The organism is Halodesulfovibrio spirochaetisodalis (assembly GCF_001672295.1).
In the GTDB taxonomy this organism is placed as follows: Bacteria; Desulfobacterota; Desulfovibrionia; order Desulfovibrionales; family Desulfovibrionaceae; genus Halodesulfovibrio; species Halodesulfovibrio spirochaetisodalis.
This window is the reverse complement of the sequence record NZ_JXMS01000017.1, coordinates 1-57476: the sequence shown is the minus strand read 5'-3', so window position 1 is coordinate 57476 and position 57476 is coordinate 1. Positions and strand designations below refer to the sequence as shown.

General features: G+C 47.7%; 51 protein-coding genes (1 of these 51 running past the window's edge). 13 read left to right on the top strand and 38 right to left on the bottom strand.

The annotated features are described in order from the left end of the window. Positions 1–215, bottom strand: the start of a protein-coding gene (locus tag SP90_RS10505) for an FAD-dependent oxidoreductase (RefSeq protein WP_066855626.1). 1495 nt of this gene lie to the left of the window's left edge; only the first 215 of its 1710 coding nucleotides appear in the window; it begins with the start codon at positions 213–215; the stop codon falls past the left edge of the window. A 195-nt stretch (positions 216–410) separates the two neighbouring features. Between SP90_RS10505 and SP90_RS10500 the strand changes: the two genes are divergently transcribed. Together SP90_RS10500 and SP90_RS10495 are read left to right on the top strand one after the other, a co-directional pair. Beyond that, positions 411–1994, top strand: a complete 1584-nt coding sequence (locus tag SP90_RS10500) for an SDR family oxidoreductase (protein ID WP_066855622.1) — start codon at positions 411–413, stop codon at positions 1992–1994. An 86-nt stretch (positions 1995–2080) separates the two neighbouring features. After that, positions 2081–2272, top strand: a complete 192-nt coding sequence (locus tag SP90_RS10495) for a hypothetical protein (RefSeq protein WP_066855619.1) — start codon at positions 2081–2083, stop codon at positions 2270–2272. A 119-nt stretch (positions 2273–2391) separates the two neighbouring features. Here the strand turns inward: SP90_RS10495 and SP90_RS10490 are convergent, their stop codons facing one another. From SP90_RS10490 to SP90_RS10445, 10 genes are all read right to left on the bottom strand, one after another. Beyond that, positions 2392–3828 carry a carbon starvation CstA family protein gene (locus SP90_RS10490; protein ID WP_066855616.1) on the bottom strand — a complete coding sequence of 479 codons (1437 nt, stop codon included), beginning with the start codon at positions 3826–3828 and terminating at the stop codon, positions 2392–2394. A gap of 618 nt (positions 3829–4446) precedes the next feature. Next, entirely contained in the window at positions 4447–6483 is a 2037-nt protein-coding gene (locus SP90_RS10485; protein ID WP_066855613.1) for a methyl-accepting chemotaxis protein, read from the bottom strand. A 231-nt stretch (positions 6484–6714) separates the two neighbouring features. Then, positions 6715–8148: an NADPH-dependent glutamate synthase gene (gene gltA, locus SP90_RS10480; RefSeq protein ID WP_066855610.1), complete on the bottom strand. Its 1434-nt coding sequence runs from the start codon at positions 8146–8148 to the stop codon at positions 6715–6717. Further along, positions 8135–8983 (bottom strand): sulfide/dihydroorotate dehydrogenase-like FAD/NAD-binding protein, encoded by an 849-nt coding sequence (locus tag SP90_RS10475; RefSeq protein ID WP_066855674.1) that lies wholly within the window; start codon positions 8981–8983, stop codon positions 8135–8137. The genes gltA and SP90_RS10475 overlap by 14 nt, the downstream gene beginning before the upstream one ends. A 503-nt stretch (positions 8984–9486) precedes the next feature. After that, a complete protein-coding gene (locus SP90_RS10470) occupies positions 9487–10809 on the bottom strand; it encodes a malic enzyme-like NAD(P)-binding protein (protein WP_066855607.1) in 1323 nt (440 codons plus the stop codon). Positions 10810–11059: 250 nt separating this feature from the next. Beyond that, positions 11060–11605 carry a Fe-S-containing hydro-lyase gene (locus SP90_RS10465; protein ID WP_066855604.1) on the bottom strand — a complete coding sequence of 182 codons (546 nt, stop codon included), beginning with the start codon at positions 11603–11605 and terminating at the stop codon, positions 11060–11062. Next, a complete protein-coding gene (locus SP90_RS10460; RefSeq protein WP_066855601.1) occupies positions 11605–12441 on the bottom strand; it encodes a fumarate hydratase in 837 nt (278 codons plus the stop codon). Before SP90_RS10460 ends, SP90_RS10465 begins: the two co-directional genes overlap by 1 nt. Beyond that, positions 12422–13216: a fumarate reductase iron-sulfur subunit gene (locus tag SP90_RS10455; protein WP_066855598.1), complete on the bottom strand. Its 795-nt coding sequence runs from the start codon at positions 13214–13216 to the stop codon at positions 12422–12424. The genes SP90_RS10460 and SP90_RS10455 overlap by 20 nt, the downstream gene beginning before the upstream one ends. 11 nt (positions 13217–13227) lie before the next feature. Continuing rightward, entirely contained in the window at positions 13228–15117 is a 1890-nt protein-coding gene (locus tag SP90_RS10450; RefSeq protein WP_066855595.1) for a fumarate reductase flavoprotein subunit, read from the bottom strand. 19 nt (positions 15118–15136) lie between these two features. Continuing rightward, positions 15137–15802: a fumarate reductase gene (locus SP90_RS10445; protein ID WP_066855592.1), complete on the bottom strand. Its 666-nt coding sequence runs from the start codon at positions 15800–15802 to the stop codon at positions 15137–15139. Between the two features lie 978 nt (positions 15803–16780). Between SP90_RS10445 and SP90_RS10435 the strand changes: the two genes are divergently transcribed. Beyond that, positions 16781–17692 carry a LysR family transcriptional regulator gene (locus SP90_RS10435; protein ID WP_082936390.1) on the top strand — a complete coding sequence of 304 codons (912 nt, stop codon included), beginning with the start codon at positions 16781–16783 and terminating at the stop codon, positions 17690–17692. Positions 17693–17914: 222 nt separating this feature from the next. Further along, positions 17915–19375 (top strand): carbon starvation CstA family protein, encoded by a 1461-nt coding sequence (locus tag SP90_RS10430; protein WP_066855586.1) that lies wholly within the window; start codon positions 17915–17917, stop codon positions 19373–19375. Between the two features lie 397 nt (positions 19376–19772). Here the strand turns inward: SP90_RS10430 and SP90_RS10425 are convergent, their stop codons facing one another. Genes SP90_RS10425 through SP90_RS10415 form a run of 3 tightly spaced genes read right to left on the bottom strand, consistent with a single transcriptional unit; the run spans position 19773 to position 22888 of the window. Continuing rightward, complete coding sequence (locus tag SP90_RS10425) at positions 19773–20336, bottom strand: epoxyqueuosine reductase QueH (RefSeq protein ID WP_066855583.1); 564 nt, start codon at positions 20334–20336, stop codon at positions 19773–19775. A gap of 2 nt (positions 20337–20338) precedes the next feature. Then, entirely contained in the window at positions 20339–21808 is a 1470-nt protein-coding gene (locus SP90_RS10420) for an Rne/Rng family ribonuclease (protein ID WP_066855579.1), read from the bottom strand. 48 nt (positions 21809–21856) lie between these two features. After that, positions 21857–22888 carry a radical SAM protein gene (locus SP90_RS10415; protein WP_066855576.1) on the bottom strand — a complete coding sequence of 344 codons (1032 nt, stop codon included), beginning with the start codon at positions 22886–22888 and terminating at the stop codon, positions 21857–21859. Between the two features lie 199 nt (positions 22889–23087). Between SP90_RS10415 and SP90_RS10410 the strand changes: the two genes are divergently transcribed. From SP90_RS10410 to mutM, 4 genes are all read left to right on the top strand, one after another. After that, the gene (locus SP90_RS10410) at positions 23088–23954 is read left to right on the top strand and encodes a tRNA (adenine-N1)-methyltransferase (protein WP_066855573.1); all 867 of its coding nucleotides are present in this window, start codon (positions 23088–23090) and stop codon (positions 23952–23954) included. Positions 23955–24170: 216 nt separating this feature from the next. Further along, a complete protein-coding gene (locus SP90_RS10405; RefSeq protein WP_019999629.1) occupies positions 24171–25436 on the top strand; it encodes a phenylacetate--CoA ligase family protein in 1266 nt (421 codons plus the stop codon). Next, positions 25427–26677, top strand: coding sequence for a ChaN family lipoprotein (locus tag SP90_RS10400; RefSeq protein WP_066855570.1), 1251 nt, complete (start codon positions 25427–25429; stop codon positions 26675–26677). The genes SP90_RS10405 and SP90_RS10400 overlap by 10 nt, the downstream gene beginning before the upstream one ends. Then, positions 26677–27537 (top strand): bifunctional DNA-formamidopyrimidine glycosylase/DNA-(apurinic or apyrimidinic site) lyase, encoded by an 861-nt coding sequence (gene mutM, locus SP90_RS10395; RefSeq protein ID WP_066855567.1) that lies wholly within the window; start codon positions 26677–26679, stop codon positions 27535–27537. Before SP90_RS10400 ends, mutM begins: the two co-directional genes overlap by 1 nt. A gap of 317 nt (positions 27538–27854) precedes the next feature. On the opposite strand, the gene SP90_RS10390 is transcribed toward mutM, so the two are convergent. The 6 genes from SP90_RS10390 to SP90_RS10365 all read right to left on the bottom strand — a co-directional run bounded on the left by SP90_RS10390 (position 27855) and on the right by SP90_RS10365 (position 35143). Then, a complete protein-coding gene (locus SP90_RS10390) occupies positions 27855–28652 on the bottom strand; it encodes a split-Soret cytochrome c (protein ID WP_066855564.1) in 798 nt (265 codons plus the stop codon). Between the two features lie 373 nt (positions 28653–29025). Continuing rightward, a complete protein-coding gene (locus tag SP90_RS10385; protein ID WP_066855561.1) occupies positions 29026–29496 on the bottom strand; it encodes an HAD family hydrolase in 471 nt (156 codons plus the stop codon). A 185-nt stretch (positions 29497–29681) separates the two neighbouring features. Continuing rightward, positions 29682–31061 (bottom strand): sigma-54-dependent transcriptional regulator, encoded by a 1380-nt coding sequence (locus SP90_RS10380; protein WP_066855558.1) that lies wholly within the window; start codon positions 31059–31061, stop codon positions 29682–29684. 6 nt (positions 31062–31067) lie between these two features. Further along, the gene (locus SP90_RS10375; protein ID WP_331710491.1) at positions 31068–32501 is read right to left on the bottom strand and encodes a sensor histidine kinase; all 1434 of its coding nucleotides are present in this window, start codon (positions 32499–32501) and stop codon (positions 31068–31070) included. Between the two features lies 1 nt (position 32502). Next, a complete protein-coding gene (locus tag SP90_RS10370; protein ID WP_066855555.1) occupies positions 32503–33855 on the bottom strand; it encodes a glucose-6-phosphate isomerase in 1353 nt (450 codons plus the stop codon). A 115-nt stretch (positions 33856–33970) separates the two neighbouring features. Further along, positions 33971–35143, bottom strand: coding sequence for a pyridoxal phosphate-dependent aminotransferase (locus SP90_RS10365; protein WP_066855552.1), 1173 nt, complete (start codon positions 35141–35143; stop codon positions 33971–33973). A gap of 286 nt (positions 35144–35429) precedes the next feature. Between SP90_RS10365 and sfsA the strand changes: the two genes are divergently transcribed. Next, on the top strand, positions 35430–36170 hold the full coding sequence (sfsA, locus tag SP90_RS10360; protein WP_066855549.1) for a DNA/RNA nuclease SfsA: 741 nt from the start codon (positions 35430–35432) through the stop codon (positions 36168–36170). 60 nt (positions 36171–36230) lie between these two features. On the opposite strand, the gene SP90_RS10355 is transcribed toward sfsA, so the two are convergent. Both SP90_RS10355 and SP90_RS10350 read right to left on the bottom strand, forming a co-directional pair. Next, on the bottom strand, positions 36231–37175 hold the full coding sequence (locus tag SP90_RS10355) for an ABC transporter ATP-binding protein (RefSeq protein ID WP_066855544.1): 945 nt from the start codon (positions 37173–37175) through the stop codon (positions 36231–36233). Then, on the bottom strand, positions 37160–38176 hold the full coding sequence (locus tag SP90_RS10350; RefSeq protein ID WP_066855541.1) for a phosphotransferase: 1017 nt from the start codon (positions 38174–38176) through the stop codon (positions 37160–37162). Before SP90_RS10350 ends, SP90_RS10355 begins: the two co-directional genes overlap by 16 nt. A 195-nt stretch (positions 38177–38371) precedes the next feature. Here SP90_RS10350 and SP90_RS10345 point away from each other — a divergent pair, with 195 nt between their 5' ends. Both SP90_RS10345 and SP90_RS10340 read left to right on the top strand, forming a co-directional pair. Continuing rightward, positions 38372–38704, top strand: coding sequence for a TraR/DksA family transcriptional regulator (locus tag SP90_RS10345; protein ID WP_066855538.1), 333 nt, complete (start codon positions 38372–38374; stop codon positions 38702–38704). Between the two features lie 485 nt (positions 38705–39189). Continuing rightward, the gene (locus tag SP90_RS10340; protein WP_066855536.1) at positions 39190–39627 is read left to right on the top strand and encodes a GNAT family N-acetyltransferase; all 438 of its coding nucleotides are present in this window, start codon (positions 39190–39192) and stop codon (positions 39625–39627) included. A gap of 334 nt (positions 39628–39961) precedes the next feature. Here SP90_RS10340 and SP90_RS10335 read toward each other — a convergent pair whose 3' ends face one another. The 16 genes from SP90_RS10335 to fliR all read right to left on the bottom strand — a co-directional run bounded on the left by SP90_RS10335 (position 39962) and on the right by fliR (position 54237). Next, positions 39962–40405, bottom strand: a complete 444-nt coding sequence (locus SP90_RS10335; protein WP_066855533.1) for a response regulator — start codon at positions 40403–40405, stop codon at positions 39962–39964. 252 nt (positions 40406–40657) lie between these two features. Next, entirely contained in the window at positions 40658–41485 is an 828-nt protein-coding gene (locus SP90_RS10330) for a TatD family hydrolase (protein ID WP_066855529.1), read from the bottom strand. Between the two features lie 149 nt (positions 41486–41634). Then, positions 41635–42591, bottom strand: coding sequence for a chemotaxis protein (locus tag SP90_RS10325; RefSeq protein ID WP_066855526.1), 957 nt, complete (start codon positions 42589–42591; stop codon positions 41635–41637). A gap of 55 nt (positions 42592–42646) precedes the next feature. Then, positions 42647–43492: a 4-hydroxy-3-methylbut-2-enyl diphosphate reductase gene (ispH, locus tag SP90_RS10320; RefSeq protein ID WP_066855523.1), complete on the bottom strand. Its 846-nt coding sequence runs from the start codon at positions 43490–43492 to the stop codon at positions 42647–42649. A 2-nt stretch (positions 43493–43494) separates the two neighbouring features. Further along, positions 43495–44526: a tRNA dihydrouridine synthase gene (locus SP90_RS10315; RefSeq protein WP_066855520.1), complete on the bottom strand. Its 1032-nt coding sequence runs from the start codon at positions 44524–44526 to the stop codon at positions 43495–43497. 66 nt (positions 44527–44592) lie between these two features. Further along, positions 44593–45465 (bottom strand): hypothetical protein, encoded by an 873-nt coding sequence (locus tag SP90_RS10310; RefSeq protein ID WP_066855517.1) that lies wholly within the window; start codon positions 45463–45465, stop codon positions 44593–44595. Between the two features lie 64 nt (positions 45466–45529). Next, positions 45530–45946, bottom strand: a complete 417-nt coding sequence (locus SP90_RS10305) for a hypothetical protein (RefSeq protein ID WP_066855514.1) — start codon at positions 45944–45946, stop codon at positions 45530–45532. 2 nt (positions 45947–45948) lie between these two features. Then, positions 45949–46278, bottom strand: coding sequence for a hypothetical protein (locus SP90_RS10300; protein ID WP_066855511.1), 330 nt, complete (start codon positions 46276–46278; stop codon positions 45949–45951). A 2-nt stretch (positions 46279–46280) separates the two neighbouring features. Beyond that, a complete protein-coding gene (locus SP90_RS10295) occupies positions 46281–47006 on the bottom strand; it encodes a flagellar basal body-associated FliL family protein (protein WP_066855508.1) in 726 nt (241 codons plus the stop codon). A gap of 133 nt (positions 47007–47139) precedes the next feature. Continuing rightward, entirely contained in the window at positions 47140–47520 is a 381-nt protein-coding gene (locus SP90_RS10290) for a chemotaxis response regulator CheY (RefSeq protein ID WP_066855505.1), read from the bottom strand. Positions 47521–47538: 18 nt separating this feature from the next. Next, on the bottom strand, positions 47539–48336 hold the full coding sequence (locus SP90_RS10285; RefSeq protein WP_066855502.1) for a FliA/WhiG family RNA polymerase sigma factor: 798 nt from the start codon (positions 48334–48336) through the stop codon (positions 47539–47541). Next, positions 48290–49105 carry a MinD/ParA family protein gene (locus SP90_RS10280; RefSeq protein ID WP_066855499.1) on the bottom strand — a complete coding sequence of 272 codons (816 nt, stop codon included), beginning with the start codon at positions 49103–49105 and terminating at the stop codon, positions 48290–48292. The genes SP90_RS10285 and SP90_RS10280 overlap by 47 nt, the downstream gene beginning before the upstream one ends. Positions 49106–49129: 24 nt before the next feature. Beyond that, positions 49130–50203, bottom strand: coding sequence for a flagellar biosynthesis protein FlhF (locus SP90_RS10275; RefSeq protein ID WP_066855496.1), 1074 nt, complete (start codon positions 50201–50203; stop codon positions 49130–49132). 2 nt (positions 50204–50205) lie between these two features. Further along, on the bottom strand, positions 50206–52320 hold the full coding sequence (flhA, locus tag SP90_RS10270) for a flagellar biosynthesis protein FlhA (protein WP_066855493.1): 2115 nt from the start codon (positions 52318–52320) through the stop codon (positions 50206–50208). Positions 52321–52383: 63 nt separating this feature from the next. Beyond that, positions 52384–53448, bottom strand: coding sequence for a flagellar biosynthesis protein FlhB (gene flhB / locus SP90_RS10265; protein ID WP_066855490.1), 1065 nt, complete (start codon positions 53446–53448; stop codon positions 52384–52386). A gap of 18 nt (positions 53449–53466) precedes the next feature. Further along, entirely contained in the window at positions 53467–54237 is a 771-nt protein-coding gene (fliR, locus tag SP90_RS10260; RefSeq protein ID WP_331710490.1) for a flagellar biosynthetic protein FliR, read from the bottom strand. A 525-nt stretch (positions 54238–54762) separates the two neighbouring features. Between fliR and SP90_RS10255 the strand changes: the two genes are divergently transcribed. Continuing rightward, a complete protein-coding gene (locus SP90_RS10255; protein ID WP_066855484.1) occupies positions 54763–55362 on the top strand; it encodes an IMP cyclohydrolase in 600 nt (199 codons plus the stop codon). Between the two features lie 621 nt (positions 55363–55983). Further along, a complete protein-coding gene (hflX, locus tag SP90_RS10250) occupies positions 55984–57441 on the top strand; it encodes a GTPase HflX (RefSeq protein ID WP_066855481.1) in 1458 nt (485 codons plus the stop codon). The last annotated feature ends 35 nt before the right edge of the window (positions 57442–57476 follow it).

Here is a 57476-nt window from a genome sequence, read left to right as displayed (position 1 = left end):
AATGCAAACTGTTTGGTTACTGTATTGAACATATTCTCTTCATCAGAGTCAGTTACCACATGCAGTTCTATATTTTTCTTTAATTGTTTGAAGAGCTCAGTAAGGTTTGCACGGGCTTCTTCAGGCAGTAGCCAGCGTTCCTCAGCGGTATCTGATGCTTTATTTGAGCTTGTGGATGAAGCAGAAGATTTTTTGGACTTACTCAGCGGTGCCATGTGCCCTCCACGGACAATCATTCCATACGCAGTACTTGGGAAAGGCTAAGAATACCACGCTTACAAAGTTCTGCAATACGGGGATAACTGAAAAAATAGACGAAGATTGGGGCAAAGTGCGGTATGTTTCGGATTGATGAAAACTTTGCGGCCAAATAGTGACAGGTTGCATAACGCTTTATGCAGGAGAACTGCATGCAGGATAAACCGATTTTAGTTACCGGTGCGACAGGATATATAGGCGGAAGGCTTGTGCCTCTTCTTTTGTCGCAAGGTAAAAAAGTTCGTGTACTTGTGCGTTCAAGACGCAAGCTGGATAGCAGACCGTGGGCTACACATGAAAATCTGGAAGTCATTGAGGGAGATATGGTTTCCGGAAAAGGCACAATGGATGCCGCCCGTGGCTGTGGTGTTGCGTATTATCTTATCCATTCCATGAATCCTTCGCATAAGGATTTTCGTGATGCAGACCGTAAGGCTGCGTATAATATGGTGCAGGCTTGCCGGATTAATCGTGTAAAACGAATTATCTATCTTTCCGGCCTTGTCCCTGACGATCCTAATTTGAGCAAGCATCTGGCCTCACGGGCAGAAGTTGCCAAGATTCTGTCCCTTTCAGATGTGCCTGTTACCGTGCTGCGCGCAGCGCAGATAATCGGCGCAGGAAGTGCCTCGTTTGAATTGTTGCGGTATCTTGTTGACCGTTTGCCGATGATGGTGACACCTCGCTGGGTGAATAGTAAATGTCAGCCCATCGCCGTTTCCAATGTACTTACATATCTTACCGGTGTGCTGGATCACCCTGAAACAGCTAACAAGACGTATGACATCGGCGGGCCGGATATCGTTTCCTACAAAGAGCTGTTTGAGATTTACAGAAAAGAAGCAAGGTTGCGTAAACGAATAATATTCCCTGTACCCGTTCTTACACCACGCCTTAGCTCCTTGTGGATAAATCTGGTTACGCCGGTACCGACGAGCCTTGCAAGGCCGCTTGTTGAAGGGTTGCGCAATAATGTTGTCTGCTCAGAAAATAGTATTCAGGAAATTATCCCGCAGGAATTACTGACAGTAAGAGAGTCAGTCCACTTAGCGCTGGAACGGGTTCGGCAGCATACCGTGGACACTAGCTGGACAGATGCAGGTGAGCCGGAAGTGCCTGAATGGGTTACTTGCGGTGACAGCACCTTTGCAGGCGGTACAACCTTGTATTCTGCTCATGCCGTGCACATACGCGATAGTGTTGAGCAGGTGTGGGGTGTTGTAAAACGTGTGGGTGGCGATAACGGCTGGGACAAGGATGACTATCTGTGGCGCATCCGCGGTTTCATCGACAAGATTGTAGGTGGGCCGGGACTCAGGAGAGGAAGGCGTGACCCGCAGGAGCTGTTTATCGGCGATGCGCTGGATTTTTGGCGTGTATTAGATATTCAGGAAAACCGAAGACTATTGTTGCTTGCGGAAATGAAGCTCCCCGGTGAGGCATTGCTTGAATTTACAGTGCTTCCTGTAACAACTGGAGCTGAGCATGTTTCTGAACTACGCATGATTGCATACTTTCATCCAAAAGGATTGTGGGGGATGGCGTACTGGTATTCACTATATCCGGTGCATATGTTTATTTTTAGCGGGATGTTGAAGGCCATTGCGAGAGCAGCAAAAGGTAAGGTGGTGAAGGGGCCGTGGAGAATTCGGCATATTGCATTGCAGCGTTGCTCCCTTGATACTGTACAGAAATTGACAATGGAAGAAGCGATGAAACGTAACGGGAACAGGTGAGTAACCAAGGGATGAATAAGCTTGAATGTCAATTGACACGCACTGGCACCGCACCGTACCATGCAGCGCTAATGTAAGGAGTAAGCATGTCAAAAGAAGCACCTAACTTTGTTGTTCGCGGTATTTTTATCGGGGCTTCCATCGGTGTCCTGGGCTACCTGATCGGCTTTTTACCAAACCTTCCCAGAGCTATTGCGTTAGGGATGGTGCCCGGCTTTGTTGCAGGGATTACGCTTGCCAGAGCGCATAAGTCAAAACAGAAAAACGACACAGAGTAACGGAGTAGCGCAGTACAGGTTTGTTGTAGCCTGATGAGCTTGAGAGTTATTCAACACGAAATTTATAAAAAACGCCGCAGGCAGTATGCCTGCGGCGTTTTTATGTTTTAGGAAAGGCGCTATTTTACAGGAACAGGGACAAGGCTGCCTTTTTTAACAAGGAACCAGCCCATGCAGGCAAAACCGATGGCTACACCGGCAATGCAGGAGATGTGGTAATCCAGTCCGAGTCCTACTTTATTGTAGAGAATGTAGGTGGAACAAATCACAGTCATGAATGTTGCCGGAATACTTGCAATCCAATGCAGTTTGTTTTCACGGGCAAGGTATACGGCTGTTGTCCACAGAACCATCACTGCGAGAGACTGGTTCACAAGGCCGAAGTAGCGCCACAGGATACCGAAGTCCGTCTTGGTGATAATGAAGCCAAGAACAAATAACGGCACAGCAATGAACAGGCGCTGCGATGCTTTGACCTGAGAGAACTTTAGGTAGTCGGCAATGATCAGGCGGGCAGAGCGGAATGCAGTATCACCGGAAGTAATCGGCAGAGCAATAACACCAAGAACAGCAAGGAGTCCGCCGAAGTCACCCATGAGAGTAAGAGAAATCTGGTCGACAACAGCAGCAGGGCCACCGTTTGCCAGAGCACCTTGAAGCGCTTCTGGAGACTGGTAGAAGCTCATACCCAGAGTAACCCAGATAAGGCCGATAAGCCCTTCACCGATCATTGCACCGAAGAAAACAGGGCGTCCCATTGTCTCTTTAGGAAGACAGCGAGCCATCATAGGGGATTGGGTTGCGTGGAAACCGGAGATAGCACCACAGGCAATGGTGATGAAGATAAGTGGCCACAGCGGCAGGTCTTTTGGATGAGTGTTTACTGTAAAGTCCACGCCGTTGGGGAACAGAGTGTACCCTTTTACCATGAGCATGGTAACAAGGCCGAATGCCATGAACAGCAATGCAGCACCAAAGAACGGGTATATGCGTCCGATGATTTTATCCACAGGAAGGATAGTGGCTGCAAAGTAGTACACAAAGATAACACCGGACCAGACAAGGCTTGCGGTTGCAGCATCAAAACCAAAGTTGATTTTTTGTGCAAGAAGCTTTGCAGGGCCGAGAACGAAAACAACACCCACCAGAATGAGCAGAGTGAGTGCTACAACGTTCAGCACCTGCTTAGCAGTACCACCAAGGTTGATGCCTACCAGTTCCGGCAAGGATTTACCCTCGTTGCGGATAGACATCATACCGGAGAAGTAGTCATGCACTGCACCGCCGAAGATACAGCCGAGCACAACCCAGATGAGCGCAGTTGGGCCGTAGAGCGCCCCGAGGATAGGCCCGAAAATAGGGCCGAGACCGGCAATGTTCAGAATCTGGATAAGAAAAATTTTCTTGGGATTCATCTTCACAAAGTCAACGCCGTCTTCGAGGCGCATAACAGGTGTAGGGCGGGAGTCGTCAGCGCCGAAAACGCGTTCAACAAATTTACCATACACAAAGTAACCGGCGATCAGCATACCGGCAGCAATAAAGAAGTATACCATCGTGTTGTCCTTTTTAAGCAATTGTGTCGTAGCGGGGGCATAGTCCGCATGAAATTGCTTAGGCGATTAAAGTGAAAAAACTGAAACCTGAAAATAGAGCAACTAGTTGATGAAACAATCAATAGATGCGCTCTAAGGCTTTGTTAATATAGGTAAAACTCTTATAAAATAGAAGGACGAAAATACTCCGCTGCTGATGAGGGTTTACGGGCGTATGCCCCTCTTGGAGCAAGAAGGATGGTGGGGAGATGTCTTACTATGTTGAGTGGTTGAAGAAATTAGTTGTGTATACCAAACAGGTTTTAAGAAATATTTGTTTGCATGTACCTGTATGGCGAAAAGCGTCATGCAGCATGCATTTTAATGGCATGATTTGCGCTGAACGTGACTTCAGAGAGAGGGGAGGGGGAAACCGGTTCTTCTATGCAGGAGCGATAGGCTTTGTTTTTTCAGTGCATCAGACAACGTCTCGTAGATGCATACAGAAAAAATTATAACTGTAGCTCATGGATAGTAGCTTATGCGGGCAGGCATTTTTTAGCAGCCGCTCATGGAGTGGCACTGGTTGTAATAAAAAAGCTCCCTGCTGAATGTTCAGCAGGGAGCTTTGATACTTTGTTATGATTTCAGCTCGTCAACAACTTGTTGTAAACGTTGCGTCATTTCCGCAAGTTCATTCACAGCAGTGGAAGATTCCCGCATACCTGCTGCGGTTTCCATGGCAATTCTGTTGATCTCTTCAGAACTGTTGCCGATCTGCTCAGAGGTTGCGGACTGCTCTTCGCTTGCAGAAGCAATGGAGCGAACCTGATCCGCGTTGGCAATGGCTACGTCTACAATAGCTCCCAAAGAATTGCCTGCTTCGCTGGCAAGGCTTGTGGTGCGGGTAACTACTTCTGATGTCGCCTGCATTCCCTTGATGTTATCCTGAGAAGCAACCTGAATAGCTTGAATAGCTTCATCAACTTCGCGTGTTGCCTGCATGGTTTTTTCTGCAAGCTTACGAACTTCATCAGCAACAACAGCAAAGCCTCTGCCTGCCTCACCGGCTCTGGCAGCTTCAATTGCCGCGTTCAGTGCAAGAAGGTTCGTCTGGTCAGCAATGTCTGTAATTACAGTCATAACGCTTCCGATATCTTCAGCACGTCTTCCAAGTGCTCCGAGGCTATCAGTAAGCTTGTGAGAACGTTCGTTCACTTCGTCAATAGACTGTACAACTGAAGATACAACATCCTGCCCTTCTTCAGCCTTCAGCTTGGTGTCATCAGCATGACTTGCCGCAGAGGTCGCATTACGGGCTACCTCAAGCACAGTGGCATTCATTTGCTCAATTGCGGTAGCTGTTTCTCCGGTGCGTTCAAGCTGGAGCTCAGCCCCTTTGCTTGACTCGTCCACCTGCGCTGCAAGTTCGGTTGCTGTTGTGGAGATGTGTTCTACAATGGCTTCCAGCTGTTCAGCAGCCTGCAACATACCCTGACGTTTTGCCAGTTCGGCTTCCTTACGTGCTTCGTCAGCTTCTTTCATGGCAACATGCGCACGCTCTGATTCTTGCTCTGCTTCAGATGTCTTCTGCTCAGCAGTTGAAATCATCTGGCGCAGATTAACCGTCATTTTGTTTAGTGCTGTTGCCAGAAGACCAATCTCATCATTTCTGTTCACGGTCAGTTCATTATCCAGTGAGCCTTTGGCAACATCTTCTGCAAATGCGACACTTTTGGTGAGCGCAAGAATGATTTTGTGCACAATCAGGAAGATGACCAGACCCACCACAAGAACAACAAGTATTGTTGTCAGGATATTGGAATTACGGATGGATTTTGTAGAAGAGAAAATATCGTCAACATTCGTGGTAACAGCAATAGTCCAGCCGGTAAGCGGCTCTTTTACAAAGCTAACAATCTTAGCAACACCCTCATGAGTGTAGTTCACAGTACCGTTCTCCTGCGATGCGAGGGTCTTTCCCCAATCGTAGTCAGTCAGGTTAGCTTTTAAGATTGTTGAGTTGTCAGGGTGCGCACAGATGAGCCCTGATCTGGCCATAAGGAATGCATACCCTGTTTTACCCATTTTGATAGGCTGAATGTATTTTGCAGCAAAGGTATTGATTTTGATAATACCGATAACAGTGCCCACGACGGTGTCGCGGTCAATAATCGGCGTTGCAACAACAAAGACCGGTTCGCCGTTCATTTTACTTTGTATTGCATCAGAAGTAGCTGGCGAGCCACTCATGGCTTTTTTAAAATAATCGGTATCACCTATACTGATTTTTCCAACTTGTTCGATGTCAGAGTAAACAGTTACCAGACCATCTCTGTTCGTCATACCCACTGCTTCGTAAAAGGAGTATTCTTTTACCATGTTTTGACAGAATGATATGGCGCGGATGTAAGCTGTCTTGTTCAATCCGTCACTGAGAATGCTTCGTTTAACAGAAGTGTTTTTTGAGGCAATTGTCAGCGCAAGTTTGATGTCGTTAACCCATGATGTCATCTGCGTCTGGAGACTTTGTGTTACCTGCTCAGACTGATGGAGCATCGTGTCTTTTAAAATACCTTCAGCCTGTTTGAATGACACAAAAGAAGCAGTGCCCATTCCAACGATGATGATTAAAAGCGTTGGTAATAGCAGCTGGGCCTTAAGGTTAAATTTCATTACATCCCTCCCACCGTGTGAGTACGTGCTTGCGTTGTCGGCTTTAAGGTTATGAACGCGTTGTTGTGGCGAATAGTGTATATCCCGTATTGATCTTATCGGTTGAAAGCAGAAAGAAATTACGGTTTGAAAAATAAAAATCTATATAAAAAGCGATGTTAGTGTTTTTATTTACAAAAAGCGTAAAAAAAAGGCAGCCAAAAGGCTGCCTTTAGTAGTTCGGGGAAGAGGTTATTCTTCAATTCCGAAACGGCGTGCAATTTCTTGTGCAGCCTTACGGCCTGCACCCATTGCAAGAATAACAGTTGCTGCACCGGTAACAATGTCGCCGCCAGCGTAGACATCAGGAATAGACGTCTCGTTAGTGGCTTCGTCTGTTTCGATGTAGCCCCATTTGTTTAATTTCAGATCCGGCTCGTTTTCAAGCAGAACCGGATTAGGACGGGTTCCTACAGCGATGATAGCAAGGTCTGTTTCCAGCTCGTAGGTTTCCCCTTCGATAGGAAGCGGACGGCAACGACCGGACTCGTCCGGCTCGCCCATCTTCATCTTCTGCAGTGTGACAGAGGCAAGGTTGCCTTTGCCGTCACCTTTGAACTCAAGCGGGTTTGCAAGCACTTCAAGAATAACGCCTTCTTCAACTGCGTGCTCGATTTCTTCGTGACGTGCAGGCATGGCATCTGCGGTACGTCTGTACACAATGTGTACGGTTTCAGCGCCAAGACGCTGCGCAGTACGTGCAGCATCCATAGCTACGTTGCCACCACCGTATACAGTAACCTTTCGGCCTTTGATAATCGGGGTGTCGTAGTTAGGGAAGTCGTATGCGCGCCCTAAGTTTACACGGGTGAGGTATTCGTTTGCGGAGAATACGCCGCACAGGTTCTCACCAGAAATATTCAGGAAACGCGGAAGACCTGCACCGACACCGACGAAGACTGCTTTGTAGCCTTGCTCTTTCAAGTCTTCGATGGAGAAGGTTTTGCCGCCTACGTAGTTGGTGACAAAATCAACCTGAAGATCTTTCAGCGCGCCGACTTCTTTAGCAACAATATCCTCTTTAGGGAGACGGAACTCAGGGATGCCGTAAACAAGTACGCCGCCAACTTCGTGCAGTGCTTCAAATACAGTCACTTTGCAGCCACGGCTGGCAAGGTATCCTGCCACTGTGAGGCTGGAAGGGCCGGAGCCGATACAGGCGACTTTTTTCTCTTCATCAATAAATGGACACTCAGGCTTTGCGCTGATGAGATCACAAGCATCCATGTACATGTATTCGTCTGCTACGAAACGCTCAAGACGACCGATAGCAATCGGTTGTTCTTTGGCATTAAGGATACATGCACCTTCACACTGGATTTCCTGAGGACAGACGCGTCCGCAAATCGCAGGGAGGCTGTTGGTGCTTTTGATGATGGAGTAGGCTTCTTCAACGTTGCCTTTGGCTACTTCGGCAATAAAATCTGCAATAGGTACCTGTACTGGACAGCCCTGAACACATTTAGGCTTTTTACAGTTCAGGCAGCGTGCAGCTTCCTGCATTGCCATTTCTTTGGTGTAGCCGAGTGCCACTTCTTTAAAGTTGCGTGCACGTTCTGCTGCCGGCTGGTTAGGCATAGGAACGCGTGGAGCAATTTGTTTTTTTGTCTTTTTAGCTGTTGTCATTGCACTTGCACCTGCAGTGATGGTCGAAAGATTCTTTTTCATGGCAGGAGAATGCTGCCAGTCTCTGTCTCAGTTCACCGAAATCTACCTTGTGACCGTCAAATTCAGGACCGTCCACACAGGCAAACTTGGTTTCTCCGCCTACGGTAACACGGCAAGCGCCGCACATGCCAACACCGTCAACCATAATGGAGTTAAGGCTTACAGTGGTAGGAGTACCGAAAGGTTCGGTTGTTTTGGAAACAGCAGCCATCATCGGCACAGGGCCTACAGCTACAACTTCAATAACAGAGTCATCTTTTTCCAGACGATCTTTCAGCAGTTCAGTAACAAGACCGTGATGTCCGTAGGAACCGTCATCTGTGGAGATGAGTACTTCCGGACAGAATTCTTTAAGTTCGTTTTCAAACAGCAGGAGGTCTTTTGTACGGGCGCCGATAATGGCAACAACGTGGTTGCCTGCTTCGTGGTGCCCTTTCGCAATATGATGCATAGCAGCAATACCGGTGCCGCCGCCAACACAGATAACTGTGCCGCCGGTGTGCAGGTCGGTTGCTTTTCCGAGCGGTCCGCAAAGGTCAAGAATTTCATCACCTTCGTTAAGCTCTTCGAGCAGCGCTGTAGATTTACCAAGTACCAGATATACAATGGTAATGGTGCCGTTTTCAGGATCGGTATCAGCGATTGTGAGTGGAATTCGCTCGCCCTTTTCCGTTACACGAAGGATAACGAAGTTGCCGGGCTTAGCTTTTGCCGCAATATGCGGTGCATCAATAACCAGCTTGCTGGTTTGTCCTGGGATTAACTGTTCTTTTTTGACAATTTTATTAGCCATAATCATACCTGTTCCGCCGTATAGAAAAAACAGCGACAGCGGAAATGTTAGTGCGGTTGAATGCTTTGTCAGCCTGACAAGGCCGAGCAGATTGCAGCCGATAACAGTACGTATCGGGGACCTAGAACAATGGTCGACTGTTAGGTTGCATCAGAAAGATGGCTGTTACATGATACAGATAAACCCCTGACAAGTTATATGTATCGCAGAATACACAGCTGAGTGCGGCCTGAAACGCACTGACCTAACTATTCGACATGCAGCAAGATAAGTATTCTCCTAACACGGCATTCCTTGACTAGTGAAGCATTAACATGCTGCCAATAATTATGAACAGTGTTATCGCAACAATAGCAGATAGTTACCGAGGTTTCGGGAATGACGTTTCGCCTGCATAGAATGCACTGTCTGGCTGCAAGTGCGGACACGAACCGACATATTTCCCTGTAGTGGTTTGAAAGGTGCTGCCCGGAGAGGCTCCGGACAGCACTGTTGTGGTTTACCTATGAAGCGGTAAAGTACGAGTCTACAAACGCTGCTATACGTTTGTTGGACGCCGTTACTCTGTCGCGTAAGGATTTTTTATACGCATCCATGTTCTTGATAGGATTTTGGGCAACGCCTGTGTCCATTGCTGCCTGTGCAACAGCGGCTACTTCCCATTCAAGCACACGGGGGTCTAGCGGTTTAGGGATGACATAATCAACGCCGAAGGTAAGTTCTTTTACGCCGTATGCATCACAAATTTCCTGTGGCACGGGCTCTTTCGCAAGAGCGGCAAGTGCCTTTGCCGCGGCAAGTTTCATTTCTTCATTAATAATGGTTGCGCCCACATCAAGCGCACCGCGGAAGATGTACGGGAAGCCGGAAACGTTATTTACCTGATTCGGGAAATCGGAACGGCCGGTACCCATAATGCAGTTAGGGGATGCCTCTTTAGCGTCGGGGTAGGATATTTCTGGATCAGGATTCGCCATAGCAAAGATTATAGGATCTTTTGCCATGGAACGAACCATGTCTTGTGAGAGGAGATTTTTGACTGAGAGGCCAAGGAAGCAGTCTGCACCTTTGATTACTTCTTCGAGTGAACCGTAGTCGTTATCCTGAGCAAACTCTTTTTTGTACTGGTTCAATCCTTCACGGCCTTTGTGGATGAGCCCTCTGGAATCGAACATAAAGATATTTTCACGCTTAACACCCATGGAAACATAGAATTTGGAACAGGCAATGCCTGCCGCCCCTGCACCCACAACCACAACTTTGAGATCTTCTATGTTGCGGCCTGTGATTTCACATGCGTTGATAAGCCCTGCACCGGAGATGACTGCGGTACCGTGCTGATCATCATGGAACACAGGGATGTTCATTTCTTTTTTCAGGGTTTCTTCAATGTAGAAGCACTCAGGAGCCTTTATGTCTTCAAGGTTGATGCCTCCGAAGGTCGGCTCCATCGCTTTTACGATATTGATGAGTTCGTCTGCGCTGCTGACATCAAGGTTGATGTCGAACACATCAATGTCGGCGAAGGTTTTGAACAGCACCCCTTTGCCTTCCATAACAGGCTTACCGGCAAGAGGGCCGATATTGCCGAGACCAAGTACTGCCGTCCCGTCCGAAACTACTGCCACGAGATTCGAACGTCCGGTATACAATGCTGCGGCATCCGGATTTGCGTGGATTTCTTTACACGCTTCTGCAACACCCGGTGAATAGGCCATTGAGAGGTCTTTCTGGGAGTTACAAGGTTTAACCGGAACAACTTCTACTTTGCCCCTGCGCGGAGCAGCATGGTAGTTAAGAGCTTCTTCCTTTGTAAACAACGCCATAGTGGTATCCTCACTTCCTGCTGTTTCAAGATAGGGCACAACACATAATAATCATGTACTCAATAAAACATCTCTTGTGCGTATTTCAGCACAAAAATATATCAAAATTGAATTTTGCTTCATTTTGATTGCGCTTTAGAAGCAACATTCCGCAGCCCTTAACAGTTTTAGCAATGTAGGAGAAAGCTGTAAGGACTGCGGAATAGTATGTGTACCTTTGCGTGCAATATCTTGTTGTCTAAAGAGATTGCTAGAACTCGTAATTCGGTTTTGCGTACTGCTCATTACCGTGTGAATCATTCACAACAAGCAGTGGAAAGTTTGTTACTGTCAGTTTGCGAATTGCTTCCGGTCCGAGGTCGTCAAAAGCGATGACCTCTGCCTCGTCAATACATTGTGACAACAGGGCACCTGCACCGCCTGTTGCACCGAAGTAGACTCCGGTATGCTCTTCCATTGCCTTGCAGACGTCAGCATTACGTTTCCCTTTGCCGATGGTCGCTTTAACACCAAGGCTGTGCAGACGCGGAGCATAGGTGTCCATTCTGTAGCTTGTGGTAGGGCCGGCAGAACCGATAGGGCGGCCTTCAGGAGCAGGGCTTGGGCCCACATAATAGATAACGGCGCCTTCTAGCTCGAAAGGTAATTCTTCGCCGTTGTCGAGCATGTCACACAGACGTTTATGTGCTGCATCGCGGGCAGTATAGATGGTGCCGGTAAGCTTGACCACGTCGCCTGCTTTGAGTTGCTTTACATCTTCATCTTTCAGCGGTGCTGTCAGTTCGTAGGTAGCCATTAAATTTCCACCTCCTTGATGCGTGAAGAGTGACATTGCACATTCACAGCAAGCGGCAGGCTGGCAATATGGCACGGGCGCATTTCAATTTTCACGCCGAGGCTGGTTGTGTTGCCTCCAAGCCCCATAGGGCCGATGCCGAGCTTGTTGATTTCTGCGAGCAGCTCTTCTTCCATGGCAGCAAGTTCAGGGTCAGGATTCGGCTCGCTGAGCGGGCGGAACAGAGCTTTTTTTGCCAGAGCAGGAGCAAGGTCAAAGGTACCGCCGATTCCTACGCCGATAACTGTCGGTGGACACGGGTTCGGGCCGGCTTCTGCCATACGGCGGATAACGAAATCCTTTATGCCTTCCCACCCCTGAGCAGGTGTAAGCATGGTGCAGCGGGACATGTTTTCTGAACCGCCGCCTTTTGCCATGTGTTTGATCTTGATCTTATCGCCTGGAACAATATCAACGTGGACAACTGCCGGTGAGTTGTCGCGGGTATTCACACGGGTGAGCGGGTGGCATAAGGATTTACGGAGTAGCCCTTTCTCGTATCCTTCTACCATTGCCTTGTTGATAATTTCAGGAAGGTTTCCTTCCACATGTACCTGATCGCCCATCTCCACAAAGAAGACGCCGACTCCTGTGTCCTGACACAGAGGAAGGCCGGATTCGGCAGCAAGGTCTGCATTTTCCAGAAGTTGCCCGAGCACTTCACGGGCAGACTCCGAACTTTCATTCTCTCTTGCATCAGCAATAGCCTGTTTCACATCGTCAGGCAGATAGCGTGCAGCGGTAAGAACAAGGTCTACCACTGCATCATGAATTGTTTCAGCTTTTATGATTCTCATGGCAACATCCCTTGTGCGCTAGCTTTTCAATAAGCGCTTTTGGCAGAATGCCTTTTACGGAATGCAGTGCCAGCATACGGCGCATAATGCCGAGCTGATCCTGCAACGGAATATGTTTTGGACACACATCTTCGCAGGCCAGCAGTCCCATACAGCCGAACACACCCTGATCGTTGCCGATAACTTCGTAATAGTTCTCTACGTTGCGTTCATCGCGAGGGTCGAGATAGAAGCGGGCAACACGGGCAATGGAGGCTGCACCAAGGAAGTCTGTACGCATGCGTGCCGTGCCGCATGCAGCGATGCAGCAACCGCATTCCACACAACGGTCGAGCTCAAAGATTTCGTTTGCAAGGGCATTTTCCATGCGCGCTTCTTCCTGTGTCGGATCAAAGGAGTCATGGTCGTTATGCACCCACGCTTCGATACGTGTTCCTGCATCACGGAACCACACTCCCGTATCTACAGAAAGGTCACCGATAAGTTTGAATACCGGTAACGGGTGCAGGACAATATGCTCTGGCAGATCTTTTGTCTGCGTATGGCAGGCAAGGCCGGGGCGTCCGTTGATAACCATTCCGCAGGAGCCGCAGATACCCGCGCGGCAGCAGAAATCAAACTGCAGGGTCGGGTCATGCTGGTCACGGATGATGTTTAACGCAATAAACAGGGTCATTGAGTCATATTCGTTGACGTAAAATGACTGCATATGCGGCTTGGACTCAGGATCAAGCGGATTATACCGGAATACTTCAATATGGAGACGGCGGCTCATAGTTCACTCCCTTACTTGGTGTCTTCCGCAGATGCGGCGTTGTCGGATGCGTTGCTTTCAGGAACGTGCAGCTTTTCAGCCGGAATATCAGCGTGGATGATTTTTCCGCCGCCGTATCCGCGTTCTCCCGGAGGAATCTCAAAGTATGGTGAGGCATCCTCGTACTTGAGTGTCGGCAGGGAGTCGCCGTCTTTCCAGTAAGCCAGTGTACGGTTGAGCCAGTCTTTATCGTTACGTTCTGGATGATCTTCGCGAGTATGTGCCCCACGTGATTCTGTGCGCTGAAGAGCGCCGAATGCGGTGCACTGAGCCAGCTTGATCATTCCCGGAATACGTAATGCTAATGAAATTTCAGGATTAAATCCGATTGCTTTGCCTTGCAGACCGATGTTCATGGAACGTGCGTGCAGTTCTTCCAGTTTGTCTACTGCTGTCTGCAGGTCCTTACCATTACGGAAGATTCCCACGTAGTCCATCATTATATCCTGCATTTCATCCCGCAGAACAATGGCACTTTCTTTACCGGAACTGCCGGAAAGACGCTTGATGCGCTCTTCAATTTTTGCATGGGCATCCCGCAACGCACTCTGCTTAAAGTCTACAGAATGGCCTTTAAGGAATTCGACGACTTTCTTACCCACATAACGCCCTGCAACAACGGTTTCAGCAAGGGAGTTGCCGCCAAGGCGGTTGAATCCGTGCATGTCCCAGCACGCAGCTTCACCGGCAGAGAACAGCCCGCTTAATCCATATGCCGCACCGTCTTTGTTTGTGCGTACGCCGCCCATTGAATAGTGCTGTGTTGGTCTGACAGGAATAAGGTCGCTTATCGGGTTAACGCCAAGAAAGCTGGTGCAGATGTCATACACTTCACGTAATTTGGTCGTAATGTGCTTTTCGCCGAGATGACGGATGTCGAGCCACAGATGGTCACCGTATGGAGATTTTACACCATGTCCTTTTGCCATGTGTTCCTGCATACGTCTGGAAACAACATCGCGGGAGGCCAGTTCGGCTTTTTCAGGCTCGTAATCCGGCATAAAACGGTATTCGTTTACGTCCAGCAGGGTACCGCCGTCACCGCGGCAACCTTCAGTTACCAGAATATCGGTAGGAACAGTGCCGGTCGGGTGGAACTGGATTGCCTCCATGTTACCCAGTGGAACAATACCTGTATCGAGTGCCGCAATTTGTCCGCCACCGTCGCAGATAACCGCGTTGGTAGTGGCTTTGTAGATGCGACCGTATCCGCCAGTGGCAATCAGTGTGGCTGTGGCAAAGTACGCCATAAGTTCACCTGTGCGCAGGCAGCGGACAATAGCGCCGATGCAGTTTTCACCGTCATGAATAAGGGCTTCAGCCTGAGTGCGGTCATGAATATTGACGTTGTAACGCAGACACATGGAATCAAGCGTATTTAGTACAGAACGTCCTGTGCCGTCTGCGGTGTAGCAGGTGCGCCACTTGGCAGTACCGCCGAATGCACGGGCATGGATAAGGCCGTGTTTCTCTTTGCTCTCTGCTGCTTCAAACGGTTTTCCGCCTTTGTAGTAAGTGGCGGGGCCATGTTCGACACGGTTCCACGGCACACCCCAGTGTGCAACTTCGCGCATAACAATAGGTGCGGTGTCTGCAAAAATTCTGGCAACTTCCTGATCGCAACCCCAGTCGGAACCTTTTACTGTATCTTCAAAGTGAATGTCCGGTGAATCGCCTTCGCCCATGACACAGTTGCCCAATGCTGCCTGCATGCCACCCTGAGCAGCGGAAGAGTGGGAACGGCGAGGCGGGACAATGGAAAGACAGGTTGCATCAAAGCCTGCTTTGGCTGCTTCTACGGCAACGCGCTCTCCGGCAAGTCCGGCGCCTATACACAATAAATCGGTGTAAAAAATTTGCATGAGTTCTGTTCCTTCTGGCTTACATGCCGCTGTACAGAGGCAGATACATAAAGCGTACAAGAGTAATAAGGCCGATAACGATAAAGCCGCCCATGAGTGCGTATTCTTTTCGTTTATACCAGTTACGGTTGTCTGCTGTGATAACCCCGTATTTAACCCCGATGCGATAGAATCCGATACCTACATGAGATTCTGCAATCGGCAGGAGAACCAGGTAGAATGGAAGCCACCCGCCGTGCTGGATGCGCGCTGCACTTTTCACTGCGGTAATAGGCAGGTCGGTCAGGACGACCCACATGTGAATAAAGGCCATGACAAGAATGATGAGGGCTGTGGCAACCTGCGCGAGCCACATCCATGTGTCACGGTGCTTCATCATAACGCTGTGCTTGATGAAGGCTTCGGATTCAGACGTTTTCCAGGGCATCTTGCGTGCAGCAAGAAGGAAGTGGACAAAGATAAGCAGACCGATAAGCGGACCACCTACCTGTGCCATGTAGGTTTCTTCAAAGAACCATGCAATGGCGTTCATAACGCCGGGGCCGATGATGACACTGGACACAAGTAGCATATGTGCCCAGAGAAAAAGAATAAGCAGGACGCCGGAAATCATCTGGAGAACATCCAGCCGTCCTTGAGTTTTGGTTTTTGCGGGGGCGTGCAGAGTAATGGTGCTCGAGTTCATTATTCATCCTCCATACAAGTCCAAAGAGTTATTTGCAGTGGATAATAGGCAAAAAAAAAGAACAAATCCACACGATATGCTAATTATATTAAGCTATTATTCGTGTGCACAAAATGCACATGATTGAGTGCACATGTAACGTGAAAAAAGGTCTTAAAAAATCAATGTAATATCATTTTTGAGAGTAGGTTGGGTAAGGAAACAGGGCGCCTATATCAAAGTATATTGTGGTACACAATGTATAGTGAGTGGAACATCGGTGGCCGCAGACATAAATTATGCGCTGATACAGGCTCTGGTGTTTGGGAATATTTTGGGCGTATGGCAAGAAGTGTATTGGATTCCCGGATCTTTCGAGAGATATAAGCAGACCGTACTAGAGATAACAATGGCCACTGCAAGGAATAAACAATTCCAATGCAGGCGTTATCGAACCGTAAGTTATCACTGTGCGATGTATGGTATACTCATATGAGTACCCTGACATCTTCTTGCTTACAAGCCATGGCCATCCGAAGATGTATTGTCTCCAGGCTCAAAAGCTGTTGCGCATAGGGTAAAAAGAAGCTGTCAGATTTACTCAAAAGACCCGGGAAATTCCAACAAAGCAATATGAGGGGCAGCTCATATTGCAAAAGCAGAGCAGTTTCCCAAGGAGCAACGCTTTCCCAATGTCAGCACCGGAAAAGCGCACTCCTTTGAATACCTCTATCTATATATCTTGAGGAATATGCTAGTAATTCCAAAATGATATCCAGAAGAAGTATGCCTGCAAAAACAAAAAATCCCCTGCTCGTGGTACAGGAGATTTTTTTGCAAAAAGGAGGAAGAAGGTCATATATATTCAACTGTCTAGCGAAATATGGCAGTACTTGAAAGACAGTGAATGTGCGCTATGGAGGAACAATACCCAGAGTAGATTTAATTTCAAGTTTATAATATTGAAAGATACATTCATTTTTTTTGAAAGAGGATCCTATGAATATTACCATCAGGCAAATCGAATTATTCCTTTCGCTTATGCGTAATCCGCACATTGGGGCAGTGGCGCAGGAACATTTTCTGACGCATTCCGCTGTATCCATGGCGATTAAGGCATTAGAGCAGACTGTGGGTGAACGATTATTTGACCGCATCAGCAATAGGCTCGTACCCAACGAGAATGGTAAAATTCTTATGGAGTGTCTTGAGCCTGCGTTTGAACAGATTCGTGATGTTGAAACGCTTTTTAAACGTGACAGAATGGCTGGTGTACTCCGTGTAGGTGCCAGTTCTACCTTTGCGGATTACATCCTGCCGCAGGTACTGTACTCGTTTAAAACCAAATATCCTCAGAGTCAGGTAGAAGTTCTTAACTTTAACTCCGAACAAGTTGTGGAGCAGGTTGAGAGCGGCGAGATAAACCTCGGGTTTATTGAAGGCGACTATGAGTCGCACTCTGTTGAGTTTGAGGAAATTTTTAAGGAAGAACTGGTTATTGTAACCGCAGACAAGTACCTTGCAGGGTTGCAGGAGTACAGATTGTCTGAACTGCTGGATCTGGACTGGATTCTGCGTGAGCAGGGTTCCGGTACCCGCCAGACTATGTGGAATCACCTTGGACAGGCAAAGCAGGACTTGAATATTTTCATGGAACTTGAACACATGGAAGCAATCAAGTCTGTTCTGCGTAACCCGGGTACATTAAGTTGTATGTCACCATTCTGCTTCCAGCGCGAATTGGCAAAAGGTGAGCTGTTCCCTGTTCAGCTTGAAGGCATTCGTTTTAAACGCAGCCTTTACGCTGTTATGAACAGGCAAAAGTATCGCTCCAACCTATTGAACCAGTTTGTGTTTGATGTGCGTGACCATCTTATGAAAATGCTTCCGCAGGTAGTTGCAGAAGATTAGAGATGCGTCTCCCTGCGTTTCAGGGCAGATGTTTGCGTGTAACAGGAAGAGTCAGCTGTCGGCTCTTCCTGTTTTTTTATGCAAAAAGACGAGCCGTCCAAGGTTGATAGCATACAGTACCGCCCGCCATAACCGTGATAATATACTATCTATAATCTTCGTTCTTATTCACCGTACATTTATTCTCAGCGATTTATACAAAATCAAATCTAGGAGAAGAGTATGATATATTTCTTTCTGGCAGTAGCTGCGCTGATAGCAGGTTACCTTGTGTACAGTAAGGTAGTGGAAGCAAACTTTGGTGCAGATACCTGTAAAGCTACTCCGGCGTGCAGATTGGAAGACGGAGTGGATTTTGTGAAGATGAACAAGAAGCAGGCGTACCTCATCCAGCTTCTGAACATAGCAGGACTGGGACCGATCTTCGGGCCTATTCTTGGTGCCCTGTACGGCCCGACAGCACTTGTATGGATCGTCATCGGTAGCATATTCGCCGGTGGGGTTCACGACTATTTCTCTGGAATGATGTCCGTGCGCTATGACGGTAAATCCATTCCGGATGCCGTTGGGTACAACCTCGGAGCGTTTGCCAAGCAGTTCATGAATGTTTTTTCTATTGTTCTACTGCTGCTCGTAGGTGTTGTTTTTGTTCTCGGTCCGGCCGAGCTGCTTGCTAAAAAAATCGGCTTCGGTTTTACCGACGCCACCTATGCAAAATATACATGGACAGCTATTATCTTTGGCTACTACTTCGTGGCCACTATTCTTCCCGTAGATAAAATTATCGGCCGCCTATACCCGCTCTTTGCCATAACGCTCATCATTATGGCAGTCGGTCTCAGCTTTATGCTCATCTGGGATGGATATGAATTTTATCCGAACGGACTTTCCCTTGCTAACACCAACCCGCAGGGATTACCGCTTTGGCCGCTTATCTTTATTACTATCGCGTGCGGAGCCATCTCTGGTTTCCACGCCACACAGTCGCCTCTCATGTCCCGCTGCATTCCAGACGAAAAATGCGGGCGTCCTGTATTCTACGGTGCAATGATCGGCGAAGGCCTTATTGCTCTTGTCTGGGCAACCCTCGGCATGACCTTCTACAAAACACCTGAAGCACTTCAGGCTGTGATCTCAAACGGTGGTCCCGCTGCCGTAGTTGATGAAATTTCTGTAACACTCATGGGGCCAATCGGCGGCTTCCTTGCCATTATCGGGGTAATTGCACTCCCGATTACTTCAGGCGATACCGCATTCCGTTCCGCTCGTCTGATCATCGCAGACTTTTTTAAGATGCCGCAAAAAGAAGGCATCAAGCGTCTGATGATTGCTGTGCCTCTGTTTGCAATAGGCTTCCTTATCACCCGAACAGAGTTTGCGGTTATCTGGCGCTACTTTGGTTTTGCAAACTCAACCCTTGCAACCGTGGTGCTTTGGACAGCCGGTGTCTATCTTGTACGGCACGCAAAGAACTACTGGATTGCAGTTGTTCCGGCAGTCTTTATGACTGCAGTCGTCAGTACCTATCTAGCAAACGCGAAAATCGGCTTTAACCTGCCGTATGACATTTCATGTTGGTTCGGCATTCTTGTCTGCATCGGTTGCTTTGTTTGGTTTATGCTCAAAAAAGGATCAATTGCAATTAACATCGAAGCAGATGACGGACCTGGGTATATTGAATAGGCTGGTGGCTGTATGTCTCCGACGGGCAGGCGGGCTTTGCCCCCTGCACCCCCACAAGGGGACACTGTCCCCTTGACCCCGAGTATACGCGAGCCAGCTCGTACGTCTATGATGTTGGAAGCCGCGTAAGAAGCTACCTTTCATAACCAAAAGAAAAAGGCTGTCCTTCGATAGAGGGACAGCCTTTTTTATTGGAAAGGTAGTGGGGTAAAAGCCGCGAGGTAATCTTAAAAAAGAAACGGCTCGCAAGTAAAAAGTTTGAAAGGGGGTCTGGGGGAAAACTTTATAAGCGGTAGCTGTTCTCGAAGGATGAGAGATTACAGATAGCGACAGTGCAACAGTTTTCAGCCCAGCCGCCGGAGGCAAATCCCCGTAGGGTCGCCGAGGGCAGCCAAGATTACTTCTTCAGCCCACATGTTTCTTTAAACTCTTTTGCGTAGCGGTCGCCTTCTGAGTAGAGGCAGCCGCAGTACTGCTGGCGATAGACACCCCAGTCTTTGGAGGTTTCGATACCTTCTTTCCAGCCAGTGCGGAAATCGCGGTACAGGAACTTGGCGCTGCCGCCTTGTGCCATATCTTCCCCGAGCTTTTTAATGTCCTCATGCTTTTGCATTCTGGAATAGAGCAGGGTTGTGGTCACATAGTCGAAATTGCCTTTACGCCCTATGGAAAAGGCGCGTTCCATACGCATGGCATAGCAGTGAAAACAGCGGTTTTCTTCTCTGTAGCACATGGTGCGGAACCATTTTTGCGGATCGTATTCCTGATCGCGCATAATGACTTTGATATCAAAGCGGTTGGCTACTTCCAGTGCCCCTTCACGCCGCCGCAGGTACTCTTTGGTCGGGTGGATGTTGGGGTTGTAGAAGAAGCCGGTTATTTCCAGCCCTTCGCTTTGCAGTTCCTTGATCGTTGTTATGGAGCAAGGGCCGCAGCACATGTGCAGAAGTACACGAGCCATTGTTATGCCTTGGCGATTTTAATCTCGATGGAGACCTTGTAGGTTCGTTCCAGTTCGAGAAGACGTTCGCGTTTCTGGTTGAGTAGATACATGGCAAGTTCGCGCTCTGCTTCAAGCTCGTACTGTGCGGATGCATCTTTGTTATGGCGCAGGCGACGCAGCAGATCTTTAAGGGATTGCAGCGACTGCCATTCCATGTTTCTGCGTGAACCGGAGCCGTTACAGCATGGACAGACCTCGGTGCTGATGGACAGCGCAGAGGAACCGAGACGCTGGCGTACGATCTGGAGCAGGCCAAAACGGCTCATTTTGCCCACATCGTGGCGTGCGCGGTCGATTTTCATGGCATTGCGGAGTGTTTTTTCCACTTCGCGCCAGTGGTTGCGGTCGCGCATTTCAATAAAGTCGATAACAATCTGCCCGCCGATGTCACGCAGTTTAAGCTGCTGTGCAATGGTCTGGGCTGCTTCCATGTTCGTTTTTAACGCCATGGATTCGAAATTTGTTTTACCCGCAATTTTACCGGAGTTGATATCGATTGCCATGAGTGCCTCTGTCTGGTCGAAGACAAGGCGTCCGCCTGACGGCAATACAACTTCGCGTGAGTAGATTTGTTCAAGCTGCTTCTGCAGGTTGAAGCGTTCCCACATAGAGAGTTCCGGCTGGTTGTGGATTTTTACCTGAAGTCCGCGGCGCGGGAATACGAGTCCTGCAAACTCTTCCACTGCTTCTGCGGTGCCTTCATCATCAATCCATACTTCGCCTACTTCGTCTGTGAGGTAGTCACGCACGGCGCGGGTCGCAAGGTCGCGCTCACGGTAGAGGAGAGACGGAGACTCTTCTGTGGTGGCTTTTTTGCGTACGTCTTTCCACATACGCTTGAGGAAGCGTAAATCCCGCAGCAGGGATGTTTTAGGCTGTCCCATGCTGACGGTGCGGACGATTACCCCGAGATCGTCTCCCGGTTTTTGTTCGTCAAAAATTGCTTTTAAGCGTGAGCGTTCTTTTTCATCGTCCACTTTGCGGGATACGCCAATTTGTTCGCGACCCCGTGTAAGCACGAGGAAACGGCCGGGGATGGATAGGTAGGAGGTGAGAAACGCTCCTTTGGTTCCGGTAGGTTCTTTAACAACCTGCACCAGAATTTCCTGTCCGGCTTTGAGAACTTTTTGAATTGGAGGGTATTTTTTACCCTTGTTCGGGTCATGCGGTGCAAGAAAGTATTCGGGATGTACTTCATCAATCTGAAGAAACCCGTTCTTGTCTGCGCCGTATGAAATAAAAGCGGCTTGGAGGTTTGTGTCTATGTTGTTGATAACACCTTTGTAGATATTACCTTTGGTTTTCTGCTGATGCACCATTTCAACATAGTATTCTTGTACTACGCCTTCTTCAGCCAGTACTACTTCAACCTGTTCGCCCGGCAAGGTGCTGATAAACATCTTACGCTTGCCTTTGCGTGGTCTGACCATTGTGAGTCCTTTAAAAAATCCTTTCCGGATGTTGTCGGGGCATCCGGACTACTGACAGGAGTAGAAAGGCTCATCTGTGTTGAGGGTTGCAGTGCGATCCGGCTCTGACTTGTAGATAGAACCTTCATTCTCCAGTATGTCCAAAACTTGTTGAACGATGGATAGAGGAAGGGTGAGAGCAATCGCAAGCTGCGAAGGTGTCTGGGGTCTGCGCGTAAGCGATTCCAGAACACGCTGTTTGGCGGCTGACCGGTCTTGTTCCGGCAAGTCCGCAAGGTTATCAGTGGCAGTCTGCGTGGCATCTGCCTGAGGTGATGTTTCTTTTGCAGGATGTTGATGGCTGGTAGAGCCGTTGGCAGTAAAATCGGTAATGCAATCAGAGAGTGCAGTTTGCCATGCTTTGCGTACTTCAGGATCAACAGCTTGTGCTAAAGAAAAAGCACCGGGTCTGGATAACGTTGTTACATCAACACGATGAGGCTGTAACGAGGTTACGTACTCCTTGAGCAGGGTGAGATTCTCTTGTGAATCGTTAATGCCCTGCGACAGTAATATTTCTAGAAAAATTTTGCCGCTGTATTGTTTGCTGAACTCCATAAGGCATTCAGCTACGGATGCGGCGCTAACCCCCCCGCAGGGGCGATTCAATTTCGCAAATTCTTTATCGATAAGTGAGTCCAGAGACGGAAGCACGGCATCAGCTTCCAGCAGCGCTTGCTGCACGTCCGGATCACACAAGAGTGTACTGTTTGTGAGAACTGCTACAGGGACAGAAGGTAAGATCTGTTTGCAGCCTTTAATAATCGCGTCCAGTTCACTGTTAAGACACGGTTCTCCAGAACCACCCAGAGTGACATAATCGGGTAAATTTTCACCATGCTCGTCGCGCCATCTGCGCAGTTCGTCCAGCAGGTCTTTTGCTGGAACATACGGTTTCCGGCTCAGGGTCAACTCTTCTGTTCTGCCCACTTCGCAGTAAAGGCAGTCCATCGAACAGATTCTCTCTCCGAGAAGATCAAGACCAAGAGAATGACCGAGTCTTCCTGAGAAAACCGGACCAAAAATATAGGTAAACTTCATGGTAAATTTGTCCCGCACTCTGGTAGGATTAGTTTAGTATACTTACAGGCAGCATAAAAAGACAGCTATTATTTCAGTCAAAAAAGCGCTGGTAGTCAGCATGAATGGTATAACAGTCTTGAGTTTTCAAGATAACGCTGTCTCTTGACAGGTACCATATATATAAGTAGGGCGTTGCTCCAACCACGGAGGAAAAAATATGATTAAGCAAGGCGAATTGGTTCTGCTTCTCGGCCCGCGCGGTAAGCGCGTTATGCGTCGTGTAGAACCTGGTAACGATATACATGGCAATGATGGCATTCTTAAAATGGAAGACATCATGGCTGCTGGTTACGGCAGCGTGGTATTTACACACAAAGAAAAGCCATACCGCGTGCAACGCCCTTCGTTGCACGATCTTGTGAAAGGCGTCAAGCGTCAGACACAGGTAATCTATCCAAAAGATATTGGCTACATCTGCATGAAGCTCGGTGTTGGTAACGGCTCCAAAGTTATTGAAGCTGGTTCCGGCTCCGGCAGCCTTACTCTGGCGATGAGCTGGTTTGCAGGTGAAAAGGGTGAAATACACACTCACGAAGCCCGTGAAGAATTTATGAAACTTGCCCGTCGCAATCTTGATTGGGCAGGTGTTGGACAGAACGTAACTCTGTACAACCACAACATTGAGAACGGCTTCCTTGTTGATGACGCTGATGCTCTTTTCCTCGATGTGCGTGATCCTTGGGAATACGTTAAGTTTATCCCGGGTGCGATTAAAGCCGGTGCAATGGTAGGTTTCCTTGTTCCTACTGTAGATCAGGTTTCCAGCCTTCTTACAGAACTGGAAAAAGGCCCGTTTGACGAAGTTGAAGTTTCTGAACTTCTCGTTCGTAACTGGAAGCCGGTACCGGATCGTCTTCGCCCGAACGACCGCATGGTTGCGCACACTGGTTTCCTTATTTTTGCTCGTCATCAGGAAGGCCTCGACGCGCTTGAAGGCCACAAATATGTTGGTACCCGTGAGCGTAAGCAGGAAGCAGCACGTAAAGAACGTCTTGCTGCTGCAAAAGACGAGTCAGCAGAATAAAAATTGGCTGCTTGATATAAAAGATTCAAAATCCCGATGTGTTATACGTCGGGATTTTTTTGTGTGCTTGAAAAAAGACAAACCGCTTGCATACTTTTTTAGGTGTGATATGGTGTTGAAATATATGTACAAAATATAAAAAACTTGATTTTTTATTTAATTTTCTGTAAGGTCAGGGTTTAGTTTTGCATAAAATTTTTTGTATGGAGTACCCACATGACCCGTAAAGACCGTACAGAAGGCATATATAGCCGACGTGAAGTGCTTGACGAAAGCGAACGTCGTCAATTTTACCTTATCCAGCTCAAAGACCTTCTTACCTACGCTTACCGCTACTCTGAAGATGTAAAGAAGCGTTTTGACCGCGCACAGTTTCAGGTAGAGAAATTTAAGTCTCTTTCAGACCTCAAACATATTCCTATTCTCAAGAAGAAAGAACTTATCTTCTTGCAGTCCATGGGCCCGCGTCTTGGTGGCTTGCTTACCAAAGATCTTGGCGAACTGAAGCGCGTGTTCCTTTCTCCGGGGCCTATTTTTGATCCGGAAGATCGTACTGATGATTACTGGGGCTACACAGAAGGTTTCTACTCTGCTGGCTTCCGTCCGGGTGATGTGGCTCAGATTACCTTCAACTACCACCTTGCTCCTGCAGGCCTCATGTTTGAAGAGCCTCTGCGTAATCTCGGCTGTGCAACCGTTCCTGCTGGTCCTGGTAATGCTGCGACTCAGCTGGAAATCATGCAAAAATTACGTGTAAGCGGGTATGTTGGAACTCCAAGCTACCTGATGCACCTTGCACAGAAAGCAGAAGAAAAAGGTTTGAACCTGCGTAAAGATTTGTACCTCGAAGTTGCGTTTGTAACTGGTGAGCGTATCTCTGAAAAAATGCGTTCTTCCCTTGAGAAGAAGTTCGACCTCATCATGCGTCAGGGCTACGGTACTGCAGATGTAGGCTGTATCGGGTACGAATGTTACCACAAAACCGGCCTGCACATTGCTAACAGAACATATGTTGAAATCTGTCATCCGGATACCGGTATTCCGCTTAAAGACGGTGAAGTTGGTGAGATTGTTGTTACTGCATTCAACAAAACATACCCGCTTATCCGCCTTGCAACCGGTGACCTCGGCTACATCGACAGATCTCCTTGCCCATGTGGTCGTACCTCTCCGCGTCTCGGCTCCATTGTTGGCCGCGTAGATACCACCGCACGTATTAAGGGTATGTTCGTTTACCCACATCAGGTTGAACAGGTCATGGCTCGCTTTGAAGAAATCAAACGCTGGCAGATCGAAGTTACCAACCCGGGTGGCATTGACGAAATGACTCTGTACGTTGAAGCAAGCAACTTCAAACGTGGGGATGAACTGCTGCACCAGTTCCGTGAAAAAATTAAACTTCGTCCGGAGCTCAAGGTGCTTACTCCTGGCTCACTGCCTCCGCAGATTCGTCCTATCGAGGACAAAAGGATATGGGATTAACCCTCAGGATTCTTTTTTCTGTAGCGATTATATTGGGTGGTTGCGCGTTGGCGCAGCCACCTGTTTCCCGCGCCGCCCCCGCGCCGTCCGCATCTGAAGCGGAAAAACAACCTGCCGGAGCCCGAACACCGGCATCCACTCATGCCGAAGGCGAACTCTTTACTGCCGACGGTTCCAAAGCTTCTCTCTCCGATCTTGTCGCCCTTGCCCGAACGTCTGACTACATTCTTATAGGCGAAACCCACACCGTCACCTGTGACCATATTGTGCAGGCTAAGCTCATTACTGCCCTTGCTGAATCAGGTCTGCAGTTTACTGTAGGGCTGGAAATGTTTTCTCAGGATAAGCAGCAGTATCTTGATGCTGTGAATGAGGGAAATATCCCGCTTGGAGAGTTTTCTGAAAAAGTCGGCTGGAAAGAAGCATGGGGTTTTTCCTATGCTTTGTATGAGCCAGTTATTAATGCAATTTATAAATACAAAATTCCGTTATACGCCCTTAATTTTCCATTTGATATTGCCAAAAAAATTGGTGACGAAGGTCTGGAGAGTCTGACTCCAGAAGAGCGGCAGTATCTCCCTGCGAACCCGATTCCGTCCAAGAAGGAGCAGGAGGAAGAGTTGCAGCGTGTTCATGATGAGCACGTGGAACTTATGACAAAGGGTAAGAAAGACAAGAAAGCGGCTGAGCTTGCCAAGAAAACCATGGCGCAGTACCGCAAGCGCTTCTTTCTTATTCAGTCCCTCTGGGATACCGGCATGGCAGAACAGGCCGTTGCTATACGCGAAAGTACAAAAAAGCCTATGGTCATTTTATCCGGCACCGGGCATGTTGAACATGGCTGGGGGATTGAATATCGGCTTGCTAAGTTGGATCCGTCTGCAAAAGTACTTTCTGTTGTTCCTTGGCGCGATACCTCGGATATCGAAGAAGATAAGGGTGATGTCCAGTTCTTCTGCCCGCTCGTAAAGCAAAGCAGACTTGGGTTTACCTTGCGAATGGAAGGTGGTGGAGCTGTGGTTACAGCAGTGAAAGAAGATTCTCCTGCGCATGAGGCAGGCTTTCTTGTTGAGGATAAAATTACGCACGTTGGTGGAATGGAAGTTGACTGTATGATGACCCTTCATAAGGCAGGTGTTGAAGCTGCTAAGGAGGGGAAAGATATGGTCTTTACAATAATCAGGGATGGCGTTGAACAGACTCTTTCAATGCCGGTTCCGGAACATCCGCACGCAGAATAATGCCAGAATTACCAGAAGTTGAAACCATTGCCTCCGGCCTGTGGCCGATGTTGGCAGAGCAGGCCATAGAGAACGTCACCATATTAAATGACACCAGTGTGGAAGGTGATCGTACTGCACTGGAGGAGTTTGTGGCAGGGCGTGAAATTACGCATGTGCATAGGCGCGGCAAGCTATTGCTGATGGATTTGTCCATTCCGCAAAAGTATAAGGACAAGCTGCCTGTGCCGCGTTCTGAGTATCCGTTGCAGCTTGCATTTCATTTAAAAATGTCTGGCAGGCTGTTTGTGTATCCTGAGGGAACCCCGCCTGCGAAACATACCCGTATTATTTTTGATCTGAGCAATGGAAACAGGCTGTTTTTTGATGACATGCGAAAGTTCGGTTTTTGCCGTGCTTTGGCTCCATGTGACTATCTGAACTGGCAGTTCTGGCAGCAGTTAGGGCCTGAGCCGCTTGTTATTAAAACCGATGCATTTGTATCGTTGTTTCATTCCCGCAGAACCCGTATTAAAGCAGCATTGCTCGATCAGAAAGTTATTGCAGGTATCGGGAATATTTACGCTGATGAATCTCTTTTTCGCGCTGGAATACGACCGGATACACCATCCAATGAAATTTCAAAGAAAAATCTGGGGCTGTTGCACGTAAAGCTTAAGGAAGTTTTGAAACAGGCCATACGTGAGTGCGGCTCTTCTATCAGAGATTATCGTGATGCACACGGCGACGCCGGAGCCTTTCAAAATAACTTTCTGGTCTATGGCCGCTCAGGTCAGGACTGCCGGGTATGCGGCGAGCCTTTGAAGACAGAAAAGGTTGCCGGACGTACCACTGTGTATTGTGAGCAATGCCAAAAGTAATTTTGCAGGGCGTATCTTGAGCTGTTTTTAGCTGGATGCATCAGGTCACAACGCAAGAAAACGTAAAAAGCTCTCCTGTGGGAAATAGGAGAGCTTTTTTTGTGGCGTAAGTGTTGAGCCTATGCAGACTCAAGGCGTTTTGGAGTAATGTTGATAGAACAATTGTTGCGTTGTCAACTGTATGTGTAGGGAAAGCGGGGCAACGCAACATTGCTCCAAGTGGAAAAGCCAGGGCAGCTCTGTTATCTCGTTCTACAGAGCTGCCCTGACAAATGAGGCGCGTAATAGGGGTTTCCAGCTGCCACTGGAAGAGTTGTCTATGGGTGATCTTTAAACTTGTTTTCGGTAGCTTCAGAACCGGAGTGACACGGAGTACAATCCTGCTTGCCTTTAGCAATCGGGGATTCTTTGCCTTTGCCGTGACAGGATTCACAGTACTTAACTGACTCTTGTTTACCGTAAAGGCCTTCGAACTTGCCGTCGATTTTAGCATTGAGAATTTCAATTGCTTTACGGGAAACGTCAGCAGTGAGGCGACCGCAACGTTCGGAACGAACTTTTGATTTTGCTGGAATACCGGTGGTGTAAGACCAGCGGGAAACAGAAACGTGACAGAGAACTGAGTTACTTACACTTGTAGGAATCTCTTTGTTCACTACGATGTCTGTTTTAGGCGTGTAGATAGGGAATGCAGTCTGCTCGTACCAGCGGAATAATTCGTCAACCATGGCTTTACGTTCTTTACGACCGTAGAACAGGGAGAATGCGGAAGCTGCGCCGAGCAGCGCGCCACAGATGGTTGCCCAGTTGGAAATACCGGATTTACCAACTTCCATCATGTGGAAAGGAAAATCTTTGTAAGGTGCACCGTGTTTTTCAGCCATCTGGCCTACGATAGCGTAGAATGCACCGTAACAGCAGCCGTAGCCTTTGTGGTAGTAACCGTCGTAGCCGAAACGCTCACCGATTGCTGGATCCACTTTGTGTGGAACCCACTCAGCTGTTTTAGCAAAGTTTGATGGTGCTGCCATTGCAGGAAGAGCAGAGGCGACAGCGCCCCCCACGATTACTCCCCCGACACCTGCGATCATCTGACGACGTGAAATAGTAGACATATCTTTGTATCCTCCTCAAGATAACTCAGAACTGTATTTTTTAAGCGCATACAAAATAATACAAAATGCATGCCGATTGAGATTAAATTCACAAATGGCTGAATTATAACGATTCTTATTTGAAAGAATGTAGTAATACTGCAAACTTGCGTTAACAGTTTGCACCGCTACGTAAACTACAGGTTGCAGGTAAATGCTCCCTTACTGTTTACAAAATGCGTTGTGTCAGAATTGTAACAACTATGCAATACAACAGTTGTTTTTTAAATTTTCATACTATTGTGCGTAACCGGTGTTTACAATTTGCATGAAAAAGCCCGCATGAGTGAATGCTCATGCGGGCTTTTGTGAAAATAGTATCTATGCTGAAGCGCTAGGTACGGAGTGTTGCTTTGAGCCTTGAAGAGTTAACCAATGACTCAAGGGCATTTACTATGTCCGGCATCAAAACGTCTGCAGCAGCAAGTGCTTTGGGGCTTAACCCTTCCGGCCCTAAGATGGCTATTCCAAGCTCTGCTGTCTCTAGCATACTGGTATCCACATTTCCATTTCCTATTGCGCATACTGAGTCAGGGCCAAGTGCATTAACATATTCCATTTTTTCCTGTGGCTGATAGGCACTGTTTACGATCTTGGTAATGACCGGAAGGTGCGCAACTTCCTGCGCGACATTTTGATTCGTATCAGCTGTGAGGATATGGATAGTGAGCAGCTGTGAAAGCATGCTGATAGCCGGTTCCACTCCTTGAATAATGGTACCGTCAAAGGCGATTGTGCCATTAAAATCTAGTACCAGATGTTTGAATTCCATGGGCTCAAAACCGGGGATGGCAACTTTCAGCATTCTCAACTCCAGAAGGTTAGCGCAGGCAAAAGCCTTGATACAGAAAAGGGCCTGCAACATGCTTATTCAGCAGCTGCATGCCCTTGTAGTACGTCTTTATTGATACTGTCCGTAACTGCTAAGTAAAGTTACAGATGTATGTACTCAGATTGTCGAGGACATCCGGTAGTATACGATAAAAGATATTAGTGCCCAGTGATATTGTATTTCTTCAGTTTATATTGCAGCAGACTTTTGGAAATACCAAGCGATTCCGCAGCTTTTACCTGTACAAAATTACCACGGGCAAGTGCTCTGCGTATGAGCGCAGCTTCAATTTTCTCCAGCGTATCACTGAGATCAAGTTGGACAGGAAGGAGGTCCACAGCACTTTTCAACTGGCTTTCTTCGTCACGTACTTCAGGCGGCAGGTCATCAACTGAAATGTCTGCACCAGTCCCCAGAACAAGGCAGCGTTCGATAACGTTTTCCAGCTGTCTGATGTTCCCCGGCCATTCGTAGCCTGACAGATAGTCGAGCGCTTCCGGCGTAAAGGTACGTTCAGCAATATCCTGCTCTTCAGAAATTTTTTCTACAAAATGTGCCACAAGAAGCGGGATATCTTCACGACGTTCACGCAACGGAGGAATCTGCATGTGCACAACATTGAGGCGATAGTAGAGGTCTTCGCGGAAGTTTCCTTTTTTGACCTCTTCGAGCAAGTCTTTGTTTGTTGCGGCAACAATGCGGATGTCTACTTCAATCTCTTCAGTACCACCAACACGTTCGATGCGGCGTTCCTGAAGAACACGCAGGAGTTTTACTTGCATATCGTGGGAGAGTTCCCCGATTTCATCAAGGAACAATGTGCCGGTATCAGCCAGTTCGAATCGACCGCGCTTCATGGCAACTGCACCTGTAAAGGAGCCTTTTTCATGCCCGAAGAGTTCACTTTCAAGTAGGCTCGGGTTCAGAGCCATGCAGTTTACGCTGACAAACGGTGCCCCTTTTCGAGGTGAGGAAAAGTGTATTGCACGCGCCACGAGCTCTTTACCTGTACCGGATTCACCTGTGATAAGCACAGTGGATTTACTTGGTGCTGCACGGTCGATAATGGATAATACAGAGCGGATTGCGTTGCTTTTTCCGATGATGTTGTTGCGACCGTAGCGAGTCTGAAAATTCTCCGTGAGCAACTGGTAGTTCTGGCGTGCCTGCGACAGTTCTACAGCATTTTGCACGGAAAGCAGCAGTTCATCATTGGAAAACGGCTTGGCAATGTAATCAAACGCACCGGTTCGCATAACCTCAACAGCACTCTGGATGGTGCCGAATGCTGTCATGATAAGTACCGGAAGACCGGGGTAGTTTTTGCGGACATGCTCAAGTACTTCTGCGCCTGTTATCTTAGGCATTTTCATGTCGGTGATAACGACGTCCACATCAGACTCTTCCAGAAAGGTCAGAGCTGTTTCAGGGTCATTCAACGCGGTTACTTTGTATCCTGCGTCAGTCAGAAGCGCTTCAAGAACAAGCAGATAGTTTTTTTCGTCATCCAGAACGAGTAAGTGTTTTTTCTTTTTCATACCTGATTACCTGCCCGGTGTTTTCAGTGGAAATTCCATGGTAACGAGTGCACCGCCAAGATCTGATTTTCCTAATGTGAGCGTGCCGTGATGGCTCTTAACAATGCTGTTCACAATAGGCAGTCCAAGGCCGGTTCCGTTGTCGCGGGTAGTGAAGAACGGGTCGAGCATCTGGTTTAAGTGTGCAGTGTCGAATCCGCTGCCGGAGTCGTGGAATTGCAGTACCGCTGTTTTGCCGCGGATACCGCAGATGCGAATTTCGCCTTCCCCTTCCATCGCCTGAATACTGTTGGAAAGAACATTGTATACAGCACGATAGAGCAAGTCGCTATCACCCTCTATAAAGAATTTTAAATTATAATCCCGTGAAACGGTTATGCCCTTCGATTCTAATTCGTTTTCAAGGAAACCGAGTGCCTGATTGATGATCATGGCAAGGTCTACCTTGTCATGACGGGTAGGTTTCGGTTTCGCGTAATCGAGGAAGTCTGTAACGGTCTGGGCAAGACGTTTTGATTCGTCAAAAATAACCGTGAGCATTTTTTTAGTGAAGTCGTCTGTGCTTTCACGCTTGATCATCATTTCAGCACTGGACGAGATAATACCGAGCGGGTTGCGGATTTCGTGCGCAATAGAAGATACCATGCGCCCCATACCCGCTAGTTTTTCATTTTGATGAAGCTCATGTTCAAGCTTGTCTTTTTCTTCAAGACGTTTGGTGAGTGCCCGTTCTGCACGCTTGATAATGCTTACGAGGATCATAAACATGAGCATGGAAGATACGAAGATGGAAATGAAGATAAGCCGCTGGAAGCGGATAACGCTTTTATAGTCCTCGGTAATATCCTGCGTGATTTCAAGCACACCCATAATCGGCAGTTCTTTTGGCTCGTCACCGAGCTTGCCTTCAAGGCGAAGCGGATAGGTCGTACGTAGGGTAAATGAGTCTTCCGGCAGCTTGAGCATGAATACTGCTGTAATCGGAGATATCTTGGATTCAATCTCAAAGCTGTAGGTATTCTGCTCAACAGCTTTTTGCGCAGCAATACCCGCAATACCGGATTTACCGAGATCATCTTTGTTTGTGGAGTAGGATGTGATCTGCTTGTTATCGAAGATTCGCAGACCTTTTACATGCAGCCCGTGAATGGTGTTCTGGACAACCTGTTCAAGGCGTTCGTATTGGGTGGGATTACGCAGGGCAATGCGCCCGTACCCGATAATGGTAGGAAGAGTAAACCGGCGGAAAATCTGATGGTTCAGATTTTCCGCCAGCAGTAGTGCAAAGTTCTTCTGCTTTTCGATTAAGGTCTTCCGGGCTTGGTCCGCAATAAATGTAGACATGAGCAGGCTTGAAATAATGATGACTATGAGCATTGCCCATGAGAGGACTCTAACAAAGCCAAAGGGCTTTTCGTCCCTGAAGAACCTTGGAATCAAATCAGAACTCCTGAATGTCGGGCTCCCTGCCTAAGAAGTTATCAAGCTCTTTGCTTTCTTCATCATAGCCGGAGGCACCGAGCCGTGCATTGGCCAGTCGCTTGCCAAGTTCAACATGCGGCTGGTTAAGCGGATTTATTTCTAACAGCCAGCCTGTGAGCACTGTGGCAATTTCCAGCAGCGCAATCAGGCGTCCGGCTTCAACTTCTGTTGCTTCTCCCACACGAATTTCTACGAGCGGAGTGTGTGTCTGTCCCAGCGCCATGCGGGAACCGAGAGTTTCTGCCTGTAATAAGGTGCCGAATTTTTCACCACGCAGGTAACTCCATTTTTCCGGCAGGTCATCGGCAAATGTCATGCCTTCAGGCTGGGTCGGACACGTAAGATACAGACAACCTTTGTCGCGCGGCCCGCCGAGGTAGAGCTGCTGAGTCGAGTGCTGGTCAGTTACACCCTTGGCAGGAAGCGGGGTAGAACCCTTGCCGTCTTTGCCGAGGCTTTCAGCCCAGAGCTGGGCAAACCAGTCACCAAAAGAAGCCCACGTCGGAATGTAGGTGAAGAACAACAGGATGTTGTAGTCTTCTTCCATAAGTGTTTTTGCCCACGATGCGATTTTCCATGAAGGATGTGCAAGCAGTGAGCGTTCAGAGCAACCGCGTTTACAAAGACTTTCACCAACGGACATAGCACCATCAAGCAAACCTTTCCAGTCTATCCCCATGAAGGCAGCCGGTACGAGACCGACAGCACTGAGTACGGAGTAGCGACCGCCAAGATTATCAGGCACAGGCATGGAGCGTACGCCGAGTCTGTTCACTTCATCGCGCAGGTACCCGTTATGGGCATCTGTAATGAGCATGATGTGATCAGTCCACGCATCACCAAGATGTGTTTTAAGCCATTCGCGTACAACAAAGTACTGTGCAATGGTTTCAATGGTGCCGCCGGACTTGGAGATAACCACAACAACGGTTTTCTCTGCTGGTAAGCGGGTAAGCCATTCTTCGAATGTTCCGGCGTCTACGTTGTCAGAAATCCACAGGCGTTTACCCGTGTGGTTCGGCATGTCCTGTTCCGGAAAAAAAGCACGCTGAAGCGCTCTTGTTCCAAGAGCACTGCCGCCGATACCCAGCAGCAGCATATGATCGAAGGACTGGAGCCACGGAGAATGTTCCAGCAGCCCTTTTTCCAGTTCTTCACGGTATGGTAAATTAATAAAAGGCAGTCTGTTGCCGTCAATTTCTTCAAAAAGGTGTGTGGAAAGTTTTTCGCAGCGGTCAGTATGACGCTGCGCATCTTTTTGGGTAAGACGTCCGTTCCATGCACCTGTCCAATCAAGTGTGTTCGTGGTCATAAAATATTACCCCGCTTCATCAGCATCGTGATTGCGCTGCCCGTGTAGAAAAAAGGGCAGTAGTCCGTATGATGAAGCGTAGGGAAAAAGTGTAAAGCCCAATATGATATTTATTTTATCCAAACAGGATGCGGGCAATTTTATTTAATGATTCTTCGAGCGTTTTTTCGTCTACTGCGTAGGAGATGCGGATGCAGTTATCATCACCGAACGCGGCACCCGGAACCAGCGCAACGCCTGCTTCTTCGAGCAGGTATGTGCACATTGCAGCGGAGTCAGGGTAGGTTTCGTTGTACAGACGATGAACATCAGGGAAAAGGTAGAACGCACCTTGCGGCACTGGACAGACAACATTCGGCCATTTGCCGATGATGCTCATGGCAAGGTCACGACGTTTGCGGAAAGAAGCACGCATGGTGTCTACCACGTCAAAACCACCTGAAAGTGCTGCTACAGCGCCTTTTTGTGCAAAGGAACATACGTTGGATGTGGATTGTCCCTGAATTTTGCTCATAGCTTTAATGAGATCAACATGGGCAAGTACATATCCGATACGCCAGCCTGTCATGGCAAAGCTTTTTGCAAGGCCGTTTACGATGCAGACTTGTTCCGGATATTTTTCCCACCACGGAGCAAGAGACGCATGTTCAGCAGGAGCGTATACGAGCTGGTCGTAAATTTCGTCAGAAATAATGAAGAGGTCATGACTGATAGCCCATTCTGCAATGGCATCAATCTCTTCACGGGAGTATGCTGCGCCTGTAGGGTTTGAAGGCGAGTTAAGCATGAGTACAGCAGTTTTTTCTGTACGGGCTGCTTCCAGCTGGTCTACAGTTACTTTGAAACCTGCTTCTGCTGACGCTGCAACGGCAACAGGTTCACCTTCTGCAAGCTGCACCATAGGCGGGTAGCTTACCCAGTACGGGGCAGGAATAATAACTTCATCACCCGGATTAATGAGGCTTTGCAGCAGGTTGAAAAGTGCCTGCTTGCCACCGTTTGTAATCATGGTGTGTTCTGCACTTGCAGATGTGCCGTACATGAGGTTGAAGTAGTTAGCCACGGCACTGCGAAGCTCCGGAAGACCGGGTACTGCGCCATATCTTGTAAAACCGTCGTCCAGTGCGCGTTTACATGCGTCACGTACGTAATCCGGCGTCGGGAAATCTGGCTCACCAACAGCAAGGCTGATAATTTCTTTTCCCTGAGCTTTCAGCTCGAGTGCTTTAGCGTTTACAGCCAGTGTAGCAGACGGTTTCAGTTGCGCGATACGGCTTGAAGTCTTCATGCGTTGCCTCTCTCTAAAATAAAATTTATGCGTATATGGTCGGCATAATACTATGCCAAAAGTATACCGGAAGCAGGTTCAGGCACAGCCAGAAGAGTACGGGTGTGCAGCCAGTCTGCAATAATTTCTGTTAAGTCAGTCTATTAAGATATAACTGGTTTACACAATAATTATCATGCTTTCTAGCTTTCTGCGAAGTACCAGTTAACAACTCACATGTAAACTTTTAGAACCGGTTTCTTACGTCACTTTTTTGGAAATCAAACATAAATAGATTGGAAATAGTATGTCTAGCTCTGAACCACTCATTTCATACCCTCAAGGCTGCATTGCCGGTTCATTTGTCCGCCGTGTAAAACGCTTTAGCGTGGAAATAGAAGTCGAAGGTGAATCTGTATGGATTCATTCCAACAATACCGGCTCCATGATGGGGTTGCTGCGGAAGGGATCTCCTATTCTGGCTTCGCCTGCTGCAAACCCGAATAGGAAATTGAAATGGACGCAGGAAGCTGTTGGATTACACATGCCTGCAGGAATAAAATGGGTCGGTGTTAACACGCAGACGCCCAATAAAATGCTGAAAGCTGCTTTTGAAGCAGGCCGACTGCATTGGGCTGAAGGGTATTCCGTGTTTAAAAGCGAAGCCAAAGTGGGGGATAGCCGTGCAGACGGCGTGTTGCGGACAAATGATGGCTCTTTGCCTCCACTGTGGATTGAGTGCAAAAACGTTACAATGGTGGAAGATGAGGTTGCCTGTTTTCCAGACGCAGTAACAGAGCGCGGACGAAAGCACTTGAATAATATGATGAATCTGGTCAAGCAGGGGCATAGAGCTGCCTTTTTCTACCTTATTCAGCGTCCGGATGGGCATTGTTTTGCCCCTGCGGATGTGATTGATCCAGCCTATGCAGAGCTGTTTTATGAAGCGTTGGACATGGGGGTAGAAGTGTATCCGTATCGGGCTGTCGTGACTGAGACAGGAATTGCACTTGGTGAATTATTGCCGGTTAATGGAAAGGCTTTTTAGTATCTCCTGTTGGCAGGCACACCGCCAACGCGGTTGCCTCTTCCAACGTTTTTTACACCGCTATCTTAGCGAAACGCCTACCCTGTCACCTTCTGCAAAGCGGGAAGAGAATCCGTAGACCGTAAGCTGCTGTTCTTCAATTTGAAGAGTGTAGGTCACATAGTGCCCTCCAAACAATACGCGGCTGACGTACGCGTCGTCTCCATGCGTAAGTGTAAACTGCTCGGGACGTATGGTGGCGTAGGATTTTCCTTCAGGGATAATGGAAGCCGGAATGTTGAGTTTCGCGCACAATTCCGGTGTCACAATATTCACAGGGCCGAGGAATTGAGCAACTTCTTTTGAGTCAGGTGAGTTGTACAGTGCTGACGGAGTATCAAACTGTTCCAGTCTGCCGTTGAGCATGATCCCGATTTTATCTGACATGGCAAAGGCTTCTTCAAGATCGTGTGTAACGCTGACAGTGGTAATGCCGAATTCTTTTTGCGTGTCTCGGATGAATTCTGCTGTTTCCAGTTTGAGGTTTCTGTCCAGATTCGCAAACGGCTCGTCCAGCAGAAGTACTGCAGGGTTTACAATCATTGCTCGCGCAATGGCGACTCGTTGCTTTTGTCCGGCAGAGAGTTGCACAGGGTAGTGATTGCGTTTTTCGGTGAGGTGAAAAAATTCAAGTATGGTATTTACCCGTTTTGTGATTTCCGAAGCCGGAATTTTACGGGCTTTTAGCGCGAATGCTGTGTTTTCAAACACGGTGAGACTGGGGAAGAGCAGATAGTCCTGAAAAACCATGATGACTGGATTATCTTTAGATGGTGGAGTGCTGAATACAATTTCACCGCTGTCCTGCTCTTCAAGTCCTGCCAGAATGCGAAGCAGAGTGGTTTTTCCCACGCCTGAAGGGCCGATAAGGGAGACAATATCTCCTTTTTCAATAGAAAAAGAGACATCGGAAAGTACAGATTTGCCGCTGTACGTTTTACATAAGGAATCTATTGTAAAAACCATTCAAGATTATCCAGATAGCGTTCGATTGTCGCAAAGGTATCGTTATTTTTAAGAGCACGATCATGTTGGGTGTATTCGTACCATGCCATGTAGCACCACGATAATCCACGGAGGAGTATCGTTTTTTCCAGCACATCAGTCAGGACGGACAGTTCTTCAAGTGATTGGGGCAGGTCGGCATACTTCTTATATTGCGTTAAGAAATGCAGCCGTTGCTCCCTTGATGCTGTGAAGTCAGTTTTCCATAATGTTGTCGTGGGGACAATAAAATGTCCCAGATCCTGATAGCGGCTTGATACCACGGCTTTTTCCCAGTCCACCAGATGAGCCGTGTTTTGCGTACGGTTGATGATAAAATTACCGGAATTGACTTCTGTATTCACTAGAATCTGAGGTTCAGCTGCAAAAACGCTGGCGTATTGCTCGCTGAGCTCTGAGACTTGCTTACTATAGTTTTCCAGTTTGCGGCGTTTGTCTGTTTTGGGATGGTCTGCAAAGCGGGACAGCAATCCAAGCGATTCGGTGACAATGTCTGCTACCGGATTTTTTTGAGTTATGAACATATGCTCGTTGGGAACTGGCTGTGTATGGACTGCTGCAAAAATTTGAGCAGCGTGCTCCATGTCCCGTGTGTAATCAATTGGTGTTCCTTCCAGATATTCCATGAGCAGGATGCCACGGTCAAAAGCAGCGTCCTCGTTGCCTGCCTGTGTGTCTACCAGATATGGAAGCGGTGTGACACCGGAAGACTTGAGAGCACAGAGCACGGAAAATTCGTATGCAATCTGTTCGTTCTCTAGCCCGAGCTGACTGCCGTGGTTAATGCGGAAAACATAACGCTTAGGTGGAGAGTTTGCGGTGTCAGGTGCTGCAGTAATAATCCAGTTCTCGTTATATTCACCGGAAGCAAGGAATGAAATGTCAGTAAGTTTGCTGCAGCCGAGTTGCTCCAGCCAGCCGGATGAATGTAGATAGCGGGTTATATTTTTCTGTTTGCTCATAGGTATTGTGTAGTATTGTAATGCGTTAGTAGTAAAGCGGAGTATAGCAGAAAAAGTCGCATGACGATCAAAGTACATTTATCATGGAAAAGTAGTTGGTTACATTGTGTACTTAGGTAGAAGCATCCCCCTTGTGCAACATGCTTTTACTTTCCATTCTTTCTACAATTACTTTCCAACATTAGAGTAAATGATATGCAAGAAACTCAAAAAGAAGCACTCGTGCAGAAAATGCACGCGGAAGTTGGCCGTTTGAAAACGGAAGTAGTCCGGCTTAAGGAAGTTACAAAACCAGTAGCGCCGGATGACTCTATAGGCAGACTTTCACGCATGGACAACATAGTAAACAATAGTGTGAACACTGCCGCGCTTACAAAAGCAGAGTCACGGCTTGCCGGGCTGGAGTATCTTCTCAGAAACATTGATGACCCCGATTTCGGGTACTGCGTGGAGTGCGGGGAGCCAATACCGCATGAGCGCCTGATGGCGATACCGGGGGTGCGGCTGTGTATACAATGCGCAGAATAACAGACTGGTACATAACGTTACTATAGCCGCGCATCAGACCCCTCTGATACGCGGCTATTTATCTGTTGCGGGGACAACAGAAATGTAGCCAGTGGCATATGCCAAAAGCACTTTGAACCGTGAACAGAGTTACTGCATCCTCTTATGGTAGCGGAATATTTTTTCCGTGAATGGAAGGGTATGACGTGTGAACGGTTGCTTCTGGTTATCTGTAGTTGCAGCTATTTTTCATTCCTGAAGATTTTTTGAGAACCATTTGCATGCTTTTACCAGCCTGGACATTCAGTGTGTTCAGTTTTGCGAAAGCAGGCAGTTTTGTGCTTGGTGTTTTCGGTCAGTGTACTTTGTGTTGCTGTTTTTCCAGAAGAGAAGGTGATTAGACTCCGTTAGTGATAAGTTGTAGATTCCGATGTGCTCCATACGTTCGTTTATGGTAATTTCATGGTCAGGTTGAAATATAAAAAGCACTTCGGGGGAAGCCTTTTATGCTGTATTCTGTTGAGGAAATAGACAAAGAGCATGACCTGTATGAGCCGACAGTGGCCATGCGGCAGGTGGACTTATATCCGGTGGGGCGGGTGACCCGTTCATATATTCTGGATGATTTGGAAGATACAAGCACGTTGCTGATTGCCTTGAAGAACAGAACATTACTTGGCTGCGGTCGTCTGACAATAGTGGGGGACGTGGCCAGACTGTCACACATGGTTGTGGGAGAAGAGTTTCGTTTTTCGGGTGTCGGTTCCTCTTTACTAAAAAAATTTGTGGAAGCTTCAAAAGAAAAAGGTGCTGTTAAGATAGAGCTGGAATCCACGCCAGAGGCAGTTCCTTTTTTTGAGCGGTTCGGTTTTCATAGAGTCGGAGAAGCAAAGAAGCTGGATATTCTCGATTTGCCAGCAGTCGATATGGAGTTACGGTTATAACTCTTGTTGTGCTAGGTTTTATCAGAATAGTAGTAAGTCACTGAAAGTATGAAGTCCCTTCTTCGTTGAAAATACGGAGAAGGGACTTTTTTTATGATAGGCACACAAAGAAACAAGCATGGAAAGCTGTTGAGCAAACCATGCTTGCGCGTCCCCTCACTGATTCTCAGTCATGGCTGAAAACCATGAAGTTCCATTAGGCGATTTAGTTGTGTGTTTGGTTTGTGAAACCGCATAATCTATAGCATGAACAGAGTATTGACCCAAGTACTATCCATGAAATTTGGTGGTTACGGTGCAAGTTATCATCAGAATAATTCATTCTAATGATTTTTTAGAGCGTTTTGGCATGATGTTGAAATTCAATTCTTGCTGATCGTGTCTTGAGGTGGGCTGAGAGGTTGAGCTCTGCTGCTATTGTTTCAAGCAGTTCAGAAGAGGTGTATGGTTTAGGGATAAATCGGGCAACGCCGCTGCGTAAGGTGTCCATAATGTGCTGCAATGAAATCATGGCACCGGTAACCAGCACCGGAGTGGAGGAATTGCCGGACGTTTCTTTGAGCAGTGAGGTAAATTCTACAGCGGCCATTTTTTGCGGAGGAGCATCCAAAATAACGGCATCGGTTAGAATTAGATCATACTTGGTGTCAGCAAGAGCTGTTAGCGCTGAGGGCAGGCTGTCGCAGCAGGTGGGGTGATAGTTTGCAGCGATGAGCAGAAGCAGCAGGTGTACCTGCTCTTCAATATTACTTGTGATGACGAGAATTGTAGGTGCCATATAGGTATCCTCTGGATGGAATAGATAACTATATCGCAGGATAGTGAGCAGATAACAGAGTATTGTGGAGATAATAAACGAAGACACACCGCAAGTACGTCATGGCGAGTGTAGACGGGTAGTCTCATAGAGGTCACATTCAAGCCTCGCCCTTCTTAGCGAAGAATAAAAAATCCAGATTGAGCCAACGTCAATGCGTTGCCCCAATCTGGAAAAGAAAATGCGATGACAGGGTGCGTGATGCAACCAGTACTATAAACCGAAAAAGCGGATCGCATTGTTGCCGCAGGTTGTCCAGAGTTTCTCAGTTTCCATGCCGAGTTCTTTTGCAATGCATTCTGCCGTAAATACAGTGTATGCAGGTTCGTTACGCTTGCCACGGTATGGAACCGGAGTCAGGTACGGGCAGTCTGTTTCCACCAGCATACGATCAAGCGGAATAACTTTCAGGGCTTCGCGTGCTTCTTCGTTTTTCGGATAGGTCACTGTGCCGGGAATAGAAAGGTACCAGCCGTTTTTCACGATACGCTCAGCAAGCTCGGCGTTTCCGCCAAAACAATGCCATAGGACAGGGTAATCAACAAATCCTTCAGCTTCCAGGACTGCAATAGTATCTTCAGCGGCGTCGCGGGAATGAATGATCACGCGAGTGTTGAGTTCTTTTGCAAGGTGAAGCTGTTTAACAAAGACTTCTTTCTGCTCTTCACGCGGAAAATGATCCCAGTAGTAGTCCAGTCCGATTTCACCGATACCCCGCAATCTGCTGTCCTCTGCAAACGCTGCTTTCATGGCGTCCAGTTCTGCATCAGTACATTGGTCAGAGTGGCTTGGATGTGTTCCCACAATAAAGAAGACTTCGTCATGCTCCTCAAAGAGATGACGGTTATTCTTCCATGCCTCGTGACCGAGAAAAACGTTACAGATGTAGCGGACACCGGATTCTTTTGCGCGTTCAAGCACTTCTTCAATGTCAGAAGAGAACGGCTTTAAATCAAGGTGCGCGTGTGATTCCACACCGGTAAGGGGAAGTGAAAGGCTCTGCGGAAGTGGAGCCGGTTTGGAATTTTTCTTTTTACCCATTGCTATATATCCTGCGTAAACTGACTGGAGCCAGCTTTAATGTTCATGGAGCCGTTGATTATGATAGTGATGGGTGCGGCTGTCCATAGAAATAAAAAAGGGCAGAGCTTGTATGCTCCACCCTTGTCGTTTTTATATGGTCGCTGCGGTTATGCAGACTTTTGCTGACGGCGCTCATCAATAAGCGTAATTGCGCGCTGTGCAAGCAGGGTTACCTCAGGTTTAGAAACCTGCAGGTCAGCACCTACAGCTTCGCCTTTGTGGCGGAGCTTGTCGGTAATGATGGATGAGAACAGGACAACTGGAAGCTGTTTTAGGACAGGGTCTTCCTTAATGGATTTACATAAGGAGTGACCGTCCATTGCAGGCATTTCAATGTCAGAGACAACAACCTGAACGTAGTCTGTAAGCTGTCGCTGGTTCTGTTCTGAAAGGGTTTTTAGCTGCTGCAGCCTGTCCCATGCTTCTCTGCCGTTGTTATGTGCTTCGACCTGGAAGTTTGCTTTTTCCATCAGGTCGGTGAGCATTTCACGGATAAGACCGGAGTCATCTGTGATCAGCGCACGGCGCTGTTCCCCGTCTGACCAGTCGATGGCATCATCAAGCTTGAGAGCAAGATCTGGGTTCAAGTTGGCAACAATGCGTTCAAGATCAAGCAGGAAGATAATACGGTCGTTAATTTTTACCACGCCGGTAATGGACTGGTTGCTTAAGTTGGCAACATAGCTGCTTGGCGGTTCCACTTCTTCCCAGCTGATGCGGTGGATGCGGTTAACGCCGGATACCTGAAATGCGGTACATACGTTGTTGAATTCAGTTACGATGACCTTTGGCGGTTCATTTTCTTCGCGGTGTTTTCCAAGCCACATGGAAAGATCCACAAGCGGAATAACCTGTGAGCGAAGGTTAAATGCGCCCAAAATACATGAGTGACCACTTTCAGGAAGCTCTGTGACAGTAGGCATACGAATAATTTCAAGCACTTTTGCTACGTTAACTCCATAGTATCCACGGTAGCTCGTGCCGTCTATTTCGATCTCATCCAGGAAAAATTCAACAATTTCCAGCTCATTTGTGCCGGATTCTAAAAGTATGTTTGTCTGCATGGCGTTCTCCGGTGCGTAGTTCTAATTGGCGCAGACTAATAAAAATAGTGTATTTCTACAACTTCTTAAGGAATTCTTCCGTTGCATCGATGATCGAACGCGGGGTTGAAGCACCGGCGGTAAGCCCTACTACTTTCATGCCTGAAAAATCTGCTTCTGAAAGTTCTTCCGGTTGTTCAACATGGAAGGTAAGGCACCCTTGTGCACGGGAAACATCTGCAAGCCGGCGGGTGTTCCCGCTGCTGTAGCCCCCCACAACAACCATTGCATCCACTTCTTTCGCAAGTGCAATGGCTTCCTGTTGCCGTTCCCTCGTTGCATTACAAATAGTATTAAGTACTTGAAGGTGTTCTTGTAGTTGACCCTGCAGGTACTCATCTATCCGGGCAAATTCCTCTCTGTCCTGCGTTGTCTGCGCAGCAAGACAATAATCTATATCGGCAGAAAGCGGGAATTTCTTGAGCTCTTCAAGTGAATTAAACAAGAATGCTTTATCCCCTGCGTAACTCATGAGGCCGCGGACTTCAGGATGGTCTTTTTCTCCATACAACAGCAGAAAACAACCTTTTCGAATCATGTTGAAAATGCCGAGTTGAGCCCGTTTAACTTTAGGGCATGTTGCATCCACAACTTCTTCACAGGATTCAGATAATGCTGTTTCAGTTTCGCGCGGAATGCCATGAGCACGAATGACAACACGCTCGTCAGCGTTTGCTTCCTCGGCATTTTCCAGACATCGGACATTAAGGTCTTCATATCGCTTAAGAACCTGCGGGTTATGAATGATCGGTCCCAGTGTGGCAATTTTGGTGTCGTGTTTCTCTACTTCTGCATCAAGCTTTTCCAATGCCAAAGAAACGCCGAAACAAAAGCCGGATGTTTTTGCTCTGCGAACTTCCATGTCTACTCCGTTGTATCCTGCATGCTGATGGTTTCTGAAATTTCATCCAGATCTACCGCTTCGCACCGGTCAAAAAATTCTTTAATCACTGCATCCAACTGTTCCCAGTCAGTACAGGTTGAAAGCTGCTGCCTCAGCGCTTTGGCACCCTTGAATAAGCGTACATACCGTGGAACAAACGTGCGCATTTTAAACAGGGCGCTACGCTCGTTGGTGTACACACGCGCCAGTTCTTTGTGGCGCTGAATAAGATGCATAGTTTTAAGCGGGTCGGGGCGTCTGAGAGTTTCCCCCTTGTACAGGGTGATGTACTCATCAAAGATAGCAGGGTTGCCTATGGCGCCGCGTGCAAACATAACAGAAGCAGCACCGGTTTCTTTGACGCATCTCACACCGTCTTCAGGTTCCAGCAAATCACCGCTTGCAATAACAGGAATGGATACAGCCTCAACAAGTTCTTTAATGGCTGACCATCGGGCTGTGCCTGAAAAACCTTGAGCGGCGGTGCGCGGATGCAATGTAAGCCATCCTGCACCAGCATCTTCCAGTCGCAGTGCCAGCTCTTTGTATACTTCCTGCTCAGAGTCTACACCGAGGCGGAATTTGAAGCCAACTTTTCCCTTGCCCCCGATGCTAATCATGGCCTTTGCGACGCGCACTGAATTTTCAATATCGCGCATCATGGAAGAGCCGCATCCCTGCTTGAATACTTTGCGGACAGAGCAACCCATGTTTAGATCAAACCATTTGTATCCGGCTTTCACAAGCGGTTCCATGGCATGTGACATGATGTCTGCATCATTCCCGAAAAGCTGGAAAACAGCAGGAGATTCTTTTTCTGTGGTTTCGAGAAGCTTATGGGTGTTGTTGCTTTTGTAGTAGAGGCCTTTGGCGCTGACCATTTCAGAGCAGACAACAGCTGCACCGAATTCCTTGCACAGGAGCCTGAAGCAAAGGTCAGAATAACCGGCAAGGGGCGCAAGCCATGGGCGGTCAGGGCTTATGTTTAAGCCTGTATTATCAGTATACTGCATATATGGAGTACCGTTTTGAAATTTTTAAATTACGCATGTGCACACAGGGATGCCGTGCAGACAGGATCAGGCGCGTACGTTGAGTCCTCTGCGCTGTGTAGGGATCTCTTTGAAAATGAGAGACAGAATGTCATGAGCGCCTGCAGGTAGTTCAGCTGTGCCAAGGCAGGTACAGTGAGTTGTCGCGCTGTGTGCTCGAGAGGTGTTGTGACCTGCTTTGCAGTTTTTATCAAGCAGGTGCCGGAAAGCGAAGGTAACAGGGGTTGCAGAAAGGTTCATTTGACCAGTTGTAAGTACATGCTGTGCACCCTCTAATATTACACCTGCGGTGACGGTGCAAATATTGTTTTCCGGTCTGGAAATGAGGAGCTCAACCCCTTTTGCAGCGGGCATAAGCCACGGCATATAATGAAATGTACCGTGTCCTGCTGCTGTAACCATGTGTTGCACACTGGTCTGCAACCGCATCACACGGGTAAACTGGTCAAGTGCAGCTGGAGTTTGTGTCAAAAAATTGAGTAGGGTGGTGTGGTGCGTTTCAACCGGACTTTCTTCAGGGGCAGGGACTGTGTTCCAGAGAGTGGATGCGAGCAGCGTGTCCAGCTTGTCCCGCTGGGTAAGGTAGGAGCGTATATAATCTCGAAGAAAGATACTTCCTCGCGGGTCAGAACCGTGTTGAAGCTGGCGCAGAAGAACAGAAGGCTCTAGTGAGAGCACCAGAAAATCAAGCCATTCTCCCGGCTCAGGCATATTCTCAACCTGAGCCAGTAACTCCATGTCTCCTATCAATACCCATGCAAAGCCTTCCTGCTCAATGCGCAACATGCGCCCTTTGAGAAGCTGTCCTACCTTAACCTTTCGCTTGAAGATTGCACCGCGATTGGTTGTGGTAGAAGACTGGCTGCCGCCATAGGGGTTGCTGTTGCGGGTAATGCGCATGGAACACCTTGCCGGTTGGCTGATAAGAAAACAGTAAAATGGCTGTCATGAAGTAGCAGGTGTCCTACTCAGCTTTCATGAGAATAAGCTCAACTTCGTCAATGGAAAGGTTTGTTGCCTTAGCAAGTTGCGGAATAGTTTGACCTTTTTTTCGTCCTGTTAAGATCAATTCGCGCAGGAACTGAGGAGAACGACTGATGGCTTCTGCCTGCTCAAGCAAAGTGCGCAGCTCGTCAGCACGGGCTTCCAGCTGAGTTTCAAGTTCCTGAAGTTCTCTCTGGCGCTGGGTAAAGGACTCGACAATTTCCTGTTCCAGTTCTGCATTGAAATGCATTTTCGCAACCAACGCTTCCTGACCGGACTGCATAGAGGTAAGAAGCGCTTCGCTTTTACGCAGACGAAGATAAAAAACAACAAGAAGGCCAAGCAGCAGCACTTCTGAGGCGCTGAGAAAGATCAAAATAAGCTGAGAAAATGTCATGGTTATACTTTAGTATCAATAATTTTGCCTTGCCAAGCGCTTTCAGATGTAGGTTGAGTTTCAACTTCCTGATCGGACTCTTCTTCCATTCTGGAATCGGCGGAAAGGTGTTGATGAAATTGCTGACCGCGACCGTCCTCATCTACATCAAGATGAGACTGTTCTGTAGCATGTGTTTCAGCCACATGATCACGTGCCAGCTCGCCCCCCCGTCGTGCGGCTTCACGGGTTGCTGCCTGCTGCCTCTCGGGACGTGACTTTTCCTGTTCTGCAATCTTCTGAACGCGCCCCATTTGCTGGAGCACTAACGGAATATCAGTTTCAATAGACATGGCTATTTAACCAGATAGTTTTCAATGAAGACTTCTTTGAACTGTCCGCTACCCATGTACTGGTTTACTACACCCAGCAAGTCAGTTTTAAGCAATTCTACATTGCCTTTGTCAGAAAGGAATCTGAGATCCTTGTTTCGAAGGTAGTAGAAAATAGCGTCGCGAAGCGTAACTTTTTTGTTCTTTGCTTCCCATGCAAGCTTTTCAATGTCGGTGTACACAGCAAATTTGCAGACAAGGAAGCGTATTTTTGCTTCGTTATCTTTTTGCTCAACCCAGAACGGCTCCCATGTAACGTCAAACTTGTCTTTTCTGACAATCGGCGGAGTATCATATTTTCCGCGTTCTTTTTTTACGATACGCTTTACAGCAACAGGGGCTTTGCTCGGACTGAGATAGTTCCAACCGACAGCAATAAATATGAGAGCAAGAACTCCGAGTCCGATAAACATCCGCTTGCGTTTTTTTGCTTTTGCAGCGGCTTCGTCCTCGTCCAGATCGGTGGAGCCAGAGAATGAGTCAGCGGTGATTGCTGAAGCAGCATCGTCAAAAACCTGCTCATCTTCCTCTTCCTCGTCCTCCATTAAGAAAGGCGCATCATCAAGATCAAGTTCAACCTTGTCATCTTTGGTCAGCCTTCTGGATTCTGCTGTAGCTAGGGTGTCCACGTCTAGTTGAGCCTTTTTCTTACCGGGTCTACCGGGTCTGTTTGTTGGAGCTTTTGCCATTGAATACCTAACCTGCGTTTTGTGGCCGTACCATAAAAACAAGGCAATCCGGCATAGGAGACAACAGGCGCTTCGATTGCGCGTAGTGGTTTCCTAAACCGGAGTGCGTTATTTCTATGAGCAGTTAGATAAATTATGGGAAAATCTTATCGATCTTCTGCTTCATAATTTCTGCTGTAAACGGCTTAACCACGTAGTTGGAAACTTTTGCTTGTACAGCTTCGATAATGTTCTCTTGCTGTGCTTCTGCAGTAACCATCAAGAAAGGAAGATCTGCAAATTCCTCACTGCTGCGAACTTTTCTGAGCAGTTCAATACCGGTCATTTGCGGCATATTCCAATCACAAATAATAAAATCGATACGGTCTTTGTTAAGAGTTTCCCATGCAGTAGTTCCGTCATCAGCTTCCACCATGTTGGTGAATCCTAGCTGACGAAGAATATTTTTAACAATTCGTCTCATGGTAGAGAAATCGTCTACAACAAGAACACGCATATTAGGATCAAAGCCCATGATAGACTCCTTCAGTCTTTATAGTCCGCTGTCTTTTCCATGCACCGCATAAAAATTATTACGTAGCTTCAGTAGCGCTTGAGAGTGCAATTGTGAAATGCGACCCTCAGTAACCCCCATAACCTCTGCTGCTTCACGCATATTCAAATCATCACTATAGTAAAGGGACAATACCAACTTTTCCCTAGGTGTCAATTGTTCAACTAGTTGTGAAATCTGATATAATGTTTCTTTTGAAGCAGTTTTCTTAAAAGGTTGGCTGTCAGCGTCACTTAATTCGTCTGAAGAGACAGTGTCCTGAATGAGATCCAGATTGAGACACAATTGGCTTTGCAATGCAACAAGCCCTTCACGGACTCCAGCTCTGTCTAAACCAGTTGCTTCTTGCAGTTCTTCTTCAGTTGCAGAACGTCCTTTATCGTTCTCCACCTGCTGCATGGCTTCTTCGATTTGTCTTACGCGTTGGCGTAAGCTTCTCGGGAACCAGTCAAGGCGCCGCAATTCGTCCAGCATAGCCCCGCGGATGCGGTTTTCTGCGTACGTATCGAACTTGATGCCCATCTCCGGTTTGAACTTGCCCAGCGATTCCATGAGCCCAAGAGTACCCGCGCTGATAAGTTCACCAAGCTCCACATTTTTAGGAAGCTTAACTTTCAGACGTGATGCAAGGTACCGAACCTTAGGCGCATAGTGGCGGACTACAGCTTCTTGCTCGTAGTCTGTCATGATGCCCCAGGCCTTCTCGCCGGACTCCAGTAACTCCCAGGCTTTACTGCTGGAAGAGGAGCTTTTTCCAGAAAAACTTGATATTTCCATCAAGGTTCGAAGATATTTCCCAATTTTGAATCTTATCTGCAAGATTGCCGATAGCCTGGCAAACCGGAGCAGCAGGATTCTGTTGACACACAGGACGTTGAGCCACAATAGCTTTACGCACAGCAGGATCCTGCGGCAAAAAGCCCGCATAATCCAAAGAAACTCCAGACAGGAAGTGGTCACAGGCAGAGTACAGACGGATAAACATTTCGCGTGCTGCTTTTTCAGACGCAGCCATGTTCACCACAACTTTAAAATGCTCAACACCGTGGTTCAATTTCATTACTTTAATGAGAGAGTACGCATCGGTAAGAGATGTCGGCTCTGCTGTAAGAACAACAATGCGTTCCTGTACTGCAATATTGAAATACAGCACATTGTCGTTAATACCTGCCCCCGTATCTACAATAAGAAAATCTACATTGTCTTCAAGCGTGTCCATGGACTCGAGCAAGTCAAGTTTCTGGCCGGTGGAAAGCGTAAGCATGTCACCAATGCCTGAAGAAGCAGGAAGAATATCAAATCCATACGGGGTGGAGTACAGAATATCGGAAAGGGCAACCCCTTCGCTGAATAAGTGAAAGAGATTTCGTTCAGGCGTAAGCCCGAGCAAAACATCTACGTTTGCAAGTCCTAAATCTGCATCAAGCAAAACAACTCGTTTGCCCCGCTGCGCAAGTGAATACGCAAGGTTAACAGAAAGGTTTGTTTTGCCTACGCCCCCTTTACCGGAGGTGACAGACAGGACAAGAGGAAGGTTGCCACTCATATGTATAAAATCTCCAATATGCCATTAGGCATTCTGGTGAATTGTATATTCGCCCGGAAGCTGGTTTTTAAAAATAAGTCTCCACAGCATTACATCTTTTGCCGGAGAAAGCGTCTCTTTAAGACCGGCTCCGTAAGAGAATGCAGATACAGGAAGACCGGTAGAAACTGCTGTATTGATTATCGTCCCGAATGTACAAGCTTCGTCGAGCTTAGTCCAGACAATGCTTCCACCCTTGATTGCACGGTACTTTTCAAGTGTCGCGGTAAGTTGTTTGTTACTTTGAGTCGGACAAAGAACTCTGTGGAATGTATTTTCGCGGATTGCATGTAATCCAAAATGTTCAATCTGCTCTTTGAAAGAGTCACGAAGACCCAGTCCAGGCATATCGATAATGATACGATCATAACTTTTAGCAGCATCACGAATAGTATTTGCAAAACTGATACTGTCACGGATTTCGTAATACCCCATGTCACAAAGTTGTGCATAGTGTCTGAGCAGGAGTCTTCCGTTACCTCGTTCACAATCCGCGTTAATAAAGCAGATACGCATGGATTGATTCTGTTTGCGCAGTTCCAGTGCCATACGTACTGCAGCACTGGTTTTACCTACGCCGAACGGACCGACAAATGTATGTACCTTTGATGCCCAGTTCTCACCCCACGGTGTAAAGGTGATCAAGTCACCGAGTGGAGAAAGGATAGACATACCTGCATCCTTTTTAAGCGGACGCAGCAGACGTAAAATAACAGTGTCGTCCACGTCATGACGCTGGAGATGTTCCAGTGCAAGACGCTGGCGCGGGGAAAGTTTGTGAAGCTGGAGACGAGGTTTTACGAGTTCCGCAATGTACTCTTTAATCTCGGACCATTCTTCATGCCAGCGACCCCATGCGGAAGGTGCTTCATATTCTTGAGTTTCAGTTTCCTGAATTTCATCAACGGCGCGTTCTACACCAGCTGTAATCTGGCACCAACGGCTGTCGTCGTCTTTGCCTTCCTGTTTGGAAAGGATAACTGCCTCTTCGCCCATTTCCTGTTTGATCTGGGCGAGAACGGAACGTGTTGTCTGTCCTGAAAATGTTTTGACCTGCATAATTAGATTCCTACATTACCAACAGTGTTCAAACGAATGTCTGCAGGTATTTCTGCTTGAGATAAAACCGGAATGTTAGGGATAAATCGCATAATCAATTGTGAAAGATGCGGACGTACCATCGGGGAGGTCAGAAGAACCGGCTGCCCGTCATTGACTACTGCATTTTCAACAGCTGAGTTTACGGCCTGAATCACGTGCTGGGCTGTGGCAGGGTCAAGTGCAAGGTATGCACCGCCTTCCGTCTGTCGGATAGCTTCCGAAACAGTTCTTTCCACATCGGGTTCCAGCATGATGATCGGGAGAGTGTTCTCCTGATCCATGTACGGTCTAACAATTGTACGGGATAAGCGTTCGCGGACATACTCGGTGAGCACTTCCGGGTTTTTAACGCTTGTTCCGTAATCCGCGAGGGTTTCAACAATTGTGAGCAAATCGCGGATTGAAATATTTTCTCTAACGAGGTTCTGCAGAACTTTCTGCACAACACCCAGTGTAAGTACATTCGGTACCAGTTCTTCCACAGCTTTTGGTGCATGTTTGGCAAGGTTATCCAGAAGAGCCTGTATTTCTTGACGACCAAGGAAGTCGGCAAGGCTGCGTTTGAATACCTCGGTAAGGTGTGTTGCGATAACAGTGGATGGATCAACAACAGTGTAGCCTGCAAGAACTGCTTCTTCTTTCTGTGCTTCCGGTACCCAGAGAGCTGGCAGGTTAAATGCTGGTTCGCGGGTCTCAATGCCTTTAATGGAGTGACGGGCGTCGCCCGGATCCATTGCAAGGAAGTGATCGATAAGGATTTCAGCACCGGCCATTTCGTTGCCTTTAATGAGTACTGTGTACTGTCCCGGCTTGAGCTGCAGGTTGTCACGCAGGTGCAGTGACGGAACAACAACACCCATATCCAGTGCAAACTGTCTGCGGATTGTTCTGATACGGGAGAGCAGGTTGCCATCCTGTGATTCGTCCACAAGCGGGATAAGACCGTAGCCCACTTCCAGTTCCAGAGTATCCAGTGGAAGAAGAGACTGTACTGCTTCCGGTGTATCAAGGGCTTCCTGTGCGTCTTCGCCTTCAGCTTCGCCGGAGGCGCCTGCACTTGCCCCAGTACGCTGAGCAACGTCTGCACTTGCATTGGACGTTAAGCGGGCAATGACGAACATGCAGATTGCAAAGAAGCTGAATGCGATGAACGGCATACCCGGAACCAGAGCGAATACGAGAAGTACACAACCTACAAGGTTGAGTGCTTTAGAGTTGAATGTAAGCTGACCGATAAATTCTTCACCCATTTTTGCTTCTGCAGCAGCACGGGATACGATGATACCGGCAGCAGTGGAAATAATGAGGGAAGGAATGGTGGATACAAGACCGTCACCAACAGTAAGCAGAGTGTATGTGGACAGAGCGTCAGACCACGGCATGCCTTTCTGGAAAACAGCAATCAGGATACCTGCGGTGATGTTAACAATAGTAATGAGCAGACCCGCCATTACGTCACCCTGAACAAACTTACCCGCACCATCCATTGCACCGTAGAAGTCAGCTTCGCGGCGGATGGTTTCACGGCGCTGTGTAGCAGTTTTTTCGTCAAGGAGACCTGCGTTCAAGTCTGCCTCAATCGCCATTTGCTTACCCGGCATAGCATCAAGGGTGAATCGGGCTGCAACTTCGGCGATACGTGTTGTACCGGAGGTAATAACCATCTTGTTCAGGATGAACAGAATGGCGAAAATTACGATACCAATAACATAGTTACCACCGACAACAAATTGTCCGAAGGATTGAATCACGCTACCCGCAGCATCCGGCCCTTCACTGCCGTGCAGCAGAATCAGTCGTGTTGTTGCCACGTTCAGCGCAAGGCGGAACAAAGTGGTAACGAGCAGCAGAGTCGGGAAAATAGAGAATTCCAGCGGCGACTTGATGAACATAGATGTTACGAGCACCAGTAACGCCAATGAGATGGACATGCTGAGCATGACGTCCATAAGCAGAGTAGGGATTGGGATGAGCATTACAAAGAGAATGAGCACCACACCGCCTGCAAGAAGCAGGTCCCCGTGCTGTGAGAAGCGTTCGTAATTGATTGATGAAGCATTTGCGCTGGCAGCCATAATTCCGACACCTTTTTAGAAAAGTTAAGTAACGCCTGAATTGAATCAGTTGTTCCTGATAACCTACTGTTTTTGTTTGTACTTACTGAGTGAAGCAAGGATGGAAGCTACAGCTTTGTAGAGATCTTCCGGAATTTGATCACCCACCTTTACTGACTTATACAAAGCGCGTGCCAGAGGGACGTTTTCTCGCATAGGAATGTCATTTTCTTTAGCAAGTTCTCTGATCTTTTTCGCAAGGTGATCTGCGCCCATGGCAACAACCACAGGGGCTGGTGCTTCCATGGCGTTGTAGCGGAGCGCTACAGAAATATGTGTAGGGTTTGTGATAACAACGTCAGCACTCGGGACATCCTGCATCATACGCTGCTGAGACATCTCGTTCATTTTTTGACGCTGCTGTGAGCGGACTTTCGGGTCACCTTCAATCTGCTTATGTTCGTCTTTTACCTCGTCTTTGGACATCTTGATGTTTTCTTCGTAGTCCCAGCGGGAGTAGAAGAAGTCACCAAGACTGACTATCAGCATTGCGAGCACACCATATAAGGATACCCTGAACACAAGATCGAGCATGTACATGGCGATACCTTCCGGACTTGCGTTGTACAGAAGGATAAAGCTGTCCATTTCGTCTGTTATGACAAGGTACGGGGCAATGCCGATAACAAGCGCAAAAACAATGCTCTTAATCAGGCGAACGAGTGTTTGCATGGACAGGAACATGTTTTTCATACCCTTAATAGGGTTGAACTTGCTCCATTTGGGTTTGAACACCTTCATGGTCCAAAGGTGACCTACCTGCATGCGCATGGACATTCCTGCAAAAAGGAACAGGAATAAGAAGATTGGAACGAGCATGAGTGCGAGTTCAAACGCAATCTGGTTAATGAACGTAATGGCAGACTGCATGGACATATCCAGTGATGCGTCAAATGTATAACATTGACGCATAATATGCTGTGTACGTTCATTAATAGTGCCCATCCACCCGTACAGGATAATGATACCTGCAAGGGTGGTCGCGGCTTTAGGAACTTCTTGCGACTTGGCGACGTCACCGTCTTCGCGGGTCTTTTCCCGCTTCTTGGGCGTCGCCTTTTCAGTTTTACTCGGATCACTTTGTGGCATGGCTGAGTATCCTGTTGATTACTGGAGTAACGGAGAACCGGCTTTAATAAGCGTAGAGAACATAGGGCCGAGGCTGGCAATAAGTTCTTCCATCCGCTGTCCCATGAGAGTGAACAGCATGCCGATAAAAACGAGGCCGACAGCAATTTTGACTGGAAAACCAAGCATAAGCAGGTTCATCTGCGGTGCTGCGCGTCCCATAAGACCAAGTGTGAGTTCAACCAGCAGAAGAGATATCATGACTGGTGCGGCTACTTTAATAGCCAGAACAAACATAGTGAGAGACAAGGCCAGAATATGTTGCCCCACCTTTGCGGAGAGAATAAGCCCTCCGGGTGGGATTAAGTCGAATGATTCTGTCAGAGCTTTGATGAGATACAGATGACCGTTTGCAACGATGAAAACGGTAAAGCTCAACTGATACAGCAGAATGGACGTGATACCTTCCTGCTCACCGGATGACGGGTTTGCAAGGGTAAGCATGGAAAAACCCATCTGGAAGCCGATTACCTGACCGCCAGTTCTGATGCCTGCAAAAATGAATTTAACGGCAAGCCCGAGCATTACCCCCAGTAATATTTCACTGAGGAGCACAACTGCAATTTCCAAGGGATGGGCAGGAAAAGCAGAGGCTTCGAGAGATAATGCCGGAAATACGGCAAGTGTGAGCATGAGGCACACAGCAGCCTTGACCATGTTCGGAATGGTTCTGCCTTCAAAAAAAGGAAGCAGAAAGACCACAAGGCTGAGGCGCATGAGTGTGAGCAGAAAACTGAAGAATTCTGCCATATCAAAATTAAAGATGTCCATATATAAAGATAAGCAAGAGTTGCGCCAGTCCTTGTCTGCTAGGGTTTTCCGCTTGTTGGGACATCTCAAACTGTCTCAACCTGTCAGATGGATGACGCTCTTGCAAAGCAGGTATGATTCTGGCAATCCACGCAGATTGATGACAACTCTCTATGCATCCGGCGGGGATATACTGCAACGCATTGACTGTTCTATTCCCACGATGCTTGTGATGTTGTCTCAATGAGCTGCAATTGTTTTGTCGACACTAAAAAATGTTGTATGACATTGTAATTGCACAGAATGGTTACGCTGTGCGAGAAGGAAGTTTCAGATTGCTGACAAACTCGCCCATTGCGGCGTCATTGCGAAAAAGTCTGACGCTTACATATGTTGAGCTATGCGTTTTTTCTGACCTTTTTTGCATTCCTTGCACTGCTCAGATTTGTCTCAATCTGGCGGGTGAGGATTTTGTCAACAGTCTTAAGTTTGTAACAGACTGGATTCACAACTCTTGGAGAAGTAATGGACCTTTTGCCTATTAAGCGGGCACTGTTGAGTGCTACAGATAAGACTGGACTTGTCGAGTTTGCGACATTTTTGAGCGAGCAGGGTGTAGAGCTGGTTTCTACTGGCGGTACCGCACGTATGCTCAAAGAAGCAGGGCTGAAGGTTACACCTGTGAGTGACGTTACCGGATTCCCAGAAATCCTTGGTGGAAGGGTGAAGACACTCAACCCGTACATCCACGGTGGTATTCTTGCTGATAAGGATAACCCTGAACACCTTGAAACGCTTAAAGAGCACAACATTGCAGCGTTTGATCTGATTGTGGTGAACCTCTATAATTTTGAGGATGCTGCTGCGCGCGGACTTGATTTGCGTGGTGCTGTAGAAGAAATTGATATCGGTGGCCCTTGCATGCTTCGTGCTGCGGCAAAAAACTTCCACTCCATTCTCGTGCTGCCTGATCCTTCACAGTATGATACTGTAAAGAAAGAATTGCTTGAAAATGATATGCGTGTGGGGCTTGCGCTTCGACGCGATATGGCTGTAAAAACATTCGCTCGTACTTCTCAGTACGATGGAATGATTACGGAGTATCTTGCAAGCAAAGATATTTAATATAGAATAATATAAAGATAGTGCCTCCGGCGACTGAGGGGAAACCCCGTTTAAATTGATGACAAAAACGCGCATTGTTGCGTTTCTTCAAAAAAGCCAAACTCTCACATACGGTTTGTATGCATCGACCTTGGCTTTTTCTCGAGCCTTACACTGGCACGATTTTGTCTTAATTTATCTGTTCTCGATATAAATGAGGTTCCCCCTCAGACTCCCCCTCCTGAAAAACCGACAGGGTGAATATGGAGTTGAGGAGTAGGTATAGACAGTAGGTGAAGCTGACCAGCTAGATAAGAAACGGGCTGGTCTCGCTAATAAAAGTTTTTGGAGAGTTCAGAGAAGCCTTTTTTCAAAAAGGTTCTCAGGCCGCCGGAGGCATCCTGCTGATATCCGTCGCCGGAGGTACTAGAAACAACTAGGAGTATCGTCATAGCCTCAAAGGTTCTCGGCAACACACAGGGACTCAAACCGAGTCAGTTAAAATCTCTCCAGCGGCTTTTTGCCCGCCGTTATCCAGTAAAAGAGGGATATACTTCCGATCAGGCGCATGAGCTTGCGGCTCTTTCCCGCAGCGTTGGCAGACAGATCGCATTACTCATCGACCGTCAGGGGAAACCGCAGATGGTTCTAGTGGGTGACACTGGTGCCATCTATATTCCAGAACTTCCTCGCGCCCGTTCCAGCAGCGACCGCTTGCGCGGTTTACGTCTTATTCACACTCACTTGAATGATTCACTTCTTTCGCAGGAAGATTTAATGGATATGCTTTTCCTGCGTCTTGACTCTATTTCTGTACTCACAGTTGACGGCATGGGTGCTCCTGTTGATTTTCAGTCAGCACATATTCTTCCTGTCCCTTCCAAGGATGGTACGTCGTATAACGTGCATCAGGCCACGTCATGGAATAATATTGATATTGACTTTGAATCCCAGACAGATGCGCTTGAAGAAGAGCTGGCACGAACTGCAGATGGTGCTCGAAAGCAGGGTGGTACCGAACACGCAGTGCTTGTCAGTGTCAGTACGCAGCCTAAGGATGTGCAGGAATCATACTTGAATGAGCTTGCGGATCTTGCCGATACCGCAGGCGTTTCTGTTGCAGGACGTCTTGTGCAGCGTGTGCATCAGGTGAATCACAAATTTATTATGGGTAAAGGTAAGCTTGCTGAGTTGGAAATCCTTTGCCTGCAGGGTAACGCATCCATGATCATTTTTGATGGTGAGCTTTCTCCTGCACAGCTGCGTAACTTGACTGAAGTGACTGAGCGAAAAGTCATCGACAGGACCCAGCTTATTCTGGATATTTTTGCACAGCATGCAACAACCCGAGCAGGGAAATTGCAGGTTGAAATGGCGCAGTTGCAGTACGCACTCCCTCGTCTTGTTGGGAAAAACCGCGCAATGGACAGACTGATGGGTGGTATCGGTGGTCGTGGGCCGGGTGAAACCAAGCTTGAAACTGACCGTCGTAAGGTGCGTGACCGTATTGCCCGCTTTAAAAAGGAACTTGGCACGTTGCGCAAACAGCGTGCATATGCGCGTGACCGGCGTAATAAAGCTCGTGTTCCTGTAGCTGCTCTTGTTGGGTATACGAATGCTGGTAAATCAACCACGTTGAATGCGTTGACAAACTCTACTGTGCTTGCGGAAAATAAATTATTCGCAACACTTGACCCGACAACGCGCCGCTTGCGCTTCCCTGAAGAACGGGAACTTATCCTTACGGATACAGTAGGGTTTATTCGAAACTTGCCTAAAGAGTTGCGTGAGGCGTTTCGTGCGACGCTTGAAGAGCTGGAAGCAGCTGATTTGCTACTTCATGTTGCAGATGCTGGGCACCCGGAGCTTGAAAAGCAGGTGTCTGCTGTAGAGCGAATTCTTGAAGATATGGAACTGCATGAGATTCCGACCCTGTTGATCCTGAACAAGTGGGATACGCTTGATGAAGAACAGCAGGAAGCCCTGAGGCATCTATATCCGAAGGCCATTCATATTGCGGCCAAGACCCGCATGGGACTGGATGAGTTATCTCAGGTGATTATTGATCGTATCGACTGGGAACGTGGTATGGTCAGATAAGAATTTTCTACTGTGTATAAAAAAAGTGCCCTTGC

What these genes read in the sequence shown, in the direction of transcription:
- SP90_RS10400 (WP_066855570.1), top strand. Translation starts at nt 25,427, where the DNA reads ATGGGATTAACCCTCAGGATTCTTTTTTCTGTAGCGATTATATTGGGT.
- SP90_RS10305 (WP_066855514.1), bottom strand. Translation starts at nt 45,946, where the DNA reads ATGACATTTTCTCAGCTTATTTTGATCTTTCTCAGCGCCTCAGAAGTG.
- SP90_RS10350 (WP_066855541.1), bottom strand. Translation starts at nt 38,176, where the DNA reads ATGAGCAAACAGAAAAATATAACCCGCTATCTACATTCATCCGGCTGG.
- SP90_RS10280 (WP_066855499.1), bottom strand. Translation starts at nt 49,105, where the DNA reads ATGAGTGGCAACCTTCCTCTTGTCCTGTCTGTCACCTCCGGTAAAGGG.
- flhA (WP_066855493.1), bottom strand. Translation starts at nt 52,320, where the DNA reads ATGGCTGCCAGCGCAAATGCTTCATCAATCAATTACGAACGCTTCTCA.
- ispH (WP_066855523.1), bottom strand. Translation starts at nt 43,492, where the DNA reads ATGGAAGTTCGCAGAGCAAAAACATCCGGCTTTTGTTTCGGCGTTTCT.
- SP90_RS10300 (WP_066855511.1), bottom strand. Translation starts at nt 46,278, where the DNA reads ATGTCTATTGAAACTGATATTCCGTTAGTGCTCCAGCAAATGGGGCGC.
- SP90_RS10285 (WP_066855502.1), bottom strand. Translation starts at nt 48,336, where the DNA reads ATGGAAATATCAAGTTTTTCTGGAAAAAGCTCCTCTTCCAGCAGTAAA.
- SP90_RS10325 (WP_066855526.1), bottom strand. Translation starts at nt 42,591, where the DNA reads ATGCAGACAAACATACTTTTAGAATCCGGCACAAATGAGCTGGAAATT.
- SP90_RS10470 (WP_066855607.1), bottom strand. Translation starts at nt 10,809, where the DNA reads ATGGCGTTGTTTACAAAGGAAGAAGCTCTTAACTACCATGCTGCTCCG.
- SP90_RS10380 (WP_066855558.1), bottom strand. Translation starts at nt 31,061, where the DNA reads ATGAAAAAGAAAAAACACTTACTCGTTCTGGATGACGAAAAAAACTAT.
- SP90_RS10490 (WP_066855616.1), bottom strand. Translation starts at nt 3,828, where the DNA reads ATGGTATACTTCTTTATTGCTGCCGGTATGCTGATCGCCGGTTACTTT.
- SP90_RS10310 (WP_066855517.1), bottom strand. Translation starts at nt 45,465, where the DNA reads ATGCGCATTACCCGCAACAGCAACCCCTATGGCGGCAGCCAGTCTTCT.
- SP90_RS10330 (WP_066855529.1), bottom strand. Translation starts at nt 41,485, where the DNA reads ATGGGTAAAAAGAAAAATTCCAAACCGGCTCCACTTCCGCAGAGCCTT.
- SP90_RS10495 (WP_066855619.1), top strand. Translation starts at nt 2,081, where the DNA reads ATGTCAAAAGAAGCACCTAACTTTGTTGTTCGCGGTATTTTTATCGGG.
- flhB (WP_066855490.1), bottom strand. Translation starts at nt 53,448, where the DNA reads ATGCCACAAAGTGATCCGAGTAAAACTGAAAAGGCGACGCCCAAGAAG.
- SP90_RS10255 (WP_066855484.1), top strand. Translation starts at nt 54,763, where the DNA reads ATGGACCTTTTGCCTATTAAGCGGGCACTGTTGAGTGCTACAGATAAG.
- SP90_RS10500 (WP_066855622.1), top strand. Translation starts at nt 411, where the DNA reads ATGCAGGATAAACCGATTTTAGTTACCGGTGCGACAGGATATATAGGC.
- SP90_RS10420 (WP_066855579.1), bottom strand. Translation starts at nt 21,808, where the DNA reads ATGGTCAGACCACGCAAAGGCAAGCGTAAGATGTTTATCAGCACCTTG.
- SP90_RS10425 (WP_066855583.1), bottom strand. Translation starts at nt 20,336, where the DNA reads ATGGCTCGTGTACTTCTGCACATGTGCTGCGGCCCTTGCTCCATAACA.
- SP90_RS10410 (WP_066855573.1), top strand. Translation starts at nt 23,088, where the DNA reads ATGATTAAGCAAGGCGAATTGGTTCTGCTTCTCGGCCCGCGCGGTAAG.
- mutM (WP_066855567.1), top strand. Translation starts at nt 26,677, where the DNA reads ATGCCAGAATTACCAGAAGTTGAAACCATTGCCTCCGGCCTGTGGCCG.
- SP90_RS10370 (WP_066855555.1), bottom strand. Translation starts at nt 33,855, where the DNA reads ATGACCACGAACACACTTGATTGGACAGGTGCATGGAACGGACGTCTT.
- SP90_RS10430 (WP_066855586.1), top strand. Translation starts at nt 17,915, where the DNA reads ATGATATATTTCTTTCTGGCAGTAGCTGCGCTGATAGCAGGTTACCTT.
- SP90_RS10315 (WP_066855520.1), bottom strand. Translation starts at nt 44,526, where the DNA reads ATGCAGTATACTGATAATACAGGCTTAAACATAAGCCCTGACCGCCCA.
- SP90_RS10335 (WP_066855533.1), bottom strand. Translation starts at nt 40,405, where the DNA reads ATGGCACCTACAATTCTCGTCATCACAAGTAATATTGAAGAGCAGGTA.
- SP90_RS10390 (WP_066855564.1), bottom strand. Translation starts at nt 28,652, where the DNA reads ATGTCTACTATTTCACGTCGTCAGATGATCGCAGGTGTCGGGGGAGTA.
- SP90_RS10275 (WP_066855496.1), bottom strand. Translation starts at nt 50,203, where the DNA reads ATGCAGGTCAAAACATTTTCAGGACAGACAACACGTTCCGTTCTCGCC.
- SP90_RS10445 (WP_066855592.1), bottom strand. Translation starts at nt 15,802, where the DNA reads ATGAACTCGAGCACCATTACTCTGCACGCCCCCGCAAAAACCAAAACT.
- SP90_RS10365 (WP_066855552.1), bottom strand. Translation starts at nt 35,143, where the DNA reads ATGAAGACTTCAAGCCGTATCGCGCAACTGAAACCGTCTGCTACACTG.
- SP90_RS10405 (WP_019999629.1), top strand. Translation starts at nt 24,171, where the DNA reads ATGACCCGTAAAGACCGTACAGAAGGCATATATAGCCGACGTGAAGTG.
- SP90_RS10415 (WP_066855576.1), bottom strand. Translation starts at nt 22,888, where the DNA reads ATGAAGTTTACCTATATTTTTGGTCCGGTTTTCTCAGGAAGACTCGGT.
- SP90_RS10385 (WP_066855561.1), bottom strand. Translation starts at nt 29,496, where the DNA reads ATGCTGAAAGTTGCCATCCCCGGTTTTGAGCCCATGGAATTCAAACAT.
- SP90_RS10475 (WP_066855674.1), bottom strand. Translation starts at nt 8,983, where the DNA reads ATGGCTAATAAAATTGTCAAAAAAGAACAGTTAATCCCAGGACAAACC.
- gltA (WP_066855610.1), bottom strand. Translation starts at nt 8,148, where the DNA reads ATGACAACAGCTAAAAAGACAAAAAAACAAATTGCTCCACGCGTTCCT.
- SP90_RS10465 (WP_066855604.1), bottom strand. Translation starts at nt 11,605, where the DNA reads ATGGCTACCTACGAACTGACAGCACCGCTGAAAGATGAAGATGTAAAG.
- SP90_RS10450 (WP_066855595.1), bottom strand. Translation starts at nt 15,117, where the DNA reads ATGCAAATTTTTTACACCGATTTATTGTGTATAGGCGCCGGACTTGCC.
- SP90_RS10435 (WP_082936390.1), top strand. Translation starts at nt 16,781, where the DNA reads ATGAATATTACCATCAGGCAAATCGAATTATTCCTTTCGCTTATGCGT.
- SP90_RS10340 (WP_066855536.1), top strand. Translation starts at nt 39,190, where the DNA reads ATGCTGTATTCTGTTGAGGAAATAGACAAAGAGCATGACCTGTATGAG.
- SP90_RS10460 (WP_066855601.1), bottom strand. Translation starts at nt 12,441, where the DNA reads ATGAGAATCATAAAAGCTGAAACAATTCATGATGCAGTGGTAGACCTT.
- SP90_RS10455 (WP_066855598.1), bottom strand. Translation starts at nt 13,216, where the DNA reads ATGAGCCGCCGTCTCCATATTGAAGTATTCCGGTATAATCCGCTTGAT.
- SP90_RS10295 (WP_066855508.1), bottom strand. Translation starts at nt 47,006, where the DNA reads ATGGCAAAAGCTCCAACAAACAGACCCGGTAGACCCGGTAAGAAAAAG.
- SP90_RS10345 (WP_066855538.1), top strand. Translation starts at nt 38,372, where the DNA reads ATGCAAGAAACTCAAAAAGAAGCACTCGTGCAGAAAATGCACGCGGAA.
- SP90_RS10290 (WP_066855505.1), bottom strand. Translation starts at nt 47,520, where the DNA reads ATGGGCTTTGATCCTAATATGCGTGTTCTTGTTGTAGACGATTTCTCT.
- SP90_RS10485 (WP_066855613.1), bottom strand. Translation starts at nt 6,483, where the DNA reads ATGAAATTTAACCTTAAGGCCCAGCTGCTATTACCAACGCTTTTAATC.
- sfsA (WP_066855549.1), top strand. Translation starts at nt 35,430, where the DNA reads ATGTCTAGCTCTGAACCACTCATTTCATACCCTCAAGGCTGCATTGCC.
- hflX (WP_066855481.1), top strand. Translation starts at nt 55,984, where the DNA reads ATGGTTCTAGTGGGTGACACTGGTGCCATCTATATTCCAGAACTTCCT.
- fliR (WP_331710490.1), bottom strand. Translation starts at nt 54,237, where the DNA reads ATGGCAGAATTCTTCAGTTTTCTGCTCACACTCATGCGCCTCAGCCTT.
- SP90_RS10355 (WP_066855544.1), bottom strand. Translation starts at nt 37,175, where the DNA reads ATGGTTTTTACAATAGATTCCTTATGTAAAACGTACAGCGGCAAATCT.